The organism is Faecalibacterium sp. IP-1-18 (assembly GCF_023347355.1).
Taxonomy (GTDB): domain Bacteria; phylum Bacillota; class Clostridia; order Oscillospirales; family Ruminococcaceae; genus Faecalibacterium; species Faecalibacterium prausnitzii.
Genome location: NZ_CP094472.1, coordinates 2,119,750 through 2,174,888 on the forward strand (window position 1 = coordinate 2,119,750; position 55,139 = coordinate 2,174,888).

60 protein-coding genes, 1 tRNA gene and 2 pseudogenes (2 of these 63 only partly in view) are annotated in these 55,139 nt (G+C 55.1%); 22 read left to right on the top strand and 41 right to left on the bottom strand.

What is annotated here, in order from left to right; genetic code table 11:
- Positions 1–1,601, bottom strand: the 5' portion of a protein-coding gene (locus MTP43_RS10050; RefSeq protein ID WP_005921374.1) for a DUF262 domain-containing protein. Its footprint begins 199 nt before the window's first position; only the first 1,601 of its 1,800 coding nucleotides appear in the window; the start codon lies at positions 1,599–1,601; its stop codon lies off the left edge, out of view.
- Positions 1,602–1,766: 165 nt separating this feature from the next.
- Between MTP43_RS10050 and MTP43_RS10055 the strand changes: the two genes are divergently transcribed.
- Together MTP43_RS10055 and MTP43_RS10060 are read left to right on the top strand one after the other, a co-directional pair.
- Positions 1,767–2,648, top strand: a complete 882-nt coding sequence (locus tag MTP43_RS10055) for a DUF5131 family protein (RefSeq protein ID WP_333529547.1) — start codon at positions 1,767–1,769, stop codon at positions 2,646–2,648.
- A gap of 14 nt (positions 2,649–2,662) precedes the next feature.
- A complete protein-coding gene (locus MTP43_RS10060; protein WP_005921359.1) occupies positions 2,663–2,824 on the top strand; it encodes a hypothetical protein in 162 nt (53 codons plus the stop codon).
- Positions 2,825–2,904: 80 nt separating this feature from the next.
- On the opposite strand, the gene MTP43_RS10065 is transcribed toward MTP43_RS10060, so the two are convergent.
- The 16 genes and pseudogenes from MTP43_RS10065 to MTP43_RS10140 form a co-directional block, all read right to left on the bottom strand.
- Positions 2,905–3,357, bottom strand: coding sequence for an aminoacyl-tRNA hydrolase (locus MTP43_RS10065; protein ID WP_005921358.1), 453 nt, complete (start codon positions 3,355–3,357; stop codon positions 2,905–2,907).
- A 12-nt stretch (positions 3,358–3,369) separates the two neighbouring features.
- Positions 3,370–3,957, bottom strand: a complete 588-nt coding sequence (locus MTP43_RS10070; protein ID WP_005921356.1) for a pentapeptide repeat-containing protein — start codon at positions 3,955–3,957, stop codon at positions 3,370–3,372.
- Positions 3,958–3,969: 12 nt separating this feature from the next.
- Positions 3,970–4,392 (bottom strand): HAD hydrolase family protein, encoded by a 423-nt coding sequence (locus MTP43_RS10075; RefSeq protein ID WP_005921354.1) that lies wholly within the window; start codon positions 4,390–4,392, stop codon positions 3,970–3,972.
- A pseudogene (locus tag MTP43_RS10080) lies at positions 4,377–4,837 on the bottom strand (DUF523 domain-containing protein). The gene MTP43_RS10075 and the pseudogene MTP43_RS10080 overlap by 16 nt, the downstream one beginning before the upstream one ends.
- A gap of 488 nt (positions 4,838–5,325) precedes the next feature.
- On the bottom strand, positions 5,326–5,703 hold the full coding sequence (locus tag MTP43_RS10085; RefSeq protein ID WP_044959774.1) for a desulfoferrodoxin family protein: 378 nt from the start codon (positions 5,701–5,703) through the stop codon (positions 5,326–5,328).
- Positions 5,704–5,813: 110 nt separating this feature from the next.
- Positions 5,814–6,479 (bottom strand): DNA/RNA nuclease SfsA, encoded by a 666-nt coding sequence (gene sfsA / locus MTP43_RS10090; RefSeq protein ID WP_005921347.1) that lies wholly within the window; start codon positions 6,477–6,479, stop codon positions 5,814–5,816.
- A gap of 84 nt (positions 6,480–6,563) precedes the next feature.
- On the bottom strand, positions 6,564–7,091 hold the full coding sequence (locus MTP43_RS10095; protein WP_005921345.1) for an O-acetyl-ADP-ribose deacetylase: 528 nt from the start codon (positions 7,089–7,091) through the stop codon (positions 6,564–6,566).
- Between the two features lie 10 nt (positions 7,092–7,101).
- Positions 7,102–7,614: an isochorismatase family protein gene (locus tag MTP43_RS10100; protein ID WP_249234791.1), complete on the bottom strand. Its 513-nt coding sequence runs from the start codon at positions 7,612–7,614 to the stop codon at positions 7,102–7,104.
- Between the two features lie 251 nt (positions 7,615–7,865).
- Complete coding sequence (locus tag MTP43_RS10105; RefSeq protein WP_005921343.1) at positions 7,866–8,504, bottom strand: YczE/YyaS/YitT family protein; 639 nt, start codon at positions 8,502–8,504, stop codon at positions 7,866–7,868.
- Positions 8,505–8,606: 102 nt separating this feature from the next.
- Positions 8,607–8,771 (bottom strand): GTP-binding protein, encoded by a 165-nt coding sequence (locus tag MTP43_RS10110; RefSeq protein WP_223451049.1) that lies wholly within the window; start codon positions 8,769–8,771, stop codon positions 8,607–8,609.
- A gap of 275 nt (positions 8,772–9,046) precedes the next feature.
- Entirely contained in the window at positions 9,047–9,283 is a 237-nt protein-coding gene (locus MTP43_RS10115; protein WP_330221013.1) for an IS3 family transposase, read from the bottom strand.
- 114 nt (positions 9,284–9,397) lie between these two features.
- Positions 9,398–10,909, bottom strand: a complete 1,512-nt coding sequence (locus MTP43_RS10120; protein ID WP_002596453.1) for a recombinase family protein — start codon at positions 10,907–10,909, stop codon at positions 9,398–9,400.
- Positions 10,910–11,003: 94 nt separating this feature from the next.
- Positions 11,004–11,195 carry a hypothetical protein gene (locus MTP43_RS10125; RefSeq protein WP_002566025.1) on the bottom strand — a complete coding sequence of 64 codons (192 nt, stop codon included), beginning with the start codon at positions 11,193–11,195 and terminating at the stop codon, positions 11,004–11,006.
- Between the two features lie 70 nt (positions 11,196–11,265).
- On the bottom strand, positions 11,266–12,207 hold the full coding sequence (gene mobV, locus MTP43_RS10130; RefSeq protein WP_002596452.1) for a MobV family relaxase: 942 nt from the start codon (positions 12,205–12,207) through the stop codon (positions 11,266–11,268).
- 183 nt (positions 12,208–12,390) lie between these two features.
- Positions 12,391–12,786, bottom strand: a complete 396-nt coding sequence (locus MTP43_RS10135; protein ID WP_002596451.1) for a replication initiator protein A — start codon at positions 12,784–12,786, stop codon at positions 12,391–12,393.
- A gap of 111 nt (positions 12,787–12,897) precedes the next feature.
- Entirely contained in the window at positions 12,898–13,311 is a 414-nt protein-coding gene (locus MTP43_RS10140; RefSeq protein ID WP_002596450.1) for a cysteine-rich VLP domain-containing protein, read from the bottom strand.
- A gap of 348 nt (positions 13,312–13,659) precedes the next feature.
- Here MTP43_RS10140 and MTP43_RS10145 point away from each other — a divergent pair, with 348 nt between their 5' ends.
- From MTP43_RS10145 to MTP43_RS10160, 4 genes are read left to right on the top strand one after another with little or no spacing between them, the layout of a single operon-like run.
- Positions 13,660–14,103 (top strand): hypothetical protein, encoded by a 444-nt coding sequence (locus MTP43_RS10145; RefSeq protein WP_002596449.1) that lies wholly within the window; start codon positions 13,660–13,662, stop codon positions 14,101–14,103.
- Between the two features lie 41 nt (positions 14,104–14,144).
- Entirely contained in the window at positions 14,145–14,948 is an 804-nt protein-coding gene (locus MTP43_RS10150; RefSeq protein WP_002596448.1) for a helix-turn-helix domain-containing protein, read from the top strand.
- A gap of 3 nt (positions 14,949–14,951) precedes the next feature.
- Positions 14,952–15,197: an immunity 17 family protein gene (locus MTP43_RS10155; protein WP_002596447.1), complete on the top strand. Its 246-nt coding sequence runs from the start codon at positions 14,952–14,954 to the stop codon at positions 15,195–15,197.
- Between the two features lie 36 nt (positions 15,198–15,233).
- Positions 15,234–15,716, top strand: coding sequence for a YfbM family protein (locus tag MTP43_RS10160; RefSeq protein ID WP_002596446.1), 483 nt, complete (start codon positions 15,234–15,236; stop codon positions 15,714–15,716).
- A 594-nt stretch (positions 15,717–16,310) separates the two neighbouring features.
- Here the strand turns inward: MTP43_RS10160 and MTP43_RS10165 are convergent.
- From MTP43_RS10165 to MTP43_RS10185, 5 genes are all read right to left on the bottom strand, one after another.
- Entirely contained in the window at positions 16,311–16,508 is a 198-nt protein-coding gene (locus MTP43_RS10165; protein WP_005921338.1) for a hypothetical protein, read from the bottom strand.
- Positions 16,509–16,609: 101 nt separating this feature from the next.
- Positions 16,610–17,518 (bottom strand): radical SAM mobile pair protein B, encoded by a 909-nt coding sequence (locus MTP43_RS10170; RefSeq protein ID WP_005921337.1) that lies wholly within the window; start codon positions 17,516–17,518, stop codon positions 16,610–16,612.
- The gene (locus tag MTP43_RS10175; RefSeq protein WP_005921335.1) at positions 17,506–18,195 is read right to left on the bottom strand and encodes a radical SAM mobile pair protein A; all 690 of its coding nucleotides are present in this window, start codon (positions 18,193–18,195) and stop codon (positions 17,506–17,508) included. Before MTP43_RS10175 ends, MTP43_RS10170 begins: the two co-directional genes overlap by 13 nt.
- Entirely contained in the window at positions 18,192–18,629 is a 438-nt protein-coding gene (locus tag MTP43_RS10180; RefSeq protein WP_005921333.1) for a radical SAM mobile pair system MarR family transcriptional regulator, read from the bottom strand. Before MTP43_RS10180 ends, MTP43_RS10175 begins: the two co-directional genes overlap by 4 nt.
- Before the next feature lie 113 nt (positions 18,630–18,742).
- The gene (locus MTP43_RS10185) at positions 18,743–19,150 is read right to left on the bottom strand and encodes an alpha/beta fold hydrolase (RefSeq protein ID WP_249234792.1); all 408 of its coding nucleotides are present in this window, start codon (positions 19,148–19,150) and stop codon (positions 18,743–18,745) included.
- A 334-nt stretch (positions 19,151–19,484) separates the two neighbouring features.
- Here MTP43_RS10185 and MTP43_RS10190 point away from each other — a divergent pair.
- Positions 19,485–20,661: pseudogene (locus tag MTP43_RS10190) on the top strand (IS110 family transposase).
- Between the two features lie 236 nt (positions 20,662–20,897).
- Here MTP43_RS10190 and MTP43_RS10195 read toward each other — a convergent pair.
- The gene (locus MTP43_RS10195; RefSeq protein ID WP_249234793.1) at positions 20,898–21,146 is read right to left on the bottom strand and encodes an alpha/beta fold hydrolase; all 249 of its coding nucleotides are present in this window, start codon (positions 21,144–21,146) and stop codon (positions 20,898–20,900) included.
- 147 nt (positions 21,147–21,293) lie between these two features.
- Between MTP43_RS10195 and MTP43_RS10200 the strand changes: the two genes are divergently transcribed.
- On the top strand, positions 21,294–21,977 hold the full coding sequence (locus tag MTP43_RS10200; RefSeq protein WP_242983871.1) for a sigma-70 family RNA polymerase sigma factor: 684 nt from the start codon (positions 21,294–21,296) through the stop codon (positions 21,975–21,977).
- Positions 21,978–21,980: 3 nt separating this feature from the next.
- Here the strand turns inward: MTP43_RS10200 and MTP43_RS10205 are convergent, their stop codons facing one another.
- From MTP43_RS10205 to alaS, 6 genes are all read right to left on the bottom strand, one after another.
- The gene (locus MTP43_RS10205; RefSeq protein ID WP_005921328.1) at positions 21,981–22,595 is read right to left on the bottom strand and encodes a toprim domain-containing protein; all 615 of its coding nucleotides are present in this window, start codon (positions 22,593–22,595) and stop codon (positions 21,981–21,983) included.
- On the bottom strand, positions 22,592–23,620 hold the full coding sequence (holA, locus tag MTP43_RS10210; protein ID WP_113620880.1) for a DNA polymerase III subunit delta: 1,029 nt from the start codon (positions 23,618–23,620) through the stop codon (positions 22,592–22,594). The genes MTP43_RS10205 and holA overlap by 4 nt, the downstream gene beginning before the upstream one ends.
- A gap of 237 nt (positions 23,621–23,857) precedes the next feature.
- On the bottom strand, positions 23,858–25,891 hold the full coding sequence (locus MTP43_RS10215) for a ComEC/Rec2 family competence protein (protein WP_238057187.1): 2,034 nt from the start codon (positions 25,889–25,891) through the stop codon (positions 23,858–23,860).
- Between the two features lie 90 nt (positions 25,892–25,981).
- Positions 25,982–26,521 carry a phosphoribosyltransferase family protein gene (locus MTP43_RS10220; RefSeq protein WP_005921321.1) on the bottom strand — a complete coding sequence of 180 codons (540 nt, stop codon included), beginning with the start codon at positions 26,519–26,521 and terminating at the stop codon, positions 25,982–25,984.
- A 27-nt stretch (positions 26,522–26,548) separates the two neighbouring features.
- Positions 26,549–26,881, bottom strand: a complete 333-nt coding sequence (locus tag MTP43_RS10225; protein ID WP_005921319.1) for a histidine triad nucleotide-binding protein — start codon at positions 26,879–26,881, stop codon at positions 26,549–26,551.
- Between the two features lie 79 nt (positions 26,882–26,960).
- On the bottom strand, positions 26,961–29,621 hold the full coding sequence (alaS, locus tag MTP43_RS10230; RefSeq protein ID WP_113620878.1) for an alanine--tRNA ligase: 2,661 nt from the start codon (positions 29,619–29,621) through the stop codon (positions 26,961–26,963).
- Between the two features lie 557 nt (positions 29,622–30,178).
- On the opposite strand from alaS, the gene MTP43_RS10235 reads away from it, so the two are divergent.
- Positions 30,179–31,129: an RluA family pseudouridine synthase gene (locus MTP43_RS10235; RefSeq protein ID WP_097782507.1), complete on the top strand. Its 951-nt coding sequence runs from the start codon at positions 30,179–30,181 to the stop codon at positions 31,127–31,129.
- A gap of 55 nt (positions 31,130–31,184) precedes the next feature.
- Here MTP43_RS10235 and MTP43_RS10240 read toward each other — a convergent pair whose 3' ends face one another.
- Positions 31,185–32,204, bottom strand: coding sequence for an alpha-hydroxy-acid oxidizing protein (locus tag MTP43_RS10240; RefSeq protein ID WP_249234794.1), 1,020 nt, complete (start codon positions 32,202–32,204; stop codon positions 31,185–31,187).
- A gap of 262 nt (positions 32,205–32,466) precedes the next feature.
- Here MTP43_RS10240 and MTP43_RS10245 point away from each other — a divergent pair.
- A tRNA-Ser gene (locus MTP43_RS10245) sits at positions 32,467–32,558 on the top strand.
- 120 nt (positions 32,559–32,678) lie between these two features.
- Entirely contained in the window at positions 32,679–33,572 is an 894-nt protein-coding gene (locus MTP43_RS10250; protein ID WP_249234795.1) for a hypothetical protein, read from the top strand.
- Between the two features lie 71 nt (positions 33,573–33,643).
- Here the strand turns inward: MTP43_RS10250 and MTP43_RS10255 are convergent, their stop codons facing one another.
- Positions 33,644–34,492 (bottom strand): RICIN domain-containing protein, encoded by an 849-nt coding sequence (locus MTP43_RS10255; RefSeq protein WP_249234796.1) that lies wholly within the window; start codon positions 34,490–34,492, stop codon positions 33,644–33,646.
- Between the two features lie 280 nt (positions 34,493–34,772).
- Between MTP43_RS10255 and MTP43_RS10260 the strand changes: the two genes are divergently transcribed.
- The 4 genes from MTP43_RS10260 to MTP43_RS10275 all read left to right on the top strand — a co-directional run bounded on the left by MTP43_RS10260 (position 34,773) and on the right by MTP43_RS10275 (position 39,551).
- Positions 34,773–36,161, top strand: coding sequence for an MATE family efflux transporter (locus MTP43_RS10260; RefSeq protein ID WP_249234797.1), 1,389 nt, complete (start codon positions 34,773–34,775; stop codon positions 36,159–36,161).
- Positions 36,162–36,282: 121 nt separating this feature from the next.
- Complete coding sequence (locus tag MTP43_RS10265) at positions 36,283–37,911, top strand: DUF5046 domain-containing protein (RefSeq protein WP_113620873.1); 1,629 nt, start codon at positions 36,283–36,285, stop codon at positions 37,909–37,911.
- A 17-nt stretch (positions 37,912–37,928) separates the two neighbouring features.
- The gene (locus MTP43_RS10270) at positions 37,929–38,933 is read left to right on the top strand and encodes a substrate-binding domain-containing protein (protein WP_015536919.1); all 1,005 of its coding nucleotides are present in this window, start codon (positions 37,929–37,931) and stop codon (positions 38,931–38,933) included.
- An 87-nt stretch (positions 38,934–39,020) separates the two neighbouring features.
- Positions 39,021–39,551, top strand: coding sequence for a hypothetical protein (locus MTP43_RS10275; protein ID WP_005920240.1), 531 nt, complete (start codon positions 39,021–39,023; stop codon positions 39,549–39,551).
- A gap of 66 nt (positions 39,552–39,617) precedes the next feature.
- Here MTP43_RS10275 and plsY read toward each other — a convergent pair whose 3' ends face one another.
- From plsY to MTP43_RS10315, 8 genes are all read right to left on the bottom strand, one after another.
- Positions 39,618–40,280 carry a glycerol-3-phosphate 1-O-acyltransferase PlsY gene (gene plsY, locus MTP43_RS10280; protein ID WP_112090658.1) on the bottom strand — a complete coding sequence of 221 codons (663 nt, stop codon included), beginning with the start codon at positions 40,278–40,280 and terminating at the stop codon, positions 39,618–39,620.
- Positions 40,281–40,298: 18 nt separating this feature from the next.
- Positions 40,299–41,642 (bottom strand): ribosome biogenesis GTPase Der, encoded by a 1,344-nt coding sequence (der, locus tag MTP43_RS10285; protein WP_249234798.1) that lies wholly within the window; start codon positions 41,640–41,642, stop codon positions 40,299–40,301.
- A gap of 50 nt (positions 41,643–41,692) precedes the next feature.
- Positions 41,693–43,030 (bottom strand): DUF512 domain-containing protein, encoded by a 1,338-nt coding sequence (locus MTP43_RS10290; RefSeq protein WP_249234799.1) that lies wholly within the window; start codon positions 43,028–43,030, stop codon positions 41,693–41,695.
- A 92-nt stretch (positions 43,031–43,122) separates the two neighbouring features.
- Positions 43,123–43,302 carry a 50S ribosomal protein L32 gene (gene rpmF / locus MTP43_RS10295; protein WP_005920250.1) on the bottom strand — a complete coding sequence of 60 codons (180 nt, stop codon included), beginning with the start codon at positions 43,300–43,302 and terminating at the stop codon, positions 43,123–43,125.
- Positions 43,303–43,325: 23 nt separating this feature from the next.
- Positions 43,326–43,829: a YceD family protein gene (locus MTP43_RS10300; protein WP_249234800.1), complete on the bottom strand. Its 504-nt coding sequence runs from the start codon at positions 43,827–43,829 to the stop codon at positions 43,326–43,328.
- A 145-nt stretch (positions 43,830–43,974) separates the two neighbouring features.
- Positions 43,975–44,379: a hypothetical protein gene (locus MTP43_RS10305; protein WP_005944262.1), complete on the bottom strand. Its 405-nt coding sequence runs from the start codon at positions 44,377–44,379 to the stop codon at positions 43,975–43,977.
- A gap of 61 nt (positions 44,380–44,440) precedes the next feature.
- Positions 44,441–45,772, bottom strand: coding sequence for a glucose-6-phosphate isomerase (locus MTP43_RS10310; protein WP_249234801.1), 1,332 nt, complete (start codon positions 45,770–45,772; stop codon positions 44,441–44,443).
- Between the two features lie 225 nt (positions 45,773–45,997).
- Positions 45,998–47,230, bottom strand: coding sequence for a D-alanyl-D-alanine carboxypeptidase family protein (locus MTP43_RS10315; RefSeq protein WP_249234802.1), 1,233 nt, complete (start codon positions 47,228–47,230; stop codon positions 45,998–46,000).
- A 227-nt stretch (positions 47,231–47,457) separates the two neighbouring features.
- Between MTP43_RS10315 and MTP43_RS10320 the strand changes: the two genes are divergently transcribed.
- From MTP43_RS10320 to MTP43_RS10335, 4 genes are all read left to right on the top strand, one after another.
- Positions 47,458–47,793 (top strand): twin-arginine translocation signal domain-containing protein, encoded by a 336-nt coding sequence (locus MTP43_RS10320; protein ID WP_170126647.1) that lies wholly within the window; start codon positions 47,458–47,460, stop codon positions 47,791–47,793.
- A 180-nt stretch (positions 47,794–47,973) separates the two neighbouring features.
- Positions 47,974–49,269: a tRNA (N(6)-L-threonylcarbamoyladenosine(37)-C(2))-methylthiotransferase MtaB gene (gene mtaB / locus MTP43_RS10325; protein WP_249234803.1), complete on the top strand. Its 1,296-nt coding sequence runs from the start codon at positions 47,974–47,976 to the stop codon at positions 49,267–49,269.
- A 245-nt stretch (positions 49,270–49,514) separates the two neighbouring features.
- Positions 49,515–51,068: a 4Fe-4S dicluster domain-containing protein gene (locus MTP43_RS10330; RefSeq protein ID WP_015536912.1), complete on the top strand. Its 1,554-nt coding sequence runs from the start codon at positions 49,515–49,517 to the stop codon at positions 51,066–51,068.
- A gap of 226 nt (positions 51,069–51,294) precedes the next feature.
- Entirely contained in the window at positions 51,295–51,768 is a 474-nt protein-coding gene (locus tag MTP43_RS10335) for a pilin (RefSeq protein WP_249234804.1), read from the top strand.
- Between the two features lie 50 nt (positions 51,769–51,818).
- Here MTP43_RS10335 and MTP43_RS10340 read toward each other — a convergent pair whose 3' ends face one another.
- Positions 51,819–52,025, bottom strand: a complete 207-nt coding sequence (locus MTP43_RS10340; protein ID WP_015536910.1) for a hypothetical protein — start codon at positions 52,023–52,025, stop codon at positions 51,819–51,821.
- Positions 52,026–52,189: 164 nt separating this feature from the next.
- On the opposite strand from MTP43_RS10340, the gene MTP43_RS10345 reads away from it, so the two are divergent.
- From MTP43_RS10345 to MTP43_RS10355, 3 genes are read left to right on the top strand one after another with little or no spacing between them, the layout of a single operon-like run.
- Positions 52,190–53,038, top strand: coding sequence for a bifunctional hydroxymethylpyrimidine kinase/phosphomethylpyrimidine kinase (locus tag MTP43_RS10345; protein ID WP_249234805.1), 849 nt, complete (start codon positions 52,190–52,192; stop codon positions 53,036–53,038).
- Positions 53,035–53,541, top strand: a complete 507-nt coding sequence (locus MTP43_RS10350; RefSeq protein ID WP_015536909.1) for a tRNA (cytidine(34)-2'-O)-methyltransferase — start codon at positions 53,035–53,037, stop codon at positions 53,539–53,541. Before MTP43_RS10345 ends, MTP43_RS10350 begins: the two co-directional genes overlap by 4 nt.
- Complete coding sequence (locus MTP43_RS10355; RefSeq protein ID WP_117526775.1) at positions 53,532–54,422, top strand: DegV family protein; 891 nt, start codon at positions 53,532–53,534, stop codon at positions 54,420–54,422. Before MTP43_RS10350 ends, MTP43_RS10355 begins: the two co-directional genes overlap by 10 nt.
- 168 nt (positions 54,423–54,590) lie before the next feature.
- On the opposite strand, the gene metA is transcribed toward MTP43_RS10355, so the two are convergent.
- Positions 54,591–55,139: the 3' portion of a homoserine O-acetyltransferase MetA gene (gene metA, locus MTP43_RS10360; protein WP_097782494.1), read on the bottom strand. The gene runs 387 nt beyond the window's last position; only the last 549 of its 936 coding nucleotides appear in the window; the start codon falls outside the window, past its right edge; the stop codon is at positions 54,591–54,593.

The window sequence follows — 55,139 nt, forward strand, 5'->3', positions numbered from 1 at the left end:
GTCATATAGTGGGCTGGCGAACTATCTTTAATTTTAATGTTGATTTCCTGTTGAATAAAAGCATAATTCGCAATTTGATTGTATTGTGCTTGCACAATTCCATTTTTTATCAAGTAATTTTTCGGGAACAAATGGTGAATATCGCCTCTGTTTTCCAACATGGACTCAATATCAATTTCCATCGACAAAAAGCCTTTATCGTGTGCCTTGACCTGTGCCACAAGGAACATATTGAAATATGGACTGCTCGCAACCGATGTGTTCAGCCGTTGAACAAGATTCACCTTCCAGTACGCCTCAGATAATTCGCCCGCCTCTGTGATATTCAGGTACTGCGTCGGATCATCATAAGCAAAGAATCTCTTAATGTCGTAATCAAATGCAGACTCTGGCGAGCCAGAAGAATATCTTCCCGTCAAAATAGACAAAGCCAGCCACTTGCGTACAATCTTTTCAATTTGATTACTATCCACTTTTCGTTCACGAAGTGCAAGAAAAAGCGCATAGCCAAAGTTCAAAACATTTTGTGAACGAATCAGCGATTTTTTCACAATTCCCGCTGAGCGCACAATCATCAAATACCGTTCGTAATTTGTCTGATTCACCGCTTGCAGAACTGCCTCATGTAATTGATTGAACGACCTTTCTTCTATTTCGATCTTAAATTCACGCGTTTCAAAATCTCGACCTGAAAGCAAGCTAACCAAATCTGCTAGCTTTCCTCGCTTGAATTTATATGTAAATGCAACACGAAGAATATCCGTATAACATGTGCGATAAATCGGTGCATTCTTTGCAGCTGCCCACTTTATAGCTTCGAATTCCGGTCTCGCCGCAAATTCAGCATCATTTTTCTTGATTTCTTTCAAATCCTCCGGAGACTCCAACAAATGACAGAAGTAATCAATCGTTTTTCGGGTCACATTTCCATTATATATTTCATTCGAAGAAATCTTAGACATTGCAAAATCTGCTTGCGACAGAACCACACCCTTAGAATTGATTCGAATAAAAATTTCCGTTACACTGTCAATATCCAAATCTTCTGCCAGCGTAATAACACCAATGCTATTATTTTGTATTGCCCTCAACCGATTGATTGTGTCATTGATTTCCTGTGCTTTGTCCATAATTCCGTTTTTCTGGCAATATTCCATCACAAAAGAAAAAGAACCAAAGGACACATCCAGCACTTTTGCAATATCCGGAATCCATTTACTGCTTTTTTGATTTGCGGAATTTGCCACTTCAAATATTTCGTCAATGGGGTTAAACGCAATACAGACCCGTTTCCATTTATAGTGGCTGTCTAAAACCTCCTGTCCCACAATTGCAGCCGCCATAGCAGTAATACGCTGTTGCCCGTCGATCAGAACTTTTTTCCCTATTGCAACTGTTCCGTCTTTCAACTTTACACTTGGATTTTGCCATACGATAATATATCCGACCGGAAAGCCCTTATAGAGCGAATCCATCAAATCACGCACTTGCGTTGCGTCCCATACAAATGGACGTTGCATTTCCGGAATCGCAATATTACCGGATTTTATATCCGCCAAAAGCACATCCACCGTATAATTATTCACGCTATATCGTGCCATAGTCAAATTCCTTTCTGTTGTATCATCCTGGAATTCTATCTAAAGTTGTTTTCATACAAAGCGTTATTAAATTTTGTTTAATCTTATCACATCCGGCGGGGCGGTGCAAGGGGTGCTCTTGTTTCCTGTCCGCGCAGCTATTATAATAATAGGTACCGAAAGAAGGTGAGCTTCCTGCACGACATCTGGAATCCATGGCACGGTTGCGTCAAGTGCAGCGAGGGCTGCCAGAACTGCTACATGTATTTTCTCGACCGGATGCGGGACCAGAACGGGGCCGAGATCTACAAAACGAAAAGCGGCTTTTCCTACCCGCTCCAGAAAGACCGCGCCGGACACTACAAAATCCAGAGTGGTGAGCAGATCCGGGTCTGCATGACCTCGGATTTCTTCTTGGAAGAAGCCGACCCGTGGCGGGTTGAGGCGTGGGACATCATGCGCCAGCGCAGCGATGTGGTGTTTTTTCTGCTCACCAAACGGCCGCAGCGGGTACGGGAGTGCCTGCCGCCGGACTGGGGCAGCGGTTGGGACAACATCTTTTTCAACGTCACCTGTGAAAATCAGCGCCGCGCCGATGAGCGCATTCCCATTCTGTTTGACCTGCCCTTCAAGCACAAGGGCATCATGTGCGCGCCCTTCATCGGGCCAGTAAGCATCCGGCAGTACCTTTCCGCCGGGCAGATCGAGCAGGTCATCTGCGGCGGCGAAAACTATGATGGTGCCCGCCCCTGCAATTTTGATTGGGTCAAGTCTCTCCGGCAGGAATGCGTGGATGCCAATGTGACCTTCTGCTTTATCGAGACCGGCACTGTGTTCATCAAAGACGGTAAACGCTACCACCTGCCCAGCAAGCAGCTGCAAAGCCGAATGGCCTGTAAATCCGGCATGAACTATCAGGGCAGGCCCATTCATTTTGACCTCGTGGACGACTGGGGCTACCCCATCCCGCAAGAGGATTTATATGTGCCGCATTTCCGCGCAAACTGCGAGACCTGCGGCAGCAAGTTGATCTGCAACGGCTGCAGCGATTGCGGAAAATGCTTATAAAATAAAGGAGTTCTATGAAGAACCAGAAGAAAAAATCGTTTCCCCGCAGAGTGTTCCTCTGCCTGCTGGCTGTTTTGCTGGCCGTCTGCATCGCATTCGGCATTTACGTCAGCGACTACTACCACACAGACCCCGCCGCCGAGGATGCACTGGCGGCGGGGATGAATCTTCAATAAAAAGCAAAATATCCCGACCATTTTCCTGTATGTCACAGGAGAATGGCCGGGACTATTTTTATTATTCCGCGAACCAGCACTCAATACAAATGGAACTTATGGCTGATCTGGTGTGCAATTTCATCCGGCAGCGGGCGGAAGCCGATGCAGGTCAGGGTCATGCCTTCTCCGTTTTCATCAAATTCTTCCGGCTCCAGCTCGGTGTGGCAGGCATCCCGGATAAGGAAGAAGTCTTTGTTTTCCACAAGGCCCAATTCCTCGGCAATTGTCTTTGCTTTCAGCAGTTGATTGCGGTTCTTTGCCCCACATACGGTCTTGGTAAACGAACCATCGAACCATTCTTCATAGGTTGCTTTCTCCAACATGATTTCTGCCCGATAGCCGGTAATTTCTCCGTCTTTCTCGATGGGTTCCACGCCCTGTCCCATGCCGATGGGGTCGGTGAGGAATGCCAGCGAAGCGTGGCAGCACTGCGCCGCCAGCTTACCGGGAGACATCTGCAGATCTTTTCGTGCAATGATGAGTTGACGCATTTTTTCTCCTTCTTACGACAGCTTGATCTTCAAATCTGCCAGCAGATTCACCGCTTCCGGCAGGGAAAATTTCGCATCCTTCAGGCGGCTGCCCAGAATGTCCACCTTATAACCGGCGGCATCCCGGAAATCCGCCTTACGCAGGTCACACTGGTAGAATTCCGTTTCGTGAAGTTCCACGCCCTTGAAATTCGCCAACTGCATCTCGCATTTGGCAAACATTGAGCCGACAATTTCGTTGCCATCCGAAAAGTCGAAGCGGTTAAAGTTCATTTCGGTGAAGGTGTTATATTTCAGACTGCACTCTTTCAGCGTGTGGATAGGGTCCGGGAAGGCACCGTTGGACATCAGCGGTGCCCACTCGATTTCCTGCAAACGGCAGTCCTCAAAATCCAGCGATTGCACCGAAGAATGGGTGCTGCGCAGACCTGTGATCTCACACCGCACGAATTGGCACTCGTTCAGCGTGGTATGATCCAGTTCGCATTTGGTAAAGGAGCAATCCACAAACACGCAGTCGGTAAAGTCGCAATTCTCAAAAGCCTCCTCGGTGAACGACAGGTCAGCAAACCGTTCACCCTCACAATAACGCTCTGTCATAAAATTCTCCTGTCAGTGCAGTTCTTCCGGCAATGCCGTGCAGCCTTCCAGCACATCCTGCCAGGTAGCTTCAAAGTGCCCGGTATACCATGGGTCGGCCACATCGCCGGGGCGACGGGTATGATCCATCAGCAGAGACACTTTATGCTCCGGGTCGCCGCCCACAAAGCGCGCCATATTGCGCAGGTTGTTGTAATCCATGCACTGTTCGTCCTTATAAATCACACCGCCGTTTTCGCAGAGAAACACACAACAGTCTGCCACCGGTGCAAAGAGCTTGCGCAGGCTGGTATACTGCCGACCGGATGCCGGGCAAAACAGAATGCCGCGCCGGTGCAGCTCCCGTATCTGCTCAAAGATCTCGTCTTCCAGCTCTTTCCTGCCGTATTGCAGCAGCGTACCGTCAATATCGCTGCAAATCAGTCTGATTGACATTTTCCGTCCTCATTTTTCAAGATAATTTTAGGCAATTCCCCGGCATCCAGAACACGGATGCCTTCGTCCATCAGCATCTTGGCAAAAACACCCGTCCGGGAATCTTTGTCCCGGAAAACGTTCCGTCGTAGATTTCCTTCACGCCGCAACTGGGACTGCGGGATTGCAGGATGGCAAGCTCCACCCCATTTTCTTTTGCGATGGCAAGGGCCTTGGCTGCGCCCGCTCGGAACTCCCGGTCCACATTGATGCCCTCTTTGTTCGTGACAACGCCCTGCACGATTTCCGCCGGGCACCGCGGTGTGGGCAGGCCGCCCAAAACCTCCGGGCAGACCGGAACCACCTGATGCCCCCGCGCAAAATCACAGACCGCCTGATTGTAATTGTTTCCGCCGCTGTATTTGCAGTTTTCGCCCAGCAGGCAGGCGCTGACCAGAATCTTCATTGTTGCGCGCTCCGTTTTTCAGATACTGAATCTTTTCCCTATTCTACCACGCTTTTGGGCATTGAAAAAGAGGATTCTGCTTTTTCCTATTCCCATACCGGGAGGTCCGCCGTAATCTTTTCTAATTCCTGTGCAAGAAACGTCAGTCTTTCCCTCAGATGGTTGTTATGCGGTGCATCTCCGTTCAGCAGATAGTCCGTTCTGACATTCAGGCAGGACGAAAGATCCTGCAGCAACTCAATCGAACAGCAGCGGCTTCCCGTTTCAACTTTTGCAAGATGGTTCGCACTACACGCAGCTTATCCGTAGATTGCAAGTTTGTTGCAAGTTAGTTTTAAGTTTCGTTGCAAGTCTCCTATTCTTACAGATACCACTCTGGTCTGCTGCTTCATTGTAACCGTCAAAAGAAAAGACGCTTCAGCCAACATTAAATTCTCATCAAAAAACAGGGAGTGACATCAAATCACTCCCTGTTTGCATTGATTGTATCAGAGTTTCGTCATCCAAAGGCCATGCAGGTTGCAGTATGCGTAAACAGCCACCGGCTTTTCACTTCCCAGTTCAAACCCCACGTTGGGAGCCTGCCCCGGATTCAGATAGCGGATCTGCCCGCCGTCCTCAGTCTCCACAAAAATCCACTGAATATAGTGAACATCCGCCATGGGGTGCTCCACCGCGCCCACTGTGACCGTGAGACGACTGCCGGAAAGCTCTGCCACCGGCAGATGCTTCTCGCCGCTGGCTTCCACCGTATTGGGAACCAGCTCTTTCATTTTCTCCCCGCAGCAGACCGGCGGAACGCCTGCGTTATGGATGGTAGTGACGAGGTTGCCGCAGTGATTGCAGATGTAAAACTTTGCCTTCATATCGAAATCCTCCATCGGAATGTTGTCGGTGTGTTTCTTGTGTCTATATGATAACATTTCCTAGTTATGATTTCTGTAACTGAATCACGCAAAGCGTTTTTCTGCCGTCTTCACCCTTCCCTCTGCTCCACGATTTCCAAGCTGTCACGCCCCACACGGCAGAGCAGAAACAGCACCCTCACGCCTGCGGCTTTCGCTTCAGCCAGCGCTGTGCCAAACTCCGGCTGCGTGCCAACATTCGGCCTCACCTCGGTGATGCCTTCCATCTGAATCACAAAAGCCACTGCGCACCGATACCCTGCCCGCTGCGCCTGCGCTAACTCGCGCAAGTGCTTCACGCCCCGTTCGGTGGGTGCATCCGGGAAATAACCAATGCCGCCCACTTCCAATGTGCAGCCCTTGACTTCCATCAGATACTTTTGCTCGCCCTTTTCCATATAAAAGTCGATGCGGGACTTGCCATAGGTGAATTCCGATTTGATATAGTCGTAGCCCTGTTTTGCCAGCCACTCTCCTACTACCTTGTTAGGTGCTTGACTGTCCATATTGACCCAGCCAAGGCCCTGCTTGTGTACCGTCACAAGGTCGTATTTTGTTTTGCGTTTCGGGTTATCCGACACTTCCAGCCGAACCGCCGTGCCGGGCAGCAATAGCTCTTTGCACCGCCCGGTGTTCTTGACATGGACGGTTTCCACTGCTCCATTCACTTCCACATGGGCAATAAAGCGGTTGGGACGGTCAACAAAAATGCCGTCTGCGATTTCTCTGTATTTCAATCTTCACTCCATTTTCAGTACAGGATTCGGGAGCTGTGTCCATCCTGCCTGCCAAGATACAGTTCCACGACCATCCTGCCGCTTTCACTGTTGCAGAGTTCTTGCCTGATACACCCGCTCCGTCCGGGCATCGAAGCAGCAGAAAATCACCTGCATGACGTAATCCGCGTGATCTTCCAGCCACTGTGCCACTGTTTTGACTGCAATCTCCGTGGCATCTTCCAGCGGGTAGCCATACACGCCGGTCGAAATTGCCGGGAACGCAATGCTGTGGACGTCATGCTCTTTGGCAAGAGCCAGCGAATTGCGGTAGCAGTCCGCCAGCTGCGCGGCCTCCTCTGCTGTGCCGGAATAAATCGGCCCCACTGTATGAATGATATACTTTGCTTTCAACCGGTAGCCCTTAGTGATTTTTGCTTCTCCAGTGCGACAGCCATGCAGCGTGCGGCACTCCGCCAACAGTTCCGGCCCTGCTGCCCGGTGGATGGCACCATCCACACCGCCACCGCCCAGCAGACTGCGATTGGCCGCATTTACGATGCAGTCACAGTCCAGTTTGGTAATATCACCCTGCACCACTTGAATCTGATTTTTTACTTTTTCAGAAATCATTGTAAACACCTCACTTTTTGAGCAGTTCCAGCGCCTTGTCCATGGGCACACAATCGGCATAGCGGTCCGGCCAGAGGAATTCATTGTAATAGTGGTAGCTCTGCTCCCCTGTCATATACTCGTTGTCCTGCGTGGAATTTGCATAGGCAGGAACGATCATGTGCAGGCCATGCTCAAAGCCCGCCTCCACCGTTGCATTGATGCAGAAGTCGGTCATGATGCCGCAGACCATCACATCTTTTTCGCCCTTTTCCGTCAGATATTCCAGCAGACCGCTTTCTTTTTTGAACGCACTGCATACGGTCTTGACGAACCGTCTTTCAGTCGGCAGCGGTGCAAATTCGGAATAGACCTCGAATTCATCGTCCCCGATGGAAAAGCCAGTGCCGGGTCCATCGTCATGCTGGACATAGACGACCTCGATTCCCTGTTCGCGGGCAGTCCGGATTAGTTTCCTGATGTTGCTGACAAACTTTTCAAACGCATACAGGCGTTCATCCACGATACCTTTCTGTGTATCCACAACCAGTAAAACCTTGTGTAAGCCCTCCTGTTTTTCTTTGATTTCATGTTATCATAGACCGCCGTTTTCTACAAGCAGATTCGAAAAATTTACTTCTTCCAAAGCCTGTCTGATGGGTTTGTTATGGCTCCCCATCGCCGCAGCAGTCCACAGGCGGTTTTGAAAGATAAATCTCCTTCATTTTCATTTTCTGCTTAACGGCAGCAATAAAAAAGACCCCCGCAGCGTATGATTTGACGCCGCGGGGTTTCTCAATTGTTCGGTTTGTATTGCAGCACCTTCTGGGAGAACGTCCGATCGAAGAACTGGATGAAGGGCCCAAGGCAGAACGCACAGATCAAGGTGCCAAGGCCCACAAGGCCACCCAGCAGCCAGCACAGCAGGGCGCTGAGCGCATCGGTGAAGATGCGGCACCCGAAGTACGGGCAGGGTGTGTAGTCCCGCAGACCGAGGGAAAGGTAATCGTAGGGCGCAATGCCGAGGTCGGCGGTCTGGTAGAGCGAAGCGCCCAGCGCCGTGACCAGCACCGCCGCGATGACCCACGCCAACTGCACCGCCAGCGACGGCGCGTCGCCGAAGTGGGCGTGAATGGGGTCATAGAACGCCGTGACGATGTACCCGATGCAGATGCCGTTGACGAAGGTGCCAAGGCCGATGTACTTGCGCCCGAACCAGAATTCCAGCAGGAAAAACAGGATGTTCGTGCACAGGTTCTGGGTGCCCAGCGAGATGCCGAGCAGCTCCGCCAGCCGCATGTTCAGGGCGCTGATGGAGTCGTTGCCGAGGTGGGACTGCTTGAAAAGCGCAATGCCAAGGGCGATGATGACGATGCCCGCCACCATGCCCACCACCCGCCGGACAGTCGGTTTGCGCAATGCGGTGCCGTTCATAGGGGATTCTCCTTTAGCGTTTCTTTTCCCCTATTATACGCCTACTTTGGGCGGGAGACAAACTATTTATGGAAAGATACAACGATATACGGGGGATCCGCCTTACCCCTTTAATCTCACCTCAATCCGTTCTTTCTCCAGCCCCTCCCCGATCACGATGAGCACTTCCTGCCCCTTGGGGATAGCGTTTGCCGTCAGGCCGTCGGCGGTGGCGTTCAGCTCCACCCAGCCGTTCTCGTCCTGTACGAAGCCTTTCGCCCGCAGCACATGGCCGCACGCGGGGTCGGTGAAGAGGGCCGGGATATTCTGTTCGAGCTGCTGGCACGAGAGGCCCAGCTCCAAAAAGTAGGCCGAACCAAAGGCCCTATGCGGTTGGCGTTACCCGCTTCTAATTATAGCAAAAGGAGGTTCTTTTTCTACCGTTTCAACGCTACGGCTCTTTTCTTCCACAAGCATAGCTTGTGGTTTTCTCTATGAATAAGAGCGGGACCTTGCAAATGATATGTACCCGGTTTTCTGGACACCGGTTCAAAATTGAATAATTAAGTTTCCATCATGGATGCTTCCCTGAATTTAGAGGGAGGCATCCATTTTGTTTTCGCTTGGATCCTGCTGTTATTGTAATAGTCGATATAATCAGCAATAGCTTTGGAGAACACTTCAAAGGAAGGATAATCTTTCTCAAAACCATAGAACATTTCATTTTTCAATCTACCAAAGAAGGTCTCCATAATACAGTTGTCATAGCAGTTACCTTTTCTGGACATGGATTGAATGATTCCGTGTTTCTGAAGTTCATTGCGGTAGAATGCGTGCTGGTATTTATCCTTTGGTAAAGTACAGTTTACAAGGGACTACACAGGGTAACGGTCTGACGGGAGGGGTTCCGCCCGTCAGATTTTCCATGTGATGTTCAAGCTGTCGCTTGTAGCGGCTATGGTGGTAATCATCAAATCCACCACCCGCCGCTTGTCGTCAAAGGATACATTGTCCCATGTGTCGAGGTAGCCGGAAATCTGGCTGACCTGTTCTGGGCTAATGGCTTCCACCGTCAGTTCCGCTATCCTCGCCAGAAGTTCCTGCTTGCGCCCGTCCAGTTCTGCTATCTTCACATTCACATAGGAGAGCAGGACATTGTTTGCACCCGTCAGACTGTCCACCAGTTTTTCAATCTCGCCGTCCACATGGGCAAGTTCCACTTGCAGGGCGGCAATTTTAGGGTTTGCCTTTGCCGCTTTCTTTCTGCCTGTCAGCGTCTTGTAGCTTGCCAGTTTCTTTACCATCTGCTGATAAACAACCGCTTCCAGTTCCGAAGTAATGATTTTCCCGCACCCCGGACAACTCTTGTTATCCAGCCGTTTCGTACAGCGAAGGTATTGCTTGCCGGAGGGATTGAAGATACTCATAAGGGCATACCCGCAGTTCCCGCACTTGATTTTTCCCGCCAGCCATGTGTGGGTGGCTTTCCGGGCAGACTGGATTTTCATGTTGTTCATCAGCTTCTTACGGCAGGTCAGCCAGATGTCGGAGGGAACAATGCCCTCATGGGGAGCCAGTACCAGCATTTGGTCTTTCAAGTCGTTCTTTTTGCTGGGCTTCACATCCCGCCCTTGATACAGATAGCAGCCGTTCATGCCTGTAAAATCGGCAGCGTCATTGACAATGATTGTCCCTTGACTTTTGAAAAATTCGTACACATCAAGGTCTGCCTGCACATAGACAGGATTGCGTAACATCTGCGCTAGCGTGGGGCGTATCAGCTCTTTGCCATGGAACAAAATCCCCTGTTCCGCAAAGTACCGGGTAATGTCCCCGTAGGAGGTTGTGGGCTGGGCATACATCTCAAACATCAGCCGGATATTTGCTGCTTCGTCCGGGTTTACCACCAGCTTCTTTGTGTTGATACCGTCCATCTTAATCGGCTCTGTATGGAAGCCGTAAGGGGCTTTCCCGCCCATCTTGAAGCCCCGCTGACTGCGGGAGTAGTAAGCGTCCGTCACCCGCTTCTGTATCGTTTCCCGTTCAAGCTGGGCGAACACGATACAGATATTCAGCATAGCCCGCCCCATCGGGGTGGAGGTGTCAAACTTCTCCGTAGAGGACACAAACTCCACTTCGTACTTTTGGAAGAAGTCCATCATCTTCGCAAAGTCGAGAATGGAACGGCTGATGCGGTCGAGCTTGTAAACCACCACTTTCCGCACAAGGCCGCTTTCAATATCCCGCATAAGCTGTTGGAATTGTGGACGCTCCGTATTTTTCCCGGAATACCCTTTGTCCTTGTACTCTTTGCAGTTCCCGCCTTTCAATTCGTATTTGCAAAACTCAATCTGGCTTTCAATGGAAATGCTGTCCTTTTTGTCTACCGATTGTCTTGCATAGATTGCGTCTATTCGATTGTTCATATTGTCGCTCCTTTTCTTAAAAAAGAAACGGAGCTGCTGACACCTTTATTATACCGCCAGCAGCCCCGCAAATCAATGATGGCTTCGGAAAACCTTATGCCCCGGCTTCCTCACTCTGCCGTTTGTCGGCATACTTGCGGAATACCTCATAAAGCTGCTGTTCCAGCTCCCGGCGTTTTGCCGCTTCCTGCTCCGGCGTGAACACCGGGGAGAGATTTTCCAGCGTGATTTCCTTTCCTTGAAAAGTCACGACTTCGGTTTCTTTCTTGTATCTGATATGCTCCATAGTACCTCCGTATTTAATTTTCAAAGTGCAGTGCCGCCATGCTGCGGCGTGAAATGTTTTCTGTCATCAATCACCTCTCCTTTGTGTGCTGCTGCTGCCGTTTCAGTTCTGCCAGCACCTCCGGCGGGATACGGTCTACCAGCCGCTGAATGTCTTTCAGCTCGCTTTCCAGCTTTGCCCGTTCCATCGTATCTTTCATCTTGCCTTTTTCACTGGCTTTTGCTCTGGCTTCCAACTGTTCATTTTCTGCTAAAAGGTCGTTTATTGTGACCTTGTATTTTTTGAGCTGACCGGAGAAATTCTCCATCTGCGGAAACCACTTTTTCAGCAGGGAGAGGGCTTCCTCTTTCTTCTTTCCGGCGTTGAACGGGGTAATACCGTCCAGCGTGGCTTCAATGGCTCTTGCCTGTTTGGAGAGATTGACCGCCTGCTTGAACAAACGGGTGGGGATATGCTTCCTGCCTGTCTTGCTGGCACTTTCCCCACGCTCCAAGTCGGGATATTTCTCCACCATATAGGCGTGAAAATCGTCCTGCCATTTTGTGAGGCTGGCTCTGTTCCCAATAATCTCCTTTGCACACAGGCGGTTGTCCTCTGTCAGCGGGACAAAGACCAAATGCAGGTGGGGCGTTTTCTCGTCCATGTGTACCACCGCCGACACGATATTTTCCCGGCCTACCCGCCCGATTAAGAAATCAGCCGCCCTCTGGAAAAATTCCTGTATCTCCTTTGGGGGCTTCTTCTTGAAAAACTCCGGGCTGGCGGTAATCAGCGTATCCACAAACCGGGTACTGTCCTTGCGGGTTCGGCACCCCGCCTGTTCAATCCGGCTCTGAATGAAGTGGTAGTAGCGTCCCTCCGGCTTGACGATATGGAAGTTGTATTTGCTCCGGCTGGTGTCAATGTCGGGGTTGCTGGCGTATTGCTCCTTTTGCCGTTCGTGGTGGGCTTCCAGCGGCCTTGCCGGGTTGCCCTTGTGTTTCTCAAACCGCAAAATTGCGTGTTGTGCCATTCTGCTCCTTTCCCCATTCCGTTCCTTTCCGGGACTCTTCCACAGGAAAATCCCGCCGGAAATAGCTCTGATAGGATTGGAATGGAATTGATATAAATAAATCTGTTAATCTCTGTATTTCTATCTTCCGTCCGGTTTTCGTACTTCAAGAGGATTGATTTTCGTACTTGTCAGGTACGCTTTTCAGCCCTCCGGCGTACCGGAACCGGATTTCTTGAAGTCAGTGTTTGAAACCGCTTCATAGGATTTTGGGTAGATACGGTTTGGTTTTCCACAGCCCTGTTTCTGTATCTCCACAAGCCCCGCATACTGTAATTCCCGCAAGGTGTTGACCGCCTTTTGCCGCCCACAGTGGAGCAGGGCGACCACCTCGCAGATTGGATAATACAGGTAAATGCGCCCGTACTCGTCCGCCCAGCCGTTCTTGCGGGATAACTCCGTCCGGCGCAAGATAAAGGCGTACAGTATCTTCGCTTCATTGGACAGGGGCGTAAATGTAGGGGCTTCAAAGAGAAAATTCGGGAGCCGGGTGAAGCTGACCGATTTCTCCGGTTGATGAATATAAATCGTGTTTGTCATAGTGTGCTTTGTGGACAGTTAGAACGGCATTTCCGGGGGCAGACGATATTTTATATGACCTGCCCCGGTTCTGCCCTCTGGAAGCCTTATAAATCAAGGCTTTTTTCCTGCCTAATTGTCCACACTCGACCTCCTTTTCCGTTCACTTTCCGCTTTCTGCCGCCTGTGAACTCTGGCGGCACAGTCGGGACAATATTTCGCCCGGTTGGACTTTGGGACGAACACTCTGCCGCAGACCGCACAGCGTTTTAGCTCCTTATCCCGGAAAATCTCTGCTTCCAGCGTCCCGATTTGCGGCAAGACCGACCAGCGGAACCACTTACAGCAGACCGAGAAAGAAATGGTCTGGGGGCAGGTGTGGGTGTCCCCATCGTCAAGGAGCATACAGTTCCCGTCCTCATAACAGCAGCACTCCCGGCGGATCAGGGTGTTTGCCTGTTTCCTCTGTGCCGGTGTCATGCGGTAAAGGGAACCGTCCTGCCTGCGTTCTATGGGCGGCAGTCGTTTATATGGGTTCTCTCTCATGTGTTCCCTCCATTTTTCCTTAGCCGTTCTCCCCGAAAAGGCTTCCTGCCCCATTCCTGCGGCGTGTTCCAGCGTTGGCACGCTCCCCGGACTTCGGGACATTTTGTCCCTAAGTGGCTCGTTGCGGTGCTTCCCCTGCCGGGGTATTCCTTTTCGGACGGTCATTCATTTTTTAAGGTGCAGCTCATCGATGAACTACCCTAAGTCTACACCTAAAAGACCGCCCGCCCCGTATATCCATAAGGTCGGAAATCACCCCGGAAAACTCTCTATTTCCACGCTCTCGGAATTGTGGTAAAATGGAAGAAACGGAACAGGAAATCGAAATTTGAAAGGAGAATTGTGATTATGATAGAGTTGGGTACATTCAAAAAAATATTGGAAGAAAATGAAGAACGTTTTCCATTACTAACGCTCGATGAATTTTTCAATGGAAATACAGAAGAGGACTCCATTGCTCCGAACCAATGGGAATTTGGGCGACCGACTCTTTCTGAAATATGGGATATGCTACAAAAGATTGAGTTAATGCCTAACATAGCGTGGGTGCGTGTTGCTCTGCACGATGATACAGAAATCGTAGAAAACAATGGGGCAGAAGAATTAGTTCTTGCAGGAGATTCAATCGTGATTTGCACAACCATTTTGCCTACGGAATTAGAAAAATTAGTAAATTGCGAATGGCTATGCTCTGACGGAGTAATTACAATAAAGGCATCTGAATTAAATATTTATTCGTGTGTACCACCAATTCCAGAAAACTTTAATTGTTTGGAAATCGTGTGGGACTAATCTACAACTTTCAGTTTATCAAGCAGACAAGGAGGGAGAGCATGGAACTTTCCATACAAGAACGATTGAAAGACCTGCGTGTGGAGCGTGGGCTGACGCTGGAACAGCTTGCGGAGCAGACGCACCTCTCCAAGTCTGCATTGGGCAGTTATGAAGCGGAGGATTTCAAGGACATCAGCCACTATGCCCTTATCAAGCTGGCGAAGTTTTACGGCGTGACCACTGATTATCTGCTGGGGCTGTCCCAAACAAAAAATCACTCAAACGCCGATCTTGCAGACCTGCGTTTGAGTGATGATATGATTGAACTATTGAAAAGCGGGCGGGTGGACAATTCCCTCTTGTGTGAGCTGGCGGCGCACCCGGATTTTCCTCGGCTCATGGCTGACCTTGAAATCTATGTGAACGGCGTGGCGGGAAAACAGGTGCAGAGCGCAAACGCCATTGTAGACGCTGTGAGCGCGACCATTATGAAGCAGCACAATCCCGGCTTGACCGACCCGCAGTTAAGACAGCTTATCGCCGCCCATATTGATGATGACAGCTTTTGCCGCTATGTGATACAGCAGGACATAAACAGCATAGCTCTTGACCTGCGGGAAGCCCACAGGGACGATTTTTTCAGCGTCCCGGAGGATACCCCGCTGAAAGGATTGTTGCAGGCCGCCGATGAAGTTGCCAGAGAGGACAGCGACCCGGAGCAAGCGTCGCTGGCGTTTATCTGCAAACGGCTTCGGCTGAATTATAAGAAGCTGTCCGAGGAAGAAAAGAAATGGCTTAAAAAGATTTCGGAGAAGTCCGACTTGCTGAAAAATCCGAACCCACAGCGAGGAAAAAGGGGGTAGTACATGGAGAATGTCGTTGCATACTTAAAAGACCACTGGCAGTATGTGGTGATTGCGGGCGGTGGGCTGACACTGTTGGGAGCAATTTTTAACTGGCGGTGGGTCACAAGCCCGGATGGAGAAAGACCAAACGGCCCCGGACGCTTTATCTATGACATATTCGGACAGGGCGGGTATCGTGTCTTTATGGGCGTTCTGGGCGTTGTAATTATTGCTTGTGGGATTTTCTTTCTTTTTGTGGGAAGATAAAGCAAAAGAACAAATCGAAATATGGAGGAAATGCAAATGGGAATGATTGCAAATTATCAACCAACCACTGACATTGAATTAGAAAAAATCACGTGCCTTGATGATGTGGAAGAATTACAAGAAAGTGAGGACATAGAAATTTGTGATATAGATAAAATGTGGGACGCACTTCATTTTTTACTGACGGGGAAATCTGCCAGCGAACCGATTGAAGATGATTTAATCAGTGAAGCGATTGTAGGACAGTTCAATATATCTGAAGAAGACTTTATATCTGGAACGAAAGCTGATAGGGTGAAAGAAATAGCCAGGGCGTTGCAAGAAATTGATTTTGAAACATATCTTGATAAATTTGATATGAGTGCGTTTTCCCAAAATGATATTTACCCCAATATTTGGGGATACGAAGATGAAGCAGATGAAATTAAAGATGATTTAAGAAATTCATTTGAAAATTTGAAAAAGTTTTATGAAAAAATGGCAGCACAAGAGAGCGCCGTTTTAGTGTCAATCTATTAACTGTATAATTTCAACTGTTGCTGAAATAGCAAAGTCAGCCGATCCAGTCAACGGTCAAGATGAACGGCGCATAAATGCGCCGCCGTTGACAGTCCCGTCCGCCTTTGCTAATAGGCAATCAAGGCGGGAAAGCCCTTAAAATGGCTTCCCGCCCATTTCAATTTTGAGAGAAAAATCCGGCTGCTTTTTCGAGAGTGTGTCCACAAGTTCGGGACATTTTGTCCCGAAGTCTGGCGTGGGACGAGGGACGGGGGCTTTCATATACGCCCTGTCTGCTGATGAAACCAGTCCTGCGGTTGCGGCTCCACGCCACGCAATCACAGCCCCGTTTTCCTGCCGCTTCAAATGCCCTTGCCCTCCCCGGCGGCAATGGCATTTTTACGGCAACGCCGACAGAGCGTATAACACACTACACTTTGCAAGCAAAGTCGTGTGCCAAGGGGCAAGCCCCTTTGGAAACCCCGGACAACAAAACAGGCTGAATATCTCGCACTTTCCCGGTGCTTGATACTCAACCTTTATTTGTTGTCAGCAGCCCCCGTTTCGTGGTCTGCGTGTAGTTCCTTGTAAACTGACCTAATCTCCAGATAAACACTAATCTCCATGATTGTTACCATTGAAGGAATACATTTGCGACGATCTTCGGGCATAGATCATCAGCTGATCCGGGTAACTGTATTTGTACAGCCGTGCCGCTGTGATCAGAAATTCTGCCCAGTGCTCCCACCGTCGCGAAAAGCTGTCTGCCGTTTTGCAGGCAAGTGCAAGATATTCTTCGGTTTTGTTTGGCATTTGAAGCCTCCTTTCGGTTTCAGGGTACAAAAAGAGCGGGCAGCCGTTTCATCGCTGCCCGCAGAGGTATGGAATGATTTACTTATTTGATAAACTGGAAGTTAGCGATTTCTTTTTCCGGTATTCTCTGTCCCTCGGATTTCCTCATGATAGAAATAATCCACGATCACCGGATGTCCCTGCGGGACTCTGCCATAAGGCATTTCATTATCCACAAAGGCACAATCATACTTCTTAGCCATTTCCGCAGCTTTTACTTCAAGTGCTTCAAAGTAGCTACGGTTATGCTTGTTATAGATCTCGTCGTAAAGTGGTACAAGATCAGGATGTTTTTCGGCGATATAATCCATAATTGCCTTTTTGAAACCGCCTCGAAGATTGAGATTTTCGAGCCAGAACAGATCGCACTGATCCTTTACCCGATCAAAGATTGCTTCAAAATCCGTGATACCGGGAAATACCGGGGATACGAAACAGACTGTACGGATACCTGCTTCATATACCTGCTTCATAGCAGCGATACGGCGCTCAATGCTCGAAGCAGAGTCCATATCGTTCTTGAAATTTTCATCCAGTGTGTTGATCGACCATGAAACGGTTACACGTCCAAGCTTCTTCAGCAGATCAATATCCCGTACCACAAGATCCGACTTTGTGCAGATCAGAATATCTGCGTCACTGCCGATCAGCTGCTCCAGAAGTTTTCTGGTATTCCCGAATTGCTCCTCCTGTGGATTGTAGCCATCTGTCACAGAACCGATGACCACCCGCTGTCCGGCATATTTCTTCGGATTTTTAATTTTCGGCCAATGCTTCACATCAAGGAAAGTGCCCCATTCCTCCTTGTGCCCGGTAAAGCGCTTCATAAAAGAAGCATAGCAATACTTGCAGGCATGTGTACAGCCCACATAGGGATTGACCGAGTAACCGCCTACCGGCAGACTGGACTTAGTCATGATGTTCTTTGTTTCCACCTCACGAATGAGGATTCCATTTATTACTTCTTCCATGATTTCTGTACCTCTAACACTTTATTAAATGCTTCCGGCATTTCCTGAATCATATTTTCATCCCCTATGATAGGGACAAGGTCTTCCTTCATAAACACCGGAATGCCGAGCTTATCTGCCTGGTCCGCCAGAGACCATGCCCATTCCGGCTCCGTATGAATCTTCCTGCTCTGAGCTCCGGTCATAGTGCCGACAACGATCCAGTTGATTCCGGAAAGGTCAACTGTGCCGGGATCGTCGAATAACGGCTCAAAGGTAACATGGTAATGTTTTGCTCTGACGTTTTTCCGAAGGGCATCAATACGCCACCGTTCTGCTTTCCTCGTCACTGTAACGCCAAACCATGCGTTTTCCAGATCGGTATCAAAATCCAGAAGATCGGGGCGCTTGGTCAGAAACAGAAACTGATGCTGTGGATTTTCACGGATCTTTGCAAATACCTCGTCTCTCCATTCCGGCTTCCATCCGGAGAGATCGCTCATGCCGGTAAGAAGAAAGTTCTGCGGACGTTTCTTTTCCATCATCTTGAGCTTACCCGGAAAGAATTCAGGGTCAGCGAAGTCATCAATCATATGCCAGCGTTTCACGTTGTTGCGGGCATAGCAATATGTACACCCTACTGTGCAGCCAATGACGATATTCATGTTCTGAATCTGCTCTTTGATACAAATACTCATGACTTCTGCCACTCCTCAAGATTCTTTCTGATGCGGTCGAGGCATTCCTCAAACTGGGCAATTTCTTCTTCTGAAAAACCTTTGTAGTAAATACTTCCCATCTCGTCAGATACAGAATCGTACTCGCCCTTTAAGGAATGTGCTTTCTCAGTCAGAAACAAGAGTGTTTTCCTTTTATCCGTTTCAGACTGAACACGTCTTATCAGCCCTTGATTTTCCATTTTTTCCAGCATCGTCGTAAGAGATGTTATCGCTAATCCGCATTTGACCGAGAGTGACCTGATTGGGATACCATCCTCCTGCCACAGCACATAAAGAATACGCCCTTGAGCTCCATTAAACGCATCAATATTTTTTTCGCTGAGAATTTTTTCAAAAATCCGGTCTCCAAGTTGTTTTATTTTGGTGACAAGAAATCCGCCATTTGTTTTCATGCAAAAGCTCCTATATAGTAGTTTTTTAATAATACTATATAGGAGTTTTACTGTCAAGAGTTTATATGTCTTAATAGGTAAATTCCGTTTTTTTCAATTCTCCAAACTGGAATTTAACGAACTAACCTCTTTACTCTTTCAACATAATCATCTGCATGATTTATGCTAATATCTCCGTGATAATATCCTTGTAATGCTTCAAGTTCACTATTTGGTATTAAATGAACAATTTTAGTTGCTGATTTTTTCATAATAGGTCTTTCTTTACTTCCAACTAATACGAGGGTCTTTGCTTTAGTATGCGATAAAGTGTTTTTTACTTCATAATTAGAATTTGACTTCATAAAAGCAATTAAATTATCTTTTGTAATTTTACAAGTATCTTCATAATATAGAGCAAACAAGCTTTTTTTAAGTTTCAAACTTTTAAATTGTAGTTTTGAAAACCACTTTTTACTTATCAAACAATATGATAAATTAAATATTGGCTCTATCATTTTATAGGTAAAGTCCATTGGCATTACAAAAGCACTTCAATAATAGCACATTCACATATATTAGGATTTTTAGATAATATTTCTAATAAAATTTGTCCGCCTAATGATAACCCTCGTATTATAAAAGAGTAGTATTTATAGACCGCTCTCCAGCGGTATGCTACAATGTTTAGGATGCTGTGGATTGGTAATTTTCACCTACCGTAAAGACGGTTTATTGGAGGCTCCAACCACAGCCTCTTTGTTGAAATGTTAATCAGTTAGATACCGCCAGACGGTTTATTTAGAACGAGGTTACAAGAGCAAAGAAGTCTGTGGTCCTGAACAGCATCGAAATAAATATGCCGGAGGTATCAAAATGGTTTGTGTTGGAATTGATGTTGCCAAGGATAAGCATGACTGCTGTATTCTTGATTCAGACGGAATGGTTCGTGCTGACTGCTTTACCATCCCCAACAACATGGATGGATTTAAGCAACTGCTTCAAACGATTCGAAACTGTACCCAAAAGTCAGACAAAATAAAAGTAGGACTTGAGGCTACCGGACATTACAGCTACAACATTCTTGGATTTCTTCTTGACAAGGACCTGGCCGTCTATGTCATGAATCCTTTGCACACCAACCTACCGAAAAAGTCTCAGCCTTCGCAAAACTAAAACCGATCGTGTGGATGCAAGAACGATTGCAACTATGCTATTGTCCGATGTAGACCTCAAGTCCTACACGGATACAGCATACCACAACGAAGAGTTAAAGTCACTAACAAGATACCGATTCGATAAGGTTCGTGAAAGAGCCAAGCTGAAGCAGTCAGTGTCCAGACTGGTCACGATTCTGTTTCCAGAACTGGAGAAGCTCGTTACCTCTCTCCATATTGCTTCGGTTTATGCGCTCCTCAGTGAATATCCCGGTGCAAAACAGATTTCAGAAATTCATCTCACCAAGCTGACAAATCTTCTTGCAACAGCGTCCAAGGGACGCTACGAAAAAGAAAAGGCCATCCAGATTCGAGAGGCCGCCAGAACTTCCATTGGTTCTGTCATGTCTGCCAAATCTCTAGAATTGAAGCACACCATTAAACTCATTAAGGAACTCACCTCCGAGATTGATGAAATTGAAGATTCGATTCAGCAAATCATGGATGAATTGCATCCACCGATTCTTTCTATTCCCGGAATGGGTGTTCATTCCGCTGCCATGATTCTTGCTGAAATCGGCGATTTCTCCAACTTTGATTCTCCTGACAAAGTCCTTGCTTACGCTGGCTGCTCTCCGTCTACATACCAGTCAGGCAAACTCACAAACTGCTATGCTCACATGGAAAAACGCGGTTCTCGCTATCTGCGATACGCTCTCTACAACGCAACCAAGTACGTCTGCCACTGGAATCCCGTCTTTGCTGAATACCTTGCCAAGAAACGTTCTGAAGGAAAACACTACAATGTTGCCCTGTCCCATGCCATGAAGAAACTCGTGCGGCTGATCTATGCCTTGCAAAAGTCTGGAAAAGCGTATCTTACGGCTGCTGCTTGATTTTCTCCAGAGCCTGAGCGAAATCCAAGAACAACTTAGCTGGCGCAGCGAACCCTTGACAAACCGAAGCATTCAAATGCTATCCTGTTTTTGCGAGGGTTAGCTGGGCTTGCTTTGCTATTCTCTCCGTCGCCCTCGCTGTCCCAAGACCAGCATTTGAATGCTGTTTGTCATGGGCAGCGAATGGTTGACGGATTTTAGGGGATTTTTTCATTTTGGGGCTTGACTTTTAATAGTTAGTCTCCAATTAGTTTTACTTTTCCATTATAATTTTTATTTATAAAATTTATTATTTCTAGAGCATTGCTTTCAATAGAAGTAAAATTTGTATCACTTCCTGAATGTCCATCTAATATAGGAATAACTATGTGAAATTCATTTTCAAGCAAGGATATTTCATCTATATAATTCCACCAAGAAAGACCTCCACCGTGTAATAAAATTATAATATCATTATTCTTTGATCCATATTCTTTATATTCCATCTTACACCTCTAAATTCCGAGTTATCCCCCCAGTATACCACGCTTTTTCCTCCTGCGGAAAAGATACCGCGCACAAAAGGCTTCTCCGGCAACTATCCGCGCCCCGGCTCATACAATCTAACAACTATGTACCGGGAGGGATATCGTGTGCTGCTGACCTTACTACAATTTTTCGTCACAAAATTTCTGTTTCTGGCGCTCCATCTGGAAAGCGGCTGCTTTCCGCGTCCGCTCACAGCCCGGGAAGAGGCCGCCGCTTTCAGCGCCCTGCACGCCGGAGATGCCGCCGCCCGGGAAAAGCTGATCCGCCACAATCTGCGGCTGGTGGCGCACATCGTAAAAAAATATTACGCCCTGCCGGGTGATCAAGAGGATCTTGTTTCCATCGGCACCATCGGGCTGATGAAAGCGGTAGATACCTTTGATGCCACACGCAAGGCGCGGTTTTCCACTTATGCCAGCCGCTGCATTGAAAACGAGATCCGTATGCAGTTCCGGCGGGAGCGCAAGAGCGGGCAGACCGTTTCCCTGCAAGAATCCTTGGAGGCAGACGGGGACTCTGCGCTGACCTTAGCGGACGTGATACAGGACGGCTTTTGCATGGAGGACAGCTGTGAGCGGCAGGAGGATGTCCGGCGGCTGCGGCAGCTGCTGGACACCCTGCCCGCCCGGGAGCGGCAAATCTTACTGCTGCGGTATGGGCTGGCCGGGCAGCCGCCCCTGACCCAGCTGGAGACCGCCGGGCTGCTGGGCATCAGCCGCAGCTACGTTTCCCGGCTGGAGACCCACGCGCTGGAACTGCTGCGGCAGGCGTGGGGCAAAAACGGCTAGTTTTCACTCCTGCAAAATTTTCAACTGTAACTCGTCCAGTTGTTCAAAAGTATATAGCCGGTTAAAAGCTTCTACCAGTTCCTTTTTGGAAAGGCGCGGCGGCAGCCCCAGCGCATTCAAGAGTCTAGCCTTGCGCTCGGCGCTGCCGGGCTTGCCGGAAAGCCCCCACTCGTACAAATCAGTATAGGTGATCTGCCGCCCCGCCGGGCGCACCGGCGCGGCACCGACTTCCGCGCCCAAGGCGTCCAGCAGTGCCTGCCGCACAAGGGCGTCATCCACGCCCTCTACCCCCAGCAGCCCCTCCTTGCCGGGCTGCGCCTTGCGCTTTTCCTTGCCGTGGATGGCGGGCACATAAGCCTGCACCACGTTCTGCGCACCCACCATGTTGGTGATGTAGTTGCGGATTCGGAAGCCTGCCGCGTCCGAATCCGTGAGCAAGATCAAACCGTTTTTCTGCGCCAGCGCCCGGAACAGCTGCTGGCGCTGTTTGTCTTTATAAATGCCAAAACCATCCGTCAGCAGGATCATGGCATCGGTCAGGTGCGCCAGACGGACGGCATCGTACTTGCCCTCCACGATCAGCACCCGGTCGGTATGGATCATCTTGCTTTGCATCATCTTCCGCTCCCCGCCAGCGCCAGACGGCACAGGGCTGTTTCCAGCAGTGTCTGCGCCGCCACAGGCTGGCTTTTCAGGCTCTGGTCCAGCTCCAGCAGCACCTGCAAGCAGGCCTCCAGCTGGGGCAGGGTGTAGTGGGCGGCAGTTTCTGCCGAGCGCTTCAGCCGGTAGTCACTGCCCTTATAGCCAAAATCTTTGTGCACCGCACTGTAATTCTTCCGCTTTGCCGCCCCAAGCTTTACCCGGTACAGGTCCACATAGCTGCCGATCATGGCCGCTGTAATGGCAATGGGCTCCTGCTGCAGCCGCAGCAGGGTCTGCAGCTTTTTGCAGGCTCCGGTGGCGTTTTTGGCGGTGATCATGCGGATCATCTCGAACACATCCGCTTCAAGGCTCACCGTGCCCATCTCCGCCACCATGGAGGCGCTCACGGTCTGGTAGCCGGACAGGGCACAGAGCTTGTCCACCTCGTTTTCCAGCAGAAACGGGTCCTCGCCGCAGCGCTCCAGCAATGCGGTGGCTGCGCCGTCCGGCAGGGTTGCCCCCTGCGCCTTTGCACGTTCCATCATCAGATTTTTCAGTTCAAAGGGGCGGGGCTTTGCCAGTTCTTCCGTGTAGCCAATGGCCTTGCACTGGGCTTGCAGCTTTTGCGCCTGCTTGCCCAGCTTGAGCTTACCGCGTTCCAACGGGAATACGCTACCCAGCACTGCCACGGCGTTTTCCAAGCTGGCAAGAGTGCTGCACAACTCGTCCAGGTCCTTGCTGCCGTAGGCTGCGGGGTCTATTTCCGGCAGCACCACCACGCGTCGGGTACCAAAAAATGAGATGGTACCCGCTGCCATGATAAGCTGTTCCAGTTCCGGCGCAGCGCCGTCCAGGATGGTGGCGTCCTCGTCGCTGTCTGCCGACAGCATCCGCACCGCCGCCGCCACTGCCTGCCGCACCAGATACCGCTCGCTGGAATAAAAATAGTAGACCGGGCAGCCCTTGTCGGCCAGCTGCCGGAGTTTTGCTTCCGTGGCCATGCAAATGCCCCTTTCCTGTTATAAAATGCTCCTTGTATTGTACCACACTCGACCCGGATTGCAAAGCATTACCCCAGGGTGTATCTGAAAAGTCGAAAATTTAGCCTATTTCTACAAGCACAGCTGGATTTTGCGTTAAACAGCCTTGAAATCCACAAAGGATTCCTGCGGCTATTTGCCTTAAATCCCGCTTGTGCTTGCGAAATATTCGTCATTTTCTTTGTTTTCAGATACACCTTAGCTTTCACCGCCGGTGCGGCGCAGGCTGAGGGAGGCAGTGTACTGCGTTTCCGGTGCCATCCAACTGTAACTGCGCATCGCCAGCAGTTTTTGGTACTGCACTGTCTCCGGCTTTTTCGGCGTGGCGATCAGCCACTCTGTCTGCAACGACTGCGCCAGCTCTGCCTTTCCGCTCAGGGTCACAAACTGCCGGTTGCCGATGCTCAGCCGCACAAGACACCCTTCCCGGGTGCGCAGCAGTTCCACCGCCGCCGGGGTGCAGCGCAGCTTACGGCTGGTATTGACCGGCAGACGCTCTGCTCGGATGCCCTGCTGCGCGGGCAGGGTGCAGGCGGTTTTTGCATTCATGCGCAGGTCTGCCACCAGTTCCACAGTGCGCACGCCCCGCCGCGCTAGCTGGTTTTCCACCGCACGCTGGGCGGCGCTGCCGCCCCGGAACAGTACCACTGCCCGGTCGTTCTGGGCAATTACCACCGCAGGCGCCTGTGCGCTGCCCACAAGGTCGATGTGCACCACGTCCCGGCTGAGGGCATTGCCCAGCCCGATGCCCACCGCTGCCGCCAGCAGAATGCCCGGCAGAGCCACCCGCAGACGCACCCGCCAACGGAAAGCCAGCACCCCAAGCCCGCACAGCAGCAGACAGACCAGCGCTGCGTAGGCGGTATTAAAGTAAATGGATGCCCCGGGCTTTGTGCTGAGCCAGACCGCCCAGCCGTTCAATAGCCCTGTGAGCAGGTCTGCCGCCCGGGAAAGTACCCCATGCACCGGTGCCAGCCACGGCACCAGTCCCACAAAGGCTACTGCCAACCCCAACAGAAGCAGCGGCTGCACCATCCACAGCACCGCGATGCTGGAGACCACTGCCCACGCGCTGACGCTCAGGCCCCGCAGCACCAGCACCGGGAAGGTAGCCGCCGAGGCGCAGGCGGCAATGCAGGCACTCTCTACAAGACCCTGCACGCCCTTCGGCAATTTGCTGTACCACGGGCGTCTGACCGGCTTTTGCAGATTTTCCCCTGCTTTGACCCAGAAGCGCCTGTCGTGGGCGTCCCGCATCCGGCGGATGCAGGCGTTGCCTGCCACCGTGCCCACCACTGCCGCAAAGGAGAGTTCAAAGCCGATATCCCACACCGCATAGCTGTTGGCGGCGGTCATCAGGATGCCTGCCGCCGCCAGCGAGGTAAGGGCGTCCGGCGGTCCCCACACCCACACGCCCAAGGCGCTGACCCACACCGCCACGGCGGCGCGGCGCACCGAGGGTGTAAAGCCGGTCATGCCCATCAGCACCAGCGCCAGCAGGCTTTTGCCCACTGCACGCCGTCTGCGGCGGCGATAGCTCTGCTCCCAGCGATAGGGCAGCAAAACGCTCAGGATATCCCCGCACAGGATGGAAACGTGCATGCCGCTGACCACCAGCACATGGGAAAGCCCTGCGCCCCGGTAGGCGCTGCGCAGCTGCGCCGAAAGCCCGCTGCGGTCGCCCATCGTCATGGCAGCCAGCACGCCGCCGGTGTCCCGGTGCATGGCACGGCGCAGGCTCTCGCTCAGTTTTTGCTGCAAGCGGTGGGTGCGGGCACGGAAGCTACCGCTCTCACCCAGTACGGTAAGCTGCGGCTTTTCGGCCAACGGCTCTGCCTGCAGGGCAATGCCATCCGCGTACTGCGCCGTCTGTTCTTCCATGTCCGGTTGTTGCAGCGTGAACCAGCCCTGCACCCGCTGCCCTGCTGCGCAGGCGGGCAGCTCTGCACAGGCTATGCGAAAGCCCGCCGGGCTGCCGTTCACGCTTTCTACCCACAGGGTCGCGTCCACTGTGTCCGAAAAATAGTTACTGTCCGCGCGCTCCACCTCAGCAGTCAGCAGCACGGTGCGCCCGGCGTAATTTGCCCGGGCACGCTCCAGCCGGGCGCTCGTGGTATGCACCGCGCAAAGCCCCGCCAGTGCGCCCAGCAGCAGGCAGACCGCCAGCTTGCGGCTGCGGCGCGGGATGCAAAGCAGCAGCAAAAAGGCAACAAAAAATGCCGCAAACGGCATAAAAAGCTCCGTTTGCGGCAAAAAAGTCCACAGGAAACTAAGGCCCATCATTCCGGCGCAGAACGCGCAGAGCGGGCGGCGCATCCCGGCTTAGTGGAAGAACAGGGGCAGCGGCTCAAGGAAGATGATATCCTTGCGCTCAGAAGCATCGCCCTCGGCCAGAACAGCGGCCTGACCCACGATGGTGCACTGGGTCTTTTCTGCCAGCGCGTCCAGTGCCTTCAGAGAGCCGCCGGTGGAGATGACATCGTCCACCACCAGCACCCGCTTGCCGTTCATCTTTTCCAGTTCCTTGCGGTCGATAACCAGCTTCTGCTTACCGGCAGTGGTAATGGACTGGTCCTCCACCACCACGGGGTCCGGCATATACAGCTTGACACCCTTGCGGGCGCAGATATAGGGCTTGCCGCTCTGACGGCTCATCTCGTGTGCCAGCGGAATACCCTTGGCCTCGGCGGTGAGCAGGATATCAAAATCCGGGCACTTCTTCAGCAGCTCCGCAGCAGCGGCCACGGTCAGCTCGGCATCACCCAGCATGATAAATGCGGCAATGTCCATGTGGTCGTTCACCTTGCAGATGGTCAGCTCACGGGTCAGGCCTGCGACGTGCAGGGTATAAGTTTCAGCCATAATCAAAATCTCCCTTTCGTATTGGAATCAGACAGGCAGTTTTTCGCCGCCCAGAACATGGAAATGCAGATGCTTCACGGTCTGGCCTGCGTCCTCGCCCACGTTGGAGATGATGCGGTAACCGTTTTCCAGCCCCTGCTCCTTGGCCAGCTTTGCGATGACGGTGAAGATGTGGCCCAGCAGAGCACCATCCTCCTCGGTCAGCGCAGCGGCAGAGGAGATGTGCTTGCGGGGAACCACAAGGAAATGCACCTTTGCCTGCGGGTTGATGTCGTAGAATGCCACTACCTGGTCATCCTCGTACAGCTTTTTAGAGGGGATCTTGCCCTCTGCGATCATGCAAAACAGACAATCTTCCATGGGGGAACACTCCTTCCTGCTTCTACAAAAGCCCGCCGCCCGGCGCGCATCCGGCACCGGGCGGGGGACATGGATCTTTTTAGCCCAGAGCCTTCTTGACGATGGCGCTCACAGCAGCCAGTGCCTCGTCGATCTTGGTCTCGTCCTTCAGACCGGCCATTGCAAAGTCCGGCTTGCCGCCGCCCTTGCCGCCGGCAATAGCAGACAACTCCTTGACCAGCACACCGGCCTTCAGGCCCTTTTCCTGTGCCAGCTTATTCACGGTAACAGCCATGGTGATCTTATCCTCAGCCTTGCCCACCAGAACAGCCACCACGGGGTTCACGGCCTTGTCGCGGATGCTGTCGCACATGCCGCGCAGGGTGTCGCCGGTGGTACCGGTAAAGTATGCAGAGGCGATCTTCACGCCGTCTGCTTCCTCAGCATTGTCGAACAGGCTGTCCACCTTGGAGGCGGCGATCTTGGCCTTCATCTCCTCCAGCTCGCGACTCATGGCCTTATTCTCAGCCATCACAGCCTCGGCGCGGGCGGGCAGAGCAGCCACGTTGTTGGCCTTCAGGGTGTTGGCCACATCATGCAGCATAGCCTCCTGCAGGTTTGCACGGATCAGCAGGTTGCGGCCGGTGACAGCCTCGATACGGCGGATGCCGGCAGCCACAGAGGACTCGCTGACGATCTTGAAGCCGCCGATCTGGGCGGTGTTCTTGACATGGGTGCCGCCGCAGAACTCGGTAGACCAGCCCTCGATATCCACCACGCGGACCACCTTGCCGTACTTTTCGCCAAACAGAGCCATTGCGCCCAGCTTCTTGGCTTCCTCCACCGGCATCTCCTGCACGGTGACGTTCATGGAGTCAAAGATCTTATCGTTGACGATCTTCTGCACCCGTGCCAGCTCCTCGGGGGTCACGGCGCTGAAGTGGGTAAAGTCGAAGTGGGTGATGGAGGCATCCTGATAGGAACCAGCCTGATGCACATGGTCGCCCAGCACCTCACGCAGGGCAGCCTGCAGCAGGTGGGTAGCGGTGTGGTTGCGGGCAATGGCCATGCGGTAGCCCTTGTCCACCTGTGCGGTCAGCACATCGCCCACCTTCACAATGCCGCTTTCCAGCACGCAGGTGTGGACGTAGTAGCCCTTGGGGGTCTTTTTCACGTCCAGCACACGCAGGCTGCACTCGGCACCGTTCAGCACGCCGTGGTCGGCAGCCTGACCGCCCATCTCAGCGTAGAAGGGGGTCTTATCCAGCACCACCAGCACGCCGTCCTTTGCCTCCTCATCGGTGGCAATGGCATCGGTCAGGGTCTCTTCATCGCTCAGCGCCACAACAGTGCCCTTGTCGGTCAGGGTGTCGTAGCCGGTAAAGACGGTGGGCTCGGCTTCCAGTGCGCCGAACAGATCCTCGCTCCAGCCGGAGATGTTCTTCTTCAGACGCTCAGCGCGGGCGCGCTCCTTCTGCTTCTTCATCTCTGCGTGGAAGCCGTCCTCGTCGATCTCCAGACCCTGCTCGGCGGCGATCTCCTTGGTCAGATCCAGCGGGAAGCCGAAGGTATCGTTCAGCTTGAAGGCGTCCATGCCGCTCAGCAGCTTCTGGTGTGCCTTCTCCAGACGGTCGATCATGTTGTTCAGGATGTTCATGCCGGCATCGATGGTGCGGGCAAAGTTTGCTTCCTCGGTGCCGATGACCTTCTTGATATAGGCGTCATGCTCGCGCAGCTCGGGGTAAGCGGACTCGCTGGACTGGATGACAGTCTCCACCAGATCCACGAGGAAGGGGTGGTCGATGCCCAGCATCCGGCCGTGGCGGGCAGCGCGGCGCAGCAGACGGCGCAGCACATAGCCGCGGCCCTCGTTGGAGGGCAGGATGCCGTCAGACACCATAAAGGTGCAGCTGCGGATATGGTCGGTGATGACGCGGATGGAGATATCGGTCTTGGGGTCCTGCTTGTAGGTCTTGCCTGCAATGTGCTCCACATGATGCAGCACGCTCTGCACGGTATCCACCTCGAACAGGTTGCCCACGTTCTGCATCACGCAGGCCAGACGCTCCAAGCCCATACCGGTATCAATGTTGGGGCGTGCCAGACGCTCGTAGTGGCCCTTGCCGTCGGCGTCGAACTGGCTGAACACGAGGTTCCAGATTTCCATATAGCGGTCGCAGTCGCAGCCCACGCCGCAGGTCGGTTTGCCGCAGCCGTACTCGGGGCCGCGGTCAAAGTAGATCTCGGAGCAGGGGCCGCACGGGCCGGAGCCGTGCTCCCAGAAGTTGTCCTCCTTGCCCAGACGTACCATGTGGTCCGGGGCAATGCCAACCTTCTTGGTCCAGATATCGTAGGCCTCGTCGTCCTCCTCGTACACAGAGATGTGCAGACGGTCCTTGGGGATAGCCATCCACTCGTCACTGGTCAGGAACTCCCATGCCCAAGGGATGACCTCGTCCTTGAAGTAATCCTGGAAGGAGAAGTTGCCCAGCATCTCAAAGAAGGTGCCGTGGCGGGCAGTGATGCCCACGCGCTCGATATCCGGGGTGCGGATGCACTTCTGGCAGGTGGTCACGCGATGACGGGGCGGCTCCTCCTGTGCCAGAAACCACTTCTTCATGGGAGCCATGCCGCTGTTGATCAGCAGCAGGCTGGGGTCGTTCTTGGGTACCAGGGGGAAGCTGTCCAGACGCAGATGACCCTTGCTTTCAAAGAAGCTCAGGTACTTTTCGCGCAGTTCATTCAAACCGGTCCATTGCATAGATCTTTCTCTCCTCAATCGTCTTTGGCGCTTATGCGCCGTTTTTATGCTGTTATGGCAGAGGGGCGGCACGGTGAAAAAACAAAAAACAGCCCTCATCCCAAAAGGGACGAAGGCTGCTTGTGCATCAAACTCCGTGGTACCACCCAAATTGCAAAGGATCACTTGTCCCCTGCCGCTTTCGGCGCATTAACGCTGCGCAGCGTCCGGTTTACATTCGCCGGAAGCTCCGGGGTGGCGCGAAATGATCCCGACCGGAGCACCTTACAGCCGTGGGCGCTCTCTCTGGACGGTGGTGTGTGCATTTCTGACCCCATCATTGCCATCTGTCATAATTTTACATTCCGCAAGGCAGGCGAAGTGCCCCTTTGCGTACAGCTAAATTATAGCATACCCAAAACGTTTGTCAACGTTTTTTCCGAAAAAAGGTGGTTTGCCCCCAGCCTGCGCGGAAATCTGCTTCTTTGCGCCGCGCCGTGCTTGACGTGCGGTCCGGCTTTCGGTACAATAAAGAGTGATATCAAGTCCATTCTGAGCATAAAAGGAAGGAATATTCCGTGAAAATTTTAAAAGTAAAGTGTCTTGCCCCCACCCGGCTGGACAATTATCTGACCCAACAGTACCCCGCCCTGACCCCCGGCCGTCTGAACAAGGCGCTGCGGGAAAACAAGATCAAGCTGAACGGCAAAAAGCAGCCGCTTTCCACCCGCGTGATGGCAGGCGACGAGATCAAGCTATTCATTCTGGATGACGTTCTGGACGCCGACCGCCGGGTAGAAGGCCCCGCGTGGAAGAACGCCCGCACCCCGGCGCAGGTGGTGTACGACTGCCCGCAGATTTTGATCGTGAACAAGCCCGCCGGCGTTGCGGTGGACGGCCCGGAGGACGATACTCTGCTGAACCGTGCGCTGCTGTACCTGAACAAGCAGGGCGAGTACAAGGAGAACGACCTGTACACCCCCGCCTTGTGCCACCGGCTGGACACCGGCACCAGCGGCCTTGTGATCATTGCCAAGACCCCGGAGGCTGAGGAGCTGTTCCTTTCTGCCATCAAAAACCGCGAGGTGCAAAAGACCTACCTCTGCGTCACCTTTGGCCGTCCCATGCCGCCGGACGCCACCTTGGGCGGCTATCTGCTCAAGGACGCTGACCGCGGCATCGTGAAGATCGTGGAGGACAAGCAGCCCGGCGCCAAGGAGGTGGAGACACGGTACGAGACCATCGCCGTCTCCGGCCGTCTGGCCCTGCTGAAGGTGCAGCTGATCACCGGACGCACCCACCAGATCCGCGCCCACATGGCCAGCATCGGCTGTCCCATCCTTGGCGACAGCAAGTACGGCAACAACAGCGCCAACCGGGAGCTGAAGCTGAAGTATCAGGCGCTGTGCGCATGGGAGCTAACCATGCCCCGCTTCACCCAGCCGGACTTTGCCTTCCTCAGCGGCAAGACCTTCCACGCCCCGAAGCCGTGGTATTACCAGCAGGTGCTGGACGGCACTTTGAAGTAACAAAAAAGGAGATGTCCTGCCGGGCATCTCCTTTTTGTTACTTATAATAGAAACCTCAGACCCGCACCATATCCGGGGTGATCTCAGCCAGCGTATGGGCACCGCACATCTGCATGGTGTCGGCCAGTTCCCCGGCAAGCTTATCGATGTAGCACTTCACGCCCTCTGCGCCGCCGCCGTAGACAGCAGTCACAAAGGGACGGCAGATCAAAACGCCGTCTGCACCCAGCGCCAGCGCCTTGAACACATCCACACCGGTGCGGATGCCGCCGTCTACCAGTACCTTTACGCCGGTGCCCTTGAGGGCTGCGGCGATCTCCGGCAGCACCTCGGCGGTAGCGGGGCACTGGTCCAGCACACGGCCGCCGTGGTTGGACACCACGATGGCGGCGGCTCCGGCCTGCTTTGCCTTCAGTGCGCCCTTGACGGTCATCACGCCCTTGACGATGAAGGGACGTTCTGCCAACTGCACGATCTCGGCCAGCTCCTCCACGCTCTTGCTGCCGGCGGGCGGGGTCATGTTCTTCAGGAAAGGCAGACCCGCTGCATCCACGTCCATAGCCACGGCAAAACAGCCGCTGGCCTTGGCCTGTACCATTTTCTCGCGGATGGTGTCGATGTTCCACGGCTTGATGGTGGGCACACCGCAGCCGCCCGCAGCGCCGATGGCGCGGGTAGCCATCTCCATCACGGTGGGGTTGGTGCCGTCGCCGGTAAAGGCAGCAATGCCGTTTTCGGCACAAGCACGCACCAGCACATCATTATAGGTCATGTCGGTGTAGGTATCAGAGTAATGCAGGTTCACTGCACCCACGGGGCCCGCAAAGAAGGGATAGCGGAAGCTTTTGCCGAATAGCTCCAGCGTAGTGTCCGGTGTACCGCCGGGGCACAGGGTATCCATGTTCACCCGGATGTCCGCCCACTTATTATAATTGCGGATAGCGGTATCGCCCACGCCCTTGGCACCCGGGCCGGGGATCTGGTTTTTACAGGCCACGCCGTTGCACACCGGGCAGGCCTTGCAGTATTGACCAATGCAGGTACGGGCATTGGCAAGCACTTCAGGATAAGTCATAAAAGCATCCTCCTTATATTTCCCGCCGCTGCGGCACAAAATGACCCGCCGCAGCGCTCTCTGCCCTCAATATAGACCCATTTTAAGGGTGCGTCAAGGGCTTTTTGTGCTTTCCGTCCATGCGGCAGAATACTTTCTCGCGTTTTTTCGTCACTTTTAAAAAAGTCTGATTTTTTTCAAAAAAATCCTTGACAAAAAGCCTGCTTTCAGGTATTATAGTGGAGCGCCAAGGGCACTCGCCCAAAGGCAGAACAAAAGATGTGGAAAGATGGCTGAGTTGGTCTAAGGCGCACGACTGGAAATCGTGTAACGTGTCAAAAGCGTTCTGGGGTTCGAATCCCCATCTTTCCGCCAGAAACCTGAAACAGAAATGTTTCAGGTTTTTTGTTTTGTCCGCAGTTTGCGGCGCTTGACATTTGCGGGCAGTTCCGTTATGCTGGAACAAATACGTTTTACCGGAAGGAGAGGTTTCCCATGGCATCTTCCCACAAAAAGCACACCGGTCTGCGGGCGGCGCTGATCGTTCTGCTGTGTCTGGTTCTGGTGTGCGCGGTGGCTGCGGCGGTGCTGTACAGCTTCGTCAGCCGCAAGATCAAGGCATTCCAGAGCGGTGCCAGCTTTGCGCTGGACTACACCATCACCTCCACCGAGGCCGAGCCCCCTGCTCTTTACGCCCTGCTGGACAAGTTCGGCGGCACCACCGGCAGCCTGACCGGCCAGTACACCCCCCGGGCGGTGCAGCTTGCGCTGTACCCAACGGGCACCAGCACCGTCAACGATGCCCCTCTGACCCGGATGTACATCAGCGAGGAAGAGACCCTGTACGATGCCGGACAGCTGTACAACAAGCTGCGCAGCACGGTCGTGGCCGAGTATCCGCTGGCAAGCCTGCTGCTGCCGGGCTGGTCGCTGGGCAGCTACATTTCCCAAAACCAGCTGGCTACCCTGCTGGGGGTAGACCCCGCCGCCACCGGCTTGCAGCAGGTGAATGACTTCCAGCTGGATCTCAAGCAGCTAAAAACCGTGCAGCCCGCCAACGCCAAGGAAGGCTACCTCTACCTTCAGCTGCCGAACCTCACCGCCGGGGAGGACGCGCCGCAGCTGATTCTGGGCATCGAAAAGCAGGGTCTGCTCAAGACCCTGTCCCCCAAGGTGCACATCCTGCTGGACGTGCTCGCCCACCACATCCATGCAGAGCTGACCGGCACGGTGACTGCCGCCCAGACCGTGGTGACCGCTCCCACCTCCCGGATGCAGGACTCTGACGTGGAAAGCCTTGTGCAGCTGCGCAAGACCATCGAGAGCATCGTGCAGTTCGTGCAGACCGCTGCCCAGAGCGATGATGCTGTCACCTCCCCTGCTGCATAAAAAGCTTCTATAAACGCAAAAAATCGGACAGATCGCACTCTGTCCGATTTTTTTGCTGTTTAAAAGTTTTTTTACTTCTTTACGGTCTTTTTGCAGGGTGCACGCTTTGCCTTGGGCTTTGCAGCGGCGGGGGCAGTCTTAGCTTCCGCAGCAGGTGCGGCCTTAGTTGCAGGGACAGCAGTCTCGGTCTTGGTCTCCACGGCGGGAGCTGCCTTCACCTCTGCGGCGGGGGCAGCAGGCTCAGCCTTTGCCTTAGCAGCCTTCTTCGCAGCGGGCTTTTCTGCCTTGACCGGTTCTGCGGCCTTTGCGGTGGGAGCAGCGGGCTTCTCCTCCACCTTCTTGGCGGTGCGGGGCTTGCGGGCTGCGGGCTTCTGGGCAGAAGTGGTTTCCTTGGCCTGTGCTGCCGTAGTCTCAGCAGCGGGTGCAGGTGCTTCCTCGACCTTAGCAGCACGCTTTACGCGGTCCTTTACCTCAGAGATGACCCACAGCTGGTCGCCACCGCCGGGCACTTCCTGCCAGATCTGCAGCACAGCGCCCACCTCGGCACCGATACCCACGGTGTCCACGCACTTGCCGCCTGCCCAAGAGGAGCGCAGACGCACAGTGCCCTCCGGGGTGTGCTCTACCTTCCACATCTGGGACGTGCCGCCCACGTCCTCCCACAGGTGCAGCCATGTGCCGTTGGCAGTGCCGGTCATGGTCAGATCCAGCAGCTTGCCGGAGGCACGGTTGCGGATGCGGTACACACCATCGCCCTCGCGGACAAAGCTCCACTCCTGTTCGGGCTTGTGGTCATACTTGCCCAGACGGACAGTGCCGCCGTCCTTGCTGCCCTCCACTGCCTGAATGACATTGCCGGTGTGAGCGGCAATGGTATAAAAGCGGTCGGCCTCGATCACAGTTTGTGCTACGGATTTCATGTACAAATCCCTCCCAATCATAAAATGCACAGATTTTTCCAATTCCTTCTTATAAAGAATACCACATATCGTGATTTTTCACAAGCAATTCGACAATTCTTTAGCACTTTATATAGAATCCATCCTGTTTTCGCCTGCTTTTTCGCCCCTTCGCAGGGGCGAAAGGCCGTTTTTACTCCCTCTCGACATTTTGTCGCAACTGCGTTATACTGTTTTCATCAGGACTATCTGCCGCTCTGGAAGGGGCGGCTTTCTCGTTTTTGAAGGAGGATATTTTCCCATGACCCAGCAGGACCGCACTGCGGTGCAGTATCATAAAATGACCGAGACTCCGATCCCCCGGCTGATCCTCAGCCTTGCCGCGCCCACGATTTTGAGTATGCTGATCACCAGCATCTACAATCTGGCCGATACCTTTTTTGTAGGGCGCATCTCCACCAGCGCTTCCGGCGCGGTGGGTGTCGTTTCCAGCCTGATGGCCATCATTCAGGCGCTGGGCTTTATGCTGGGGCACGGCTCCGGCACCATCATCAGCCGCCGCTTGGGCAGTCAGGATACCCACGCCGCCACCCGCTTTGCTTCCACCAGCTTTTTTACGGCGCTGGCCTTTGGCGTAGTGCTGGCGGTGGTCGGCCTTGCCACCCTGCCGGACTTTATGATGCTGCTGGGCAGTACCAAAACCATTCTGCCCCACGCCTGCGCCTACGCCCGGCCCATCCTGCTTGCCGCACCGCTGATGATCTCCAGTCTGGTGATGAACAACATCCTGCGGTATGAGGGCAAAGCAAACCTTGCCATGGTCGGGCTGGTCACCGGCGGACTGCTGAACATTGCACTGGACCCGCTGTTCATGTTCGCTTTAGGGCTGGGCACTGCCGGTGCCGGGATCGCCACTGCCCTCAGTCAGACCATCAGCTTTGGCATTCTGCTGTATATGTTCCTGCGGGGCAAAACGGTCAGCCAGTTCCGGCTTTCTGCCGTCACCCGGGAGCCGCGCGAGTTTTTGCAGATCCTTGCAGGCGGCGCGCCCAGCTTTGGCCGTCAGGGGCTGAACAGCATCGGCGGGATGCTGCTGAACATTGCCGCCCGCAGCTACGGCGATGCCGCCGTGGCGGGCATGAGCATTGTGTCCCGCATTTTTATGTTCATCCTCTCAGTGGCCATCGGCGTGGGACAGGGCTTGCAGCCGGTGGCGTCCTTCAACTACGGCGCCCGCAAATACCACCGAGTGCGGCAGGCCGCCGTCTTTACCCTGAAAGCCGCCTTTGCGCTGCTGGTGGTGCTGATCGCGGTGTGCTGGCGGAACGATGAAAACCTGATCCGCCTGTTCCGGGATGACCCGGCGGTCACCGCCGTGGCGCTGCCCGCCTTCCGCTACCAGTGCTTTGCCATCCTTCTGCAGCCGGTGATCGTGGTGACCAACATGACCTTCCAGAGCGTGGGCAAGGCCGGGCGTGCCACCTTTCTGGCCTGCTGCCGGCAGGGCGTGTGCTTTATCCCGTTGATTCTTGTACTTCCCCGGGTGCTGGGGCTTGTGGGCGTGGAGCTTTGTCAGCCCATTGCGGATACGCTCACCTGCTTCATTTCTCTACCCTTTTTGCTGGCCTTTCTGCGGCAGCTGGAGCAGATGGACAAGGCAGAAGCGTCCCATGCCCCGGCGCAGCTGTAATGCAATTGTAACCGTTTTTAGCCGCATTTTTCTGCAAGACCTGCAATGAAAAATGCGGCTGCTTCGTATTCTGAGTGAACGGAAAAATTTTCCTCCCTGTTTTTGCAAAGGAGTGTTTTTTATGAAGCGTGTTGTCTTGCGTATCGGCTGCGGGGCGGTCTGCGCTGCCCTTGCCCTTACTTTAGGCTGCGGCTGCGCCCTGCTGCCGCCCGCCACCGGCGTGCCGGGCGCTGCCAGCTCTGCCGTTTCTGTGCCCACGGACGACAGCGGCAAGCCCCTGTACGACCCTGCCGTGCTGAACGATAGCCGTTTGCGGGTGCTGTACTGCGACAGCCGTTCCGGAAGCAGCACCACCATCCTGTGCGGCAGCACCCCGCTGCACCAGTCTACCCGCAGTGAGAACGTCTCGCTGGTGGAGGACAGTGTCACCGGCACCGCAGACTACTGGCTGCGCAGTTGGTCCGACCCCACCGGCCGGGGCGGACGCCGCACCGCCCTGTACGACAAGACCGGCACCGAAGTAATGTCCTTTGAGGGCGAGCAGAGCGCCACCCTGCAAAACGGCCTGCTGGTGCTGCAGGAGAGCCGCCTGATCGATGGCGGATACGTCCCGGAGTCCGGTTATGGCACCTGTCAGGTCATCGACCTTGCCACCGGCGCAGCGCTGCCGGTACCGGAAGGTGCATACAGCTGCACCCTATGCGGCGATAAGCTGGTGTTCAGCTGCTACGCCCGCCCGGAGGGACTGGACGATTACGACTGGGATACCGACTACCAGCAGAACCGCTGGGTGGTGGTGCAGGAGAAGGACGGCACCCCCGTCTACCGCGCCGAGGCCGCCTCGGCATACCGCCTTTTCTACGACAGCGACACCCTGAGCGACTGGGTGAAGCTGGACGTTGCCACCGGAGAGGAAACCACCGACCAAATCCTGTACAACACCCAGACCGGCGAGCAGTACACGGGCTTTTTGCAGGTCTATCCGGGTGGTCTTGCCAGCTTTTCCACCAGTGACGGCCGGTACGAACTGCGGGACATGACCACAGAGGACCGCGGACTGATCTCCACCTTTGACGAGCAGCCCAGCCAGTATTTCCCGGGCTATGTGGTAACATGGCACAGCGGCGAGGGCCATGGCTACGAACTCTATGATTTGGAGACAGGCGCAAAGACCCCGCTGTACGATGTGGACGCCACCGACAACACCGTAGCCGTCTACGCGCTGGACGGCAGTCTGCGGGTGTACAGTAAGGACAACGGCAAGCTGCTGACCGACACCACCGTAGAACCGGTGGAGCACCAGCAGCGAGTACGGATGAGCAACTGCGGCACCGGCTACGTCTGGCTGGAATTGCAGGATAACGACCGCTACGAGACCACCGCCACCCGGCTGTACGGCCCGCAGGGGCTTGTCAGCGACCTGACCGCCCTGCAGGGCAAGTACAGTTACGTCAACTACCTGACCACCGACCCCGACGGCAGACCCATGTTCTACGGCAGCCGCGCCGCTGCGGGCAGCGCCTACGGCAGCGTATGCGATGTGCTGAATGCAGACGGCAAGGTGGTGCTGCAGGGACTTTCCAGCTGCACCGGGTACTATTCCAACAGTCTGAATGCCCTGCCCGACCATGTGTTTGCCGCACAGCGGGGCTTCTATGTGGGCTGGATGGACACGAGCGGCAACTGGCTGTACTGCCAGAGCATTTTCTCGTCTGCCACTGCGGACGATGTACCGAGTTATGGCTATTGAGTTAGGAGGGCTTTCTTATGAAAAACGCTAAAATTTCCCGCCGCAGTTTTCTGCTGGGGCTAGCTGCCTGCTCCGCCGCCGGGGTGCTGACCGCCTGCAAGGGCACGGATGCGCCCTCCGGCAGCACCGCTTCCTCTGCCGCAGAGCCGCCCGCGTCCTCTGCAGCGTCCTCGACTGTGCAGCAGCCTGAGCCGTTCCTGACCGAAGCGGAGTTTCCCCCGCTGGACGGCAGCACCGCCTGCATTCCGCTGATGGCGCAGATGCTGGCCGATACCACCGGCATGGACTTGGAGGAAGCCCGCAGCAGCATTACGGTAAGCACCACCGCCTACGCATGGGAAAACTTTGGCCTGTACGACACCACCACCCGGATGCTGGTGGTGTACGAAGCGCCGGACTATGTAAAGGAAGAGCTGCAAAAGGCCAATGTGGAGCTGGAGCAGAAACCCATCGGGGTGGACGCGCTGGTGTTCATCGTCAACGAGGATAACCCCGTGCAGGCGCTTAGCCAGCAGCAGCTGCGGGACATCTACGCCGGGAAGATCACCAACTGGAAGGATGTAGGCGGCAAGGATCAGGAAATCGTTGCCTTCCAGCGCGGCGAGGACTCCGGCAGCCAGACCCTGTTCAAAAAGCTGCTCATTCAGGGCGGAGAGTTGATGACCCCACCCTCTGAGCTGGCACCTGCCGCCATGGGCGAGCTGGTGGACAGCATTGCCGATTACAACAACAGCGCCAACGCCATCGGTTTCTCCGTGTATTACTACATCGACCAGATGTATTCCAAGCCCGGGCTGCGGCTGCTGGCGGTGGACGGTGTGACCCCCAGCAACGACACTCTTGCCGACGGCAGCTACCCCCTGTGCAACGATTTCTACGCCGTCATCCACCCAGATGCCGCCGCCGACAGCCCGGAGCGCCGTCTGTACGACTGGCTGGATACCGACGCCGGGCAGGACTGCATCAAAAAGTCCGGCTATGTGGCCGTCGGCCCGCAGACCACCGTCACCATCGTGGATTGAAATTGACAGACCTTCTCTCGTCTGCTACAATAAAGGCAGGATTTTGTCGATCTTTATGCAGCAGAATGCCGAAAGGAAGGTCTTACTATGGAACATCCCTCTCACCCGGTAGAAAGCCACTGGCGTACCTCCCTGCGCAACCGCATTATTCAGGCTTCCAGTCTGCTGGAAGTGCTGTTATCCGGGCTGGTGCTGATTGGTCTGCTGCTCAGCGTTGTGCCCCTGATCCGCTGGATGCCCGGCCTGCTGTTCGATGGCAACGAGGCAGAGATCCGCACCTTTCTGGAGCGCAGCTTGGACATTGTGATCGGCATTGAGTTCATCAAGATGCTGGCCAAGCACAGCCCCGGCAGCAGCCTTGAGGTGCTGCTGTACGCCATTGCCCGCCATCTGGTGGTGGGACACGATTCCGCCGTGGAGAACCTGCTCAGCGTTGGCGCGATTGCGCTGATCTTCATTGTGCGCAAGTTCTTCTTTGTCCCGGCCTTTGGCGCACACCTGCCGGACGGTCATCCTGCGCCGGATCTTACCCCCGCCCAGAGCGGCATCCCCGCCGACTGGTTCCGTCGGCGGCATTCCGAAGCAAAGCCTGAGGAAGAGACCGAGACAAAGGAATAAGCATATACAAAAACCACCCCGCAGCGGCCGGTGAACGGCTGCTGCGGGGTGGTTTACTATTTTCTGTTACTTTTTGCCGTGACGGCCAAAGCGGTACTCCTTGCCCTCGCGGATGCGCTGGATGTTGGAGCGGTGCATATAAATGACCATCGCGCCCATGATCACCGAGCCGATGGCACACACGGTAAGATCGGCGGCGGAGTAGCCCCGGAACACACCGTACAAGATGGTGAGCACCGGGTAGAGTGCCGCCATGGTCACGCTGCCCAGCGATACCATGCCCGTGGGCAGCAGGCAGGCCAGAAAGATGACCGCCAGAAAGGGGATCAGCACCGGCTGGATGGCCAGAATGGTACCACCCGCCACCAGTACGCCCTTGCCGCCCTTAAAGCCGAAATACAGGGGCTTCAAGTGGCCGATAATGGCAAAGATGGCGGCAAGATACACCGCAAGATACGGCGAGAGCGTGGTACTCTCCGGCATCAGGGTGAACAGCCAGCGGCCGATGCACACAGCCAGCACGCCCTTGAGCACATCGCCGAAAGCGGTAAGTGCCGCTGCCTTTTTGCCGAAGGTGCGCAGCATATTGGTCATGCCGGCAGCGCCGCTGCCGTACTTGCGCACATCATCGTGGTACAAAAACTTGCTGACGAGGATACCGGTGTCGATGCTGCCCAGCAGGTATGCCTGCACGGCGGACACCGCAGCGATGAGAACAGATTCCATCATCTGAGCCCTCCTGACGTGTTATACGTCCTTGGCACCCACCTCGCCGGAGCCGCGCTCCCGCACGACCAGACGAATGGGCGTATGCTCCAGACCAAAGTTTTCGCGGATCTGGTTGATGAGATACCGCTGATAGCTGAAGTGGAACAGGTGCTTTGCGTTCACGAAGGCCACGAACGTGGGGGGACGGGTAGAGACCTGCGTCAGGTAGTAGATCTTCAGGCGGCGGCCCTTGTCGCTGGGGGGCTGCATCCGGGCGGTAGCGCGGGCAAGCATCTCGTTCAGCACACCGGTGGGTACGCGGGCACCGTTCTCGGCGTCCACATCCCGGATCAGCTGCATCAGCTTGTTCACGTTGTAGCCGGTCTGGGCAGAGATGAAGATGATGGGTGCGTAGCCCATAAAGCTGAAGCACTCGGCATAGCCGCGGCGCTGCAGTTCCATGGTATTGGTCTCCTTGCCTTCCACGGCATCCCACTTGTTCACCACAATGATGCAGGCCTTGCCCTGCTCGTGGGCGTAGCCAGCCACCTTGCTGTCCTGCTCGGTAAAACCGACAGTGGCATCCACAAGGATCAGCGCCACGCGGCTGCGCTCTACAGCAGCCAGTGCGCGCACCACCATGTAGCGCTCCAGACCATCGCTGATGTTGCTGCGCTTGCGCAGACCGGCGGTATCGGTAAAGATGAACTTGCCGTAGGCGTTGTCCACCGGGGTGTCGATGGCATCGCGGGTGGTGCCGGCTTCATTAGCCACGATCATGCGGTTCTCGCCTAGAATGCGGTTGGTCAGGCTGGACTTGCCCACGTTGGGACGGCCGATGATGGCAACGGGGATGCGGTCCTCCTCCACCACGGTCTCACTGAAGTCCAGATGTGCACACACTGCATCCAGCAGGTCGCCTGTGCCGTGACCGTGCACGGAAGAAATGGGCATCACCTCGTCAAAGCCGAGGTTGTAGAACTCGTACAGCTCCATGGGAGCTTCGCCCACCTTGTCGCACTTGTTCACGGCAAGAATGATGGGCTTGTGGCTGCGGCGCAGCATATGCGCCACGTCCTCGTCGGCTGCGGTCAGGCCGTTGCGCACGTCCGTGACCATGATGATGCAGTCGGCGGTGTCGATGGCGATCTGTGCCTGCTCACGCATATGGGCCAGAATGCCCTCGGTGGCCTTGGGCTCAATGCCGCCGGTGTCCACCAGCAAAAACTCGTGGCCGTTCCACTCGCAGTTGGCAAAAATGCGGTCGCGGGTAATGCCCGGGGTATCCTCCACAATGGCAAGGCGCTGGCCGCACAGCTTGTTGAACAGGGTGGATTTGCCCACGTTGGGGCGGCCCACCACTGCTACGATCGGTTTGCTCATGGGGTCTCCTCCTTTCTTAAAAGGGGTAAAATACAATAAAAATGGCGTTATCAGCTGCCGCTCTTTCTTCTGCGGGCAATGTGCAGGCCGCTGCGCAGCAGGGCGCGGGCTTCGTCCCCGCCTGCTGTGGGCAGAACCTCCACCTTTACGCCCAGCTGCTGCCCCAGCTGCTCCACCGTGATATCGTCAAGGAAGGTATCTTTTTCCTCCCGCAGCATCACAGCCGGGATGCCCAGCGTTTTTGTGGCAAGTTTGCCTGCGCACTGGGCAATGATATCGGTGGCAGTGATCAGGCCGGTCACCCCAACATTGCCGCCGAAAAAGCGGTTCTGGATGGTGTGGACGTGCACGGTGATCATGGGGTACTGGCGGTGCAGCTCCTCCATCATGCGTGTGATGAGGGGCGCTGCCATGGTGCCGGTGACCACATCCAGCTCCTTGGTGCCGTAGACCCGGTGGGGCTTGTCCAGCTCGGCCAGAAATTCTTCCTCGAACAGGCGCATCATGCCCACGCCGTTTTCCAGCTGGTCGTAGTCCTCGTAGAACTCCGGCGCAGGGATGGGACGGCCTGCCTTGAGATACCATTCATCGCTGGGGTAGATGATGCGCTTGCCGTGGCGGCGCTTGCACTCATCGCCGAACTCTTCCATAATGTCGATGACCTCGGCGCTGGTCTTTGCATCGTAGGGCACCTGCGGGTACAGATTTTTGCGGTAATCCGTAATGCCGCAGGGCACGGCAGCAATGCTTTGCACCATGGGGGTCAGTTCCAGCAGGTCGGCAAGGGTGCGGCGCAGCTCGTCGCCGTCGTTCACGCCGCGGCAAAGCACCAGCTGACAGTTGACGGCAATGCCGCCCTCCACCAGCCGGGGCAGGTACTTGAGCACCTCGCCGCCGCGCTTATTGGCCAGCATCCGCACCCGCAGCTGAGGGTTGGTTGTGTGCACCGAGATATTGATAGGGGAGATGTGCATCTTGATGATGCGGTCGATCTCGTGATCCTGCATATTGGTCATGGTGATGTAGTTGCCGAACAAAAAGCTCAGCCGCTCGTCATCATCCTTGAAATACAGGCTCTCGCGCATGCCCGGGGGCAGCTGGTCGATGAAGCAGAACATACAGTGGTTGGAGCAGGAATGCTTTGCATCGCCCAGATAGGTCTTGAACCCGCAGCCAAAGGGACCGCGCTGCGGCCGCTGTACTTCCCACTCCCGGATGCCGTCTGCTACCCGGGCTTTCAGGTGGAAGCTGCTGCTGTCGGTATAAAAATCGTAGTCCAGCGTGTCGTTCAGCTCGTTGTCGTCCACGCTCAGCAGCTCGTCACCGGGGGCAAGGCCAAGAGCTTCGGCTTCGCTGCCGGCATCTACCTGCTCGATCCGTATCGCCATCTGCATCCACCTCCTCTAAAGAACAAGAAGGGGAAGGCTTTGCGCCCTCCCCTTCTGTACATAACACCATTATGCCACCAATTACGCGCAAATTAGGCCTTCTTGATGACTTCCTCGCCCTTGTAGTAACCGCAGTTGCCACATGCCTGGTGGGGGAGCTTCAGAGAGCCGCAGTTGCTGCACTTCACCAGTGCGGGGGCCTCCAGCTTCCAAACATTGCTGCGACGCTTGTCGCGGCGGGCCTTGGAAAGATGTCTCTTAGGTACTGCCATATTTTTGCACCTCCTTGATGGGTTTATCTGTTCAGCAGTGATTTAAGGATCGCGAGCCTAGTGTCTACGGGGGCATCGGTCTGCTCTGCCGGTGGGCAGGTGCATTCCGCCTTTTTCTTACCGCACTGCGGGCAAAGCCCGGCGCAGTCGGGGCTGCAAAGCAGCACCGTGGGGATCTGGAACATGAACTCCTGATTGAGCCATTCGTCCACGTCCAAGTGTCCTTTTTCATCCAGCGGAAGATCGAAATCCGGGTCATCCAGATCCCGCTCCTTGACGATCCACTCCGTATCGACTGTCTCTTCCCGGGTGACCGGGTCCAAACAGCGGGCGCACTCTCCGTGCACCAATGCCTTTGCCCGCAATGTTATCTGGACCTCGTCGCCATCGGTCTGCGCGTCAAAGACGGCTGTGACCGGCTGCGGGATCCTTGCACCGGCATAATCGTACGCAGATAAATCACACTGAAACTCTGCATGGTACGGTTTTACGCCGGTCGTGATAAACTTTCTCAGGTCAAATTGCATAGTACACCTCTGAAAAGGCTGCTTTGTTAGTATAGCGCCAAAGCAACCCTTTGTCAACACCAAAACAGGCAGAAAACCGAAAAAATTTATTTTTCTCCGGTCTTCTGCCTGTTGGAAAAGCTTTTAGCCCTGTTCTTTTATCAAATTACAGGTACTTCTTCACATCGTGGGGCAGTGCGGCCTCGTCTGCGCTGACGGTCACGGTGACCTTCACGCTGTCGCCGGCAATGGCTGCCATCTCATCCAGCACAACGCCCAGACGGTTGATATCGTGATCCAGCACCTTCAGGATGCCGTCAATGTACAGGTCGGTGATGTCGTAGTTGCTTGCCATCAGGCCGGCCACAAAGCCGTACAGCATTTCGCCGCCGGAGATCTTGTACTCGTCCAGATCGATCAGACGTGCTGCAGGAGCGATGTCGTAGGTGAGCTTCATGCCCTTTTCCACAACAACAACATTGCCTTTGGAGGTCTTGACCGCGTCGTTGATCTGGTCGATCATAGCCTTGGTCTTGCCGGAGCCCTTGGTACCAACAATCAGTTTAATCATAGTTCAGTCCTCCTGTATTTTCCACGCCTTGCGGCGGGAGATCTTTTTTTACGTTCGGCTTTTACTTCAGCTTTGCTTCCAGCTCTGCGGTCAGGCCCTCGTAGCCGGGCTTGCCCAGCAGGGCAAACATATTCTTCTTGTAGCTTTCCACGCCGGGCTGGTTGAAGGGGTTCACGCTCAGCAGGTAGCCGCTGCAGGCGCAGGCACGCCAGAAGAAATAGATCAGGTAGCCCACATTATAAGCAGACAGGTCGTCCACCTCGATCAGCACTTCGGGCACGCCGCCGTCGGTGTGTGCCAGAATGGTGCCCTCCATGGCCTTGCGGTTGACCACGCTCATGTTCTGGTTTGCAAGGAAGTTCAGGCCGTCAAAGTTGCCCTCCAGCTGGTCGATGAACAGATCCTGCGCGGGCTTCTTCACGTCCACGATGGTCTCGAACATAATGCGGGCGCCTTCCTGAATGAACTGACCCATAGAGTGCAGGTCGGTGGAGAAGATGCAGCTTGCGGGGAACAGGCCCTTGTTGTCCTTGCCCTCGCTCTCGCCGAACAGCTGCTTGTACCACTCGTTCATCAGGGTGAAGTCCGGCTCGTAGCACTCCAGGATCTCCACAGCCTTGCCCTTGCGGTACAGGATGTTGCGGATGGCGGCGTACTTGTAAGCATCGTTATCGGGGCTCAGCACGGAGAAGCGCTCCATAGCATCGGCAGCGCCCTGCATCAGAGCGTCGATGTCGATGCCGGCAGCGGCGATGGGCAGCAGACCCACGGCGCTCAGCACGGAGTAGCGGCCGCCCACATCATCGGGAACTACAAAGGTAGGCCAGCCCTGTGCGTCAGCCAGCTGCTTCAAAGTGCCCTTGGCACGGTCGGTGGTGGCGTAGATGCGCTTGTTGGCTTCCTCCACGCCCATCTCCTTTTCCAGCAGCTCGCGCAGCACACGGAAGGCCAGAGAGGTCTCGGTGGTGGTGCCGGACTTGGAGATGACGTTGATAGAGAAGCGCTTGCCCTTGCACAGGCTGATGATATTGTTCAGGTAGGTGGGGCTGATGCTGTTGCCGCAGAAGTAGATCTTCAGACCATCCTCCAGCTCGTTGTGGTACATACCCTTAACGGCCTCCACAACAGCGCGTGCGCCCAGATAGCTGCCGCCAATACCGGCCACCACCAGAACGTCGGAGTCCTCGCGGATCTTGGCAGCGGCTGCCTTGATGCGGGCGAACTCTTCCTTGTCGTAATCCCGGGGCAGGGTCATCCAGCCCAGAAAATCGCTGCCGGGGCCGTTCTTGGCTTCCAGCTGCTTGTGGGCGGCTTCTACCTGCGGGTAGATGGCTGCATATTCCTCTTCGCTGATGAAGCTGGAGAGGTGTTTCGTGTTCAGTGCGACACTCATTTTATTAAAACCTCCAAACGATCTGCCGGGCCTTTGCCCTGCGAGGAAATATCTTGGTATAAGTGTACCGTTCCCTCCGGGTAAAGTCAAGGTCAAATTCCTTAGATTTCATACAATTTTAATAGTGTTTTTTTGTTTCTTCATCCAGATTTGTTCAGGTATCCAACAGTCCCGCCGGGCGTCCGGTGCACTTTTGTGCGCTGAAGCGCCTTTTTCGGCACAGGGTCAGGCTGCTGCCCCCCGCAGGCTGTCCCACAGCAGCTGCAAGGCGGTGTCAAAATCCATGCGAGGCGCATCGGCGGCGGCGCACACCGGGTACTCCCCCTGTACTGCTTCGCCGCACAGCAACTGTGCCTTGCCCACCGTCTGCCCCCGGGTCACCGGGGCTTCCAGCGTGTCGGGCAGTTCCAGCTGCACGGTCAGCTGTCCGGCGCTTTCGGCGGGCAGCAACGCGGTCTGCGGCAGAGCGGCGTAATCCAGCGGCACGGTCTCCTCGGTGCTGCCCTTTACCTTTAATTGCAGCGGGCGCTCCTGCGGCAGGGGCACCGGTGCGGCACGGTAGGCCGCAAAGCCGTAGTCCAGCAGGGTGGTGGCGGCTTCGAACCGTTCCTTGCTGGAGGGTGCACCCAGCACCACCGCGATGAGATTCAGCCCGTCCCGGGTGGCGCTGGCGGTAATGCACACGCCCGCTCCGCCGGTGGTGCCGGTCTTGAGCCCGGTGATTCCGTTGTAACGCCGCAGCAGCTTATTGGTGTTCACCAGCTGGGTCTGCCCGCCCCGCAAAGTGTCCGTCCAGATGCCGGTATAGTGCAGCACCTCCGGGCAGGTGTTCAGGATGGTGCGGCTCATGATGGCTACATCCCTTGCGGTGGAAAGATGCCCTTCTGTGTCCAGCCCGCAGGCGTTGCGGAAGGTGGTGTGCTCCATGCCCAGCTCTGCGGCGCGGGCGTTCATCTGCTGCACAAAGGCAGGCTCGCTGCCGCCCACAAGCTCTGCCACCGCCACTGCTGCATCGTTGGCAGAGGACACACAGATGGCCTTGAGCATCTCGTCCAGCGTGAACTGCTCCCCGGGCTCCAGCCAGATCTGACTGCCGCCCATGTGGTAGGCGTGCTCACTAACCGGCACGGCGGTGTCCATGGTCAGCCGCCCGGCGTGCACCGCCTCAAAGGTGAGCAGCAGGGTCATCACCTTGGTAATGGAGGCGATGGGCATGGTCTGGTCAGCGTTCATCTCGTAAAGCACCGCGCCGCTGGTCTGGTCGATAAGGATCGCCGCGCGGCAGGGCAGGGTAAGCTGCGGCGGGGTGACCGTCAGGGTCTGTGCTGCCGGTTCCGCCTGCGTTTGCACCGCCGGTTGGATGCGCAGTCCCCTGCCCTGCGCCGTGCCGAAGGCCAGCGCAAACAGCCAGAAGCAGACCACCCCCGCGCACAGCAGCGCCAGATTTCTCCGTTCCATTTCCGTCCCTCCCCGTGCGAAGTCTCTTGCTGCTACTGTATGCAGTGGTCTTTTCAGGCATGCCGCTCGTCAATTTTGCCGTACTATTTTTCATATTGTGTTCGTTTTCTGTTAACTTTGGTACCTGTCCCTTGACTTTTCACGGCAAAACTTGTAAAATTGAACTGTTCCCAGAAGGGAGCAAGCCCAGTTTCATACAATCATGCAATCACAAGGAGGGTCTCATTATGAATCTTTCTCGCCGTAACTTTATAAAGATCGCCGGTCTGTCCGCTGCTGCTGTTGCAGGTGCCGCCCTGTTCACCGGCTGCTCCGGTCAGCTCATGCTGCCCGTCCGGTTCTCTGCTACCGTGATCGGTAAAGATATCCAGAAGGCTCTGGACACCAAGCAGTTTTCTGTCGTGGCCAGCCTGAAGCCGGACGCCCAGGAGAACGCCATCAACGCTTTTGTGAGACGTCAGCTTCCCCTGTCTATGTACGAGGTCGATTTCATTGAGCGCAAGACCGATACACTGGACGGCAAGGAGACCGATTATCTGTTCGTTACCCTGAAAAACAGCTAACGGCTCGTCATTCCTTCCTGCAGCTTTGGGACGCGAGATTTTTCGCGTCCCTTTTTGTTTTGACGCACTGCAAAAGACCGGTGTCTCCGTGCAAAAACAGTCTTGCACCCCGGTGGGCTTCTGTTATATAATGAGAAGAAATGCAAAACACCCCCGTTTTTATCGAAAGGATCGTTCCCCATGCGAGTTTGTTTTTATACCCTCGGCTGCAAGGTCAACCTGAACGAGACCGGTGCGCTGGAACAGCTGTTCCGCGCCAACGGCTTTACCATTGCGCAGGAAGGCGAAGCAGCGGATGTGTTCATTGTGAACAGCTGCACCGTGACCAACTTCGGCGACCAGAAGAGCCGCAAGTGGCTGCGCCGCAAAAAGCGCGAAAACCCCGGTGCGGTGACGGTGCTGACCGGCTGCTACCCGCAGGCCTTCCCGGAGGAGGCCGCACAGTTCATGGAGGCCGACCTTGTGTGCGGCAACGGCGACCGCAAGGCCATCTTGGAGAACGTACAAAAGCTGCTGGACGGCCACGAGCGCATCGTAGCCATTGCCCCGCACCAGCGCGGCGAGCAGTTCGAGGAGCTGCCGGTGGAACGGTTCGAGACCCACACCCGCGCCTTTATCAAGGTAGAGGACGGCTGCAACCGGCAGTGCGCCTACTGCGTCATCCCCCGCGCCCGCGGGCCGGTGCGCAGCCGCGCCGAGGAGAGCATTCTGGCCGAGCTGCACCAGCTGGCCGCTGCGGGCTACCGCGAGGTGGTGCTCAGCGCCATCTCCCTGCCCAGCTACGGGCTGGACACCGGCACAAACCTTGTGGAGCTGGTGGAAAAGTGCGCACAGGTGCCGGGCATCGAGCGCATTCGTCTGGGCAGCCTTGACCCCGATATGCTCACCCCGGAATTCATCTCCCGCTTGGCAGCGGTGGACAAGCTTTGCCCCCAGTTCCACCTGAGTTTGCAGAGCGGCTGCACCGCCACCCTGCGCCGGATGCGCCGGGTGTACACCGCGCAGGAGTACGCACAGGTGGTAGAGCAGATCCGCGCCGCCTACGGCAGCCGCCCGGTCAGCTTTACCACCGACTGCATCTGCGGCTTCCCCGGCGAGACGACAGAGGACTTTGAGGAGAGCTGCGCATTTTTGAAAAAGATCGGTTTCCTTAAAGTGCATGTGTTCCCCTACTCCCGCCGCAGCGGCACCCCGGCTTATGATTTCCCGGATCAGATCCACGAGCGGGAAAAGCAGGAGCGCAGCCGCCGCATGAACGCCATAGCCGAGCAGGTGCGCTGCGAGGCACTGGCCGCCTTTGAGGGCACCGAGGATGAGGTGCTGCTGGAAACGCCCCTGTCCGGTACGCTGTTCACCGGCTACACCCGGCTGTACATTCCGGTGGTGGTCTCTGCCCCCGGCTGCGAGAGCGGGCAGATCGTGCGGGTAAAGCTTGGCCGCTACGATGGCGAGCGGGTGCGTGCAGCACTTTGCTGAAATTTTTTCATTTTACTTGTACATTCTGTGCATCCGCATGAATACAATAAATTTTTAACAAATTTTGTGTTTTGCTCTTTCCATACGCACGTCTTTATGTTAAAATGAAGATGGATTTATCGGGTCCGGCGTGCTGTAAGCAACCAGCACGGTACCATCCGTGCCCGTATAGTGCCGTTTTTATGCTCTGCACACAGGGCAGACGGCTCCGTTTTTTGGCTGTTTCTGAGCAAGGAGAGATTGGAATGAGTTTCAGAGGAATCAATACTACGGTCATCCAGATCCGCCGTCAGGTGTTTACCGAGGTCGCCCGCATGGCTTACGCCAATGTCAAGGGCGAGCAGGCCAACCACCTGATGCGCAAGATCCCCTACACCATCATCCCCGGTGAGGAGGGCAAGCTGCGCAAGGACATCTTCCTGGAGCGCGCCATCGTTGAGGAACGCGTGCGTCTGGCTATGGGTCTGCCCACCCGCCGCATGGACGAGCACAACAGCGTGGTCTCCGGTCTGGAGGATGCTTCCATCGCCGATAAGTACTATGATCCCCCGCTGGTCAACGTGATCAAGTTTGCCTGCAACCGCTGCCCCGAAAAACTGGTCAAGGTGTCTGACCTGTGTCAGGGCTGCCTTGCACACCCCTGTATGGAAGTGTGCCCCAAGAAGGCCATTACTTGGGAGAGCGGCCGCTCCACCATCGATCAGGACAAGTGCATCAAGTGCGGCCGCTGCGTCACCGTCTGCCCCTACAACGCCATCGTCAAGACCGAGCGTCCCTGCGCTGCTGCCTGCGGCATGGGCGCTATCCACTCTGACGAGCTGGGCCGTGCCGAGATCGATTACAGCAAGTGCGTGTCCTGCGGTCAGTGTCTGGTAAACTGCCCCTTCGGTGCCATTGCCGACAAGGGTCAGATCTATCAGCTCATTCAGGGCTTCAACCGCGGCGACCGCATCTATGCGCTGGTCGCTCCCGCCTTTATCAACCAGTTCCCCTCTCTGGCTTCCACCGGTAAGCTGAAGTCCGCCCTGAAGGCCATCGGCTTCTGCGACGTGGTGGAGGTTGCCATCGGCGCCGACCTGTGCACTGTGGACGAGGCACACGACTTCCTTGAGGAAGTGCCCGAGAAGCTGGACTTCATGGCTACCTCCTGCTGCCCGGCATGGAGCATGATGGCAAAGACCGCCTTCCCCGGCCTTGCCAAGAACATCTCCATGACCATGACTCCCATGGTGTTCACCGCCCGCATGATGAAGCAGGCCGATCCCGATGCCCGTATGTGCTTCATCGGACCCTGCGCCGCCAAGAAGCTGGAGGCCTCCCGCCGCACCGTCCGCTCCGACGTGGACTTCGTGCTGACCTTTGAAGAGCTGGCCGGTATCATTGAGGCAAAGGACCTGGATCTGGACAATCTGGAAGTGGATCCCGCCGAGATGGATCTGTGCTACGCTTCTGCTGCCGGCCGCGGCTTTGCACAGTCCGGCGGCGTGGCCAAGGCCGTTGCCGACAAGATCAAGGAATGGCGTCCCGACATGGAGGTGAAGATCGCCTCCGCACAGGGTCTGGCCGACTGCAAGAAGCTGCTGATGCTGGCCAAGGCCGGTAAGTACAACGGCTACTTGCTGGAGGGCATGGGCTGCCCCGGCGGCTGCATCGGCGGTGCCGGTACCATTGCCGACCCCGTGCGCACCGCTGCTGTGCTGAACAAGTATGTGAAGGACGCCACGTTCACCGACCCCGAGCAGAGCGCCTTTATGTCCAACATCCACATGCTGAAGGACGATCCCAACTTTGAGGTCTGAGCCGCTATAACGTAATCATCCAAAAGGACGCTGCATTGTCGCAGCGTCCTTTTTTATCACATTTTCCACATTCTGTGTTGGATTCGAAACATTTTTGTGAAAGACTGCCAAGGCGCATTGACAAGGCCCTCCGGTCATGCTATGTTAGTATTGACAAATCAGTACCTTATGGAGCATTATATACTCTGTTTCACCATGCCGTAGCTGCGGCAGAAAGGATAAAACCATGACTACCGCCTTAAAACGTACCGGCGCTGCCCTGCTGACGCTGCTGATGTTCTGTATGCTCACACTGGGCGCTTCTGCCGCCGCGAATACCCCCGTTGGGGTCAAATTCTGGAAGGAAAAGTCCGATAAGGAATCCATGGCTAACTCCGGCATTGATTCTGACCGCGAGGCTACCCTTGCCCGCCAGTCCAACGGCACCTACACCCTGATGCTGCCCGTCAAGCAGGTGACCAAGCTCAATGTGACCGGCTGTCTGACCGGCCTGACCATCGGCGATGTGACCTACACCGGCACCCTGACCGGCGAGATCGAAAAGGGCAACGGCATCCTGACCATCAAAAACCTGCCTGCCTCGGTGCTGACCGGCAGCGATGTGAATAAGGCGCTGACCGTGACCTGCAACATCCAGATGGATCTGAGCCTGTTGGGCGAGATCAACACCACCGCCCGGATGTGCATCTGGGTAAAATAAGACGCAAGATAACAAAAGCGCCGTTCCACCCGGGACGGCGCTTTTGCTGTTCAGCAGTCGATATGCTTTTCCACAAAGTCGGCGGCCATCTTATCCAGCTGCATCACTGCATTTTCCGCGCCCTTCATCACCTTGCGCACATTGCGGCGCATCTGGCGCTTGCTCTGGGTAGCCATCATGGCACCGGCAGCCCCAAGGACTGCACCGGCGGCCATGCCCACCACCATGCCTGCGGCGGAATTTTCTCGCTGTTTCATCCTGAATTTCTCCTTTCGGCCTGTCATGACAGGGCTTGCAGTGCTATTATTTCCGCAAAAGAATCTGGTATACGCTTTTTTTATGCAGCAATTTGTGGTATACTGTTCTATGATGCTTTTTATAAGCCGCTGTGCGCGGCTTTTCAGCAAGGAGGTTTTCCTATTTGCAAAAACCCGTTGAACCAAAAAAGATCCTTTGCATCCACGATCTGTCCGGCATAGGCCGGTGCAGCCTTGCAGTGATCCTGCCCGTGCTGTCGGTCATGGGCTTCCAGCCGGTGGCGCTGCCCACGGTGGTGCTTTCCACCCACACCGGCGGTCTGGGCACCCCCGCCCGGATGGACGGCAGCGCCTACGGCATGGCCGCGCTGGAGCACTATCAGGCGCTGGAACTGCAATTTGATTGTATCTATACCGGCTATCTGGGCGGCGAAGCACAGGTAGCGCTGGCTGAAAAAGCCTTTGCCCTGTGGCCTGCCGCCTACAAGGTGGTGGACCCCGTGATGGGCGATAACGGCAAGGCCTATTCCACTGTTACCCCGGCGCTGATCGAGCGCATCCGCAATCTGTGCCGCGCGGCAGACCTGATCCTGCCCAACTACACCGAAGCACAGCTGCTTTTGCAGCAGCAGCCCGTGACCGAGCAGCTGGACGATGCCGCCGCGCAGGCGCTTGCAGATGCTTTGCAGCCGCTGGCCCCCAACGCGGTGGTCACCGGCCTGCCGCTGGGCAAGTACATCGGCTGTGCCGGTACCGGCGCAGACCGCTTCGTCATCAAAAAGCTGCATATCAGCCGCAGCTTCCCCGGCACGGGGGATCTGTACGGCGCAGTGCTCATCGGCTCGCTGCTGCAGGGCAACGCCCTGAGCGCTGCTGCCGATAACGCTGCAGAGTTTGTTTCGCTGGCTATTCAGGGCACGCCCTACACGCAGGACACCCGCTTCGGCGTGTGGTTCGAGCCGCTGCTGCCCCGTCTGTGTCCCCTGCGGGAGGAACCGGAGGGCATCTTATGATGGACAAACCAACTTTGAATATCGTTCTGGTAGAGCCCCGCATCCCCCAGAACACCGGCAACGTGGCGCGTACCTGTGCCTGCACCGCCTGCCGTCTGCATCTGGTAGGCCCCATGGGTTTTGCCATTGACGACAAAAAGCTCAAACACGCCGGGCTGGACTACTGGCACTATCTGGACATTACCTACTACGATGGCCTTGCGGACTTTTTTGCCCGCAACAACGGCCCTTACTATTACTTTACCACCAAGGCACCCCAGCGCTACACCGATGTACAGTACCCGGACGGGGCTTATCTGGTGTTCGGGCGCGAGGATGCCGGCCTGCCGGAAGCACTGCTTGCGGAAAATCAGGAGCACTGCATTCGGATGCCCATGCGGGACACCTGCCGCAGCCTGAACCTTTCCAACAGCGTGGCGGTGGGCGTGTACGAGGTGCTGCGGCAGTGGGATTTTCCGGAGCTGCTGGACCACGGCCACCTACGAGATTATGAATGGAAATGAGGGAAATTATGAGCAAAATCGCGATCCTGACCGATTCCTCCTGCGATATCCCGCAGGAGATGGCCGAAAAGTACGGCATTGATATCATGAGCTTCCACATCCTGCTGGATGATGTGGACTACGTTGAGCGTGTGGACTGCACCAACACCGAATTCTACGATAAAATGCGCGCGGCAAAGGGTGTGCCCTCTACCGCCGCCATCACACCCATCCAGTTCTGTGAAAAATACTGCCAGTATGTGGACGAGGGCTACACGGATGTCATCCATGTACCCATCAACAAATCCGGTTCCTCCACCTATAACAACGCCCTGATGGCACAGGGGATGTTGCGGGAGGAGCGCCCGGAGCACCATCTGAACATCCACTTGCTGGACCCCCACACCTATTCTATGGTGTTCGGCTGGTATCTGTGCGAGATGGCACGCAAACTGCAGAACGGCGCAGAGATCCGCCACGTCATCCACGAATTTGAACAGCAGATGAACTGCATGGAGGTCGTGCTGGGGCCTTACAGCCTGAGGCAGATGAAAAAGAGCGGCCGCATCTCTGCCGCAGCAGCCGTCATGGGCGAACTGATGGGCATCCGCCCCATCATTACCCTGATCGACGGCAAGACCAAGGTAGAGGCCAAGGTGCGCGGCGATGAAAAAGTCGTGCCCGCCATGGTGGATCTGTGCCAGAAGCGCGCCGGGGATGTGGAGGATTTTGAGTATATGATCGGCCACACCAACATCCCGCAGGCCGCTGATCTGGAAAAGGCCTGCCGCAAGGCCTTTGGCAAGCCGCCGCTGGCCGTGTTTGAGCTGGGCGGCGTGGTCTCTGCCAACACCGGCCCCGACACCGTAGCGCTGACATATACTGGCCACCCCAGAGGGTAAAAACATCCGGCGGAGGGCTGCCGCAGAATAGCATACCTTCAAAATATTGAAAGCTCCAAGACAGCTTCTCAAAAAAGGGTAAAAAAAGCTGAGCACCTGTGAAAGATCAGGTGCTCAGCTTTTTTACATTTTTCGTTGACGCTGTTTCGCAGCAGTCCTTTTTGTTATTTATTTCTCGTGTTTTACCCGTTGGATATCTCCCAGATCATAGGGAGTGTTCTGGTAGACGTAATAGTTCAGCCAGTTTTCATACAGCAGGTGGGCGTGGGCGCGCCAGCGGAACAGCGGCGGCTTTGCGGGGTCGTCATCCGGGTAATAGTTGACGGGCACATGGATGGGCAGGCCCTTGGCTACGTCCCGCTTATACTCGGCATCCAGCGTATACTTATCGTACTCCGGGTGACCGGTAACAAAGATCTGCCGCCCGTTCTCGGTGCTCATGAGGAAGGGTCCGGCGGCGTCGCTCTCGGCCAGAATGCGCAGTGCGGCGCAGTTGTCCACATCCTCCCGGCAGATGCCGGTGTGGCGGCTGTGGGGGGCGTAGAACACCTCATCAAAACCGCGCACCAGCGGGTTTGCCGGGCGGGTGACCCGGTGCTCGAACACGCCGAACATCTTTTCCGGCAGCAGCTGCTTGCGCACGCCGTAGTGGTAGTAAAGCCCGGCCTGTGCGCCCCAGCAGACATGGAGGGTGGAGTAGACGTTCGTTTCGCTGAA

Excerpts from the sequence above, each read along its gene's own strand:
- MTP43_RS10060 (WP_005921359.1), top strand. The coding sequence starts at position 2,663 with ATGAAGAACCAGAAGAAAAAATCGTTTCCCCGCAGAGTGTTCCTCTGC.
- MTP43_RS10065 (WP_005921358.1), bottom strand. The coding sequence starts at position 3,357 with ATGCGTCAACTCATCATTGCACGAAAAGATCTGCAGATGTCTCCCGGT.
- MTP43_RS10070 (WP_005921356.1), bottom strand. The coding sequence starts at position 3,957 with ATGACAGAGCGTTATTGTGAGGGTGAACGGTTTGCTGACCTGTCGTTC.
- MTP43_RS10075 (WP_005921354.1), bottom strand. The coding sequence starts at position 4,392 with ATGTCAATCAGACTGATTTGCAGCGATATTGACGGTACGCTGCTGCAA.
- MTP43_RS10085 (WP_044959774.1), bottom strand. The coding sequence starts at position 5,703 with ATGAAGGCAAAGTTTTACATCTGCAATCACTGCGGCAACCTCGTCACT.
- MTP43_RS10095 (WP_005921345.1), bottom strand. The coding sequence starts at position 7,091 with ATGATTTCTGAAAAAGTAAAAAATCAGATTCAAGTGGTGCAGGGTGAT.
- MTP43_RS10105 (WP_005921343.1), bottom strand. The coding sequence starts at position 8,504 with ATGAACGGCACCGCATTGCGCAAACCGACTGTCCGGCGGGTGGTGGGC.
- MTP43_RS10120 (WP_002596453.1), bottom strand. The coding sequence starts at position 10,909 with ATGAACAATCGAATAGACGCAATCTATGCAAGACAATCGGTAGACAAA.
- MTP43_RS10125 (WP_002566025.1), bottom strand. The coding sequence starts at position 11,195 with ATGGAGCATATCAGATACAAGAAAGAAACCGAAGTCGTGACTTTTCAA.
- mobV (WP_002596452.1), bottom strand. The coding sequence starts at position 12,207 with ATGGCACAACACGCAATTTTGCGGTTTGAGAAACACAAGGGCAACCCG.
- MTP43_RS10135 (WP_002596451.1), bottom strand. The coding sequence starts at position 12,786 with ATGACAAACACGATTTATATTCATCAACCGGAGAAATCGGTCAGCTTC.
- MTP43_RS10140 (WP_002596450.1), bottom strand. The coding sequence starts at position 13,311 with ATGAGAGAGAACCCATATAAACGACTGCCGCCCATAGAACGCAGGCAG.
- MTP43_RS10145 (WP_002596449.1), top strand. The coding sequence starts at position 13,660 with ATGATAGAGTTGGGTACATTCAAAAAAATATTGGAAGAAAATGAAGAA.
- MTP43_RS10150 (WP_002596448.1), top strand. The coding sequence starts at position 14,145 with ATGGAACTTTCCATACAAGAACGATTGAAAGACCTGCGTGTGGAGCGT.
- MTP43_RS10155 (WP_002596447.1), top strand. The coding sequence starts at position 14,952 with ATGGAGAATGTCGTTGCATACTTAAAAGACCACTGGCAGTATGTGGTG.
- MTP43_RS10160 (WP_002596446.1), top strand. The coding sequence starts at position 15,234 with ATGGGAATGATTGCAAATTATCAACCAACCACTGACATTGAATTAGAA.
- MTP43_RS10165 (WP_005921338.1), bottom strand. The coding sequence starts at position 16,508 with ATGCCAAACAAAACCGAAGAATATCTTGCACTTGCCTGCAAAACGGCA.
- MTP43_RS10170 (WP_005921337.1), bottom strand. The coding sequence starts at position 17,518 with ATGGAAGAAGTAATAAATGGAATCCTCATTCGTGAGGTGGAAACAAAG.
- MTP43_RS10175 (WP_005921335.1), bottom strand. The coding sequence starts at position 18,195 with ATGAGTATTTGTATCAAAGAGCAGATTCAGAACATGAATATCGTCATT.
- MTP43_RS10180 (WP_005921333.1), bottom strand. The coding sequence starts at position 18,629 with ATGAAAACAAATGGCGGATTTCTTGTCACCAAAATAAAACAACTTGGA.
- MTP43_RS10185 (WP_249234792.1), bottom strand. The coding sequence starts at position 19,150 with ATGCCAATGGACTTTACCTATAAAATGATAGAGCCAATATTTAATTTA.
- MTP43_RS10195 (WP_249234793.1), bottom strand. The coding sequence starts at position 21,146 with ATGGAATATAAAGAATATGGATCAAAGAATAATGATATTATAATTTTA.
- MTP43_RS10205 (WP_005921328.1), bottom strand. The coding sequence starts at position 22,595 with ATGATGCAAAGCAAGATGATCCATACCGACCGGGTGCTGATCGTGGAG.
- holA (WP_113620880.1), bottom strand. The coding sequence starts at position 23,620 with ATGGCCACGGAAGCAAAACTCCGGCAGCTGGCCGACAAGGGCTGCCCG.
- MTP43_RS10215 (WP_238057187.1), bottom strand. The coding sequence starts at position 25,891 with ATGCCGTTTGCGGCATTTTTTGTTGCCTTTTTGCTGCTGCTTTGCATC.
- MTP43_RS10220 (WP_005921321.1), bottom strand. The coding sequence starts at position 26,521 with ATGGCTGAAACTTATACCCTGCACGTCGCAGGCCTGACCCGTGAGCTG.
- MTP43_RS10225 (WP_005921319.1), bottom strand. The coding sequence starts at position 26,881 with ATGGAAGATTGTCTGTTTTGCATGATCGCAGAGGGCAAGATCCCCTCT.
- alaS (WP_113620878.1), bottom strand. The coding sequence starts at position 29,621 with ATGCAATGGACCGGTTTGAATGAACTGCGCGAAAAGTACCTGAGCTTC.
- MTP43_RS10240 (WP_249234794.1), bottom strand. The coding sequence starts at position 32,204 with ATGACTTATCCTGAAGTGCTTGCCAATGCCCGTACCTGCATTGGTCAA.
- MTP43_RS10250 (WP_249234795.1), top strand. The coding sequence starts at position 32,679 with ATGGCATCTTCCCACAAAAAGCACACCGGTCTGCGGGCGGCGCTGATC.
- MTP43_RS10255 (WP_249234796.1), bottom strand. The coding sequence starts at position 34,492 with ATGAAATCCGTAGCACAAACTGTGATCGAGGCCGACCGCTTTTATACC.
- MTP43_RS10260 (WP_249234797.1), top strand. The coding sequence starts at position 34,773 with ATGACCCAGCAGGACCGCACTGCGGTGCAGTATCATAAAATGACCGAG.
- MTP43_RS10265 (WP_113620873.1), top strand. The coding sequence starts at position 36,283 with ATGAAGCGTGTTGTCTTGCGTATCGGCTGCGGGGCGGTCTGCGCTGCC.
- MTP43_RS10270 (WP_015536919.1), top strand. The coding sequence starts at position 37,929 with ATGAAAAACGCTAAAATTTCCCGCCGCAGTTTTCTGCTGGGGCTAGCT.
- MTP43_RS10275 (WP_005920240.1), top strand. The coding sequence starts at position 39,021 with ATGGAACATCCCTCTCACCCGGTAGAAAGCCACTGGCGTACCTCCCTG.
- plsY (WP_112090658.1), bottom strand. The coding sequence starts at position 40,280 with ATGATGGAATCTGTTCTCATCGCTGCGGTGTCCGCCGTGCAGGCATAC.
- der (WP_249234798.1), bottom strand. The coding sequence starts at position 41,642 with ATGAGCAAACCGATCGTAGCAGTGGTGGGCCGCCCCAACGTGGGCAAA.
- MTP43_RS10290 (WP_249234799.1), bottom strand. The coding sequence starts at position 43,030 with ATGGCGATACGGATCGAGCAGGTAGATGCCGGCAGCGAAGCCGAAGCT.
- rpmF (WP_005920250.1), bottom strand. The coding sequence starts at position 43,302 with ATGGCAGTACCTAAGAGACATCTTTCCAAGGCCCGCCGCGACAAGCGT.
- MTP43_RS10300 (WP_249234800.1), bottom strand. The coding sequence starts at position 43,829 with ATGCAATTTGACCTGAGAAAGTTTATCACGACCGGCGTAAAACCGTAC.
- MTP43_RS10305 (WP_005944262.1), bottom strand. The coding sequence starts at position 44,379 with ATGATTAAACTGATTGTTGGTACCAAGGGCTCCGGCAAGACCAAGGCT.
- MTP43_RS10310 (WP_249234801.1), bottom strand. The coding sequence starts at position 45,772 with ATGAGTGTCGCACTGAACACGAAACACCTCTCCAGCTTCATCAGCGAA.
- MTP43_RS10315 (WP_249234802.1), bottom strand. The coding sequence starts at position 47,230 with ATGGAACGGAGAAATCTGGCGCTGCTGTGCGCGGGGGTGGTCTGCTTC.
- MTP43_RS10320 (WP_170126647.1), top strand. The coding sequence starts at position 47,458 with ATGAATCTTTCTCGCCGTAACTTTATAAAGATCGCCGGTCTGTCCGCT.
- mtaB (WP_249234803.1), top strand. The coding sequence starts at position 47,974 with ATGCGAGTTTGTTTTTATACCCTCGGCTGCAAGGTCAACCTGAACGAG.
- MTP43_RS10330 (WP_015536912.1), top strand. The coding sequence starts at position 49,515 with ATGAGTTTCAGAGGAATCAATACTACGGTCATCCAGATCCGCCGTCAG.
- MTP43_RS10335 (WP_249234804.1), top strand. The coding sequence starts at position 51,295 with ATGACTACCGCCTTAAAACGTACCGGCGCTGCCCTGCTGACGCTGCTG.
- MTP43_RS10340 (WP_015536910.1), bottom strand. The coding sequence starts at position 52,025 with ATGAAACAGCGAGAAAATTCCGCCGCAGGCATGGTGGTGGGCATGGCC.
- MTP43_RS10350 (WP_015536909.1), top strand. The coding sequence starts at position 53,035 with ATGATGGACAAACCAACTTTGAATATCGTTCTGGTAGAGCCCCGCATC.
- MTP43_RS10355 (WP_117526775.1), top strand. The coding sequence starts at position 53,532 with ATGGAAATGAGGGAAATTATGAGCAAAATCGCGATCCTGACCGATTCC.